This window comes from Mesorhizobium sp. M2A.F.Ca.ET.043.02.1.1 (assembly GCF_003952405.1).
Taxonomy (GTDB): Bacteria; Pseudomonadota; Alphaproteobacteria; order Rhizobiales; family Rhizobiaceae; genus Mesorhizobium.
In genome coordinates this window covers 6534700-6589633 of the sequence record NZ_CP034445.1, presented here as the reverse complement: position 1 = coordinate 6589633, position 54934 = coordinate 6534700, and the positions used below count along the sequence as shown (strand labels likewise).

The window sequence follows — 54934 nt, the reverse complement described above, 5'->3', positions numbered from 1 at the left end:
TCAGCGAATTCACCGGCGACCGCCAACTGGCCGAGGCGCCGGTGCCGACGCTGATCATCCACGCACCGGACGATCGCGAGGTCCACGCCGACCATGCCAGGCGTTACGCGGGCGCCGGCGAGCACGTCCACCTGCACTGGGCCGATGGGCTCGGCCACCGCCGCATCCTCGCCGACAGAAATGTCGTTGCACGCGCCGTTGGCTTCGTGACCGAGCAGCGGGAAGCGATCCTGCACTAATCAGCCTATCAGTCCGCCTTCTTCTGCCCCGGCTCGACCGGCAGGCCGGCCGCCTTCCAGGCGGTGTAGCCGCCGAGGATATGTTTGACCGGGGTCAGGCCCATGTCCTGCGCCGTCTTGGTCGCTAAAGCCGAGCGCCAGCCGCCGGCGCAGAAGAAGACGAAGGTCTTTCCCGAGGCGAAGAACGACTTGTGGTAGGGGCTTTCGGGATCGATCCAGAATTCCAGCATGCCGCGCGTCACATGCTTGGCGCCGGGGATCTTGCCGTCGCGCTCGACCTCGCGCGGGTCGCGCAGGTCGACGAAGATCGTGTCGTCATCCTCCAGCAGCCCTGCGGCCTCCTCCGGCGACACGACCTCGATCTCGGCATTCGCCTCGTCAAGCAGCTGGCGATACCCTTTCTTCACGGCAAATCCTCCCGGCCACCTTTGCTGCGATACCGCCAGAATTTCGATCACAAAGCCTGGTGTTTGTCACGCGGGTCAGGCGAGGGCGCCGCCAACGCCTGATTGTTTTCGAGGCCGGGGCGAACGCTGCTCCTGGTCTCACGATGATGTGAAACTGTTCTGCAACAGGGCTTCGAAAATTTATGGAAGCTTAACGAAATCGGTATGAATCGGTATAGTCACGTCATAGATCCGCCATGCGGAGGGCGGGACCGTCCAGCGGCGCGGAACGGGAACCGGCCACAACCGGTGCGGGTGAAGCATGAAAATCCTCGGGAACAAAAAAGCCGTCCTGCCGATCGCGGTCGCGGCGACGCTTGCCTTCGGGCAGCAGCCGGCAAGCGCGCAGGGGCTGTTCGACATGCTGTTCGGCGGCGGCATCCGGCACAACCCGCAAGGCGAATTTCCGCCGCCACCGAAGCCTCGCAAGATAGGTCCGGCAACGCCGGGGGCGGGTGGCGGCGGCGCCCGAATCAGCAGCCCGACCTACAACACCTACCGGGCCGACAAGCTCGTGCGCGTCGACTTCAAGTCGCTGGTGCCTGCGACGCCGCCCGCAACGGCGCAGGATGCCGCCTTCGTGCCGTCAGTGACCAGCACCGCGTTCCGCGATGCCGTTGCCGGCCTGAGCGACTACGAGCTGTTCGCCGAGCCTGACATCGCCAAGGCGCTGATTGCCTATTACTCGGCCAATCCGGATTTCATCTGGGTGCGCGACAACGCCCCCAACAGCAGGGCGCAGGATGCGGTGCGGGTGCTGGGCGAGGCGGCGAGCTACGGTTTGACGCCGGCCGACTACTCCGTCGACATTCCGGCGGCCGCGACTTCCGCCACGCCGGAAGAGCGGACCAGGGAACTGGTTCGGTTCGAGATGGCGCTGTCGGCGCGAGTGCTGCGCTACGCCCATGATGCCCAGAGCGGCCGTGTCGATCCCAACCGGATGACCGGCTACTATGATTTCCCGGCCAAGCCGTTCGATCTGGAAGGCGCGCTGAAGACACTGGCGCATACCCAGGAGGTCCGCACCTATCTGGAGTCGCGGCATCCGCAGAATCCGGAATACCAGGCGCTGCGCGTCGAACTGGAAGCGCTCGAGGCCAGCGAGGAAAACGAGATCGTCGTCGATCCCAAGCTGTTGCTCAAGCCGGGTGAGAGCAGCCCGGAACTGCCCAAGTTGCTGACGCTGATTGCCCGCAATCTTGATGACGAGATGGGCGGCAACTATGGCGAGGTGCTTGCCCGCCTTGGCAAGAGCGAGGTTTACGACCCCGAGCTGGTGCCGGTGATCAAGGCGGTGCAGCAGCGGGAAGGCATGAAGGGCGACGGCGTCATCGGGCCGCGGACGGTGGCTTTGCTGGCCGGCGCTTCGAAGGCCGACAGGATCGAAAAGGTCAAGGTGGCGCTCGAGGAGCTGCGCTGGATGCCGTCCGATCTCGGCAGTCCGCGCGTCTTCATCAACCAGCCCGCCTTCACCGCCAGCTATATCGACAGTGGCCAGGAGAAGCTGAAGACCCGCGTCGTCATCGGCCGGGTTACCAACCAGACCGCCTTCTTCTACGACCAGATCAAGCAGGTCGACTTCCATCCCTATTGGGGCGTGCCGCAGTCGATCATCGTCAACGAGATGCTGCCGAGGCTGCGCAGCGATCCCGGCTATCTCGATCGCGCCGGCTATGAGGTGACGGATTCGCGCGGCAGGCAGATCCCGTCGTCAGAGGTGGACTGGGGCGCCTATGGCTCTAAGATCCCATTCAGCGTGCGCCAGCAGCCGAGCGAGGCCAATGCGCTGGGCGAATTGAAGATACTCTTCCCCAACAAGCACGCCATCTACATGCATGACACGCCGCAGAAGTCCTTCTTCGCGCGCGACATGCGGGCGCTCAGCCATGGCTGCGTCCGGCTGCAGGATCCGCGCGGCATGGCCGCCGCAGTGCTTGGAACCTCTGTCGACGACATTGCCGAGAAGCTGAAGCACGGCCATTCGACCGAGAATGTCACGCGCGTCATTCCGGTCTATGTCGCCTATTTCACCGCCTGGCCTGATATGTCCGGCAAGGTCGAGTATTTCGACGACGTCTATGACCGTGATTCCAAGCTGATGCAGGCGCTGGACGCGACCGAAGCGGTGCGCACGCCGTCAAGCTGAGCGCGGTAACTTCAAGCAATTCCGGGCGGAAGGCTACGGCGATACCGCTCGGCCTGACCGCTTCACACTTTTGCTGGAATTGCTTTGATGAGCGGACGGCGGAAGCCGGCGTCGCGCCCGGCAATCAGCCAATAGATCAGGCCGGCCACGAGGCCGGCGCCCGCTATGATGCCCATGTCGGCCAAGCGTTCGGGATCATCGGCAGCGTCAGGCCAGATCAACATGAAGCCGGCCGCCGCGGCGGTGGCGCCGAAGACCATGTGCAGCCAGAAGCTGCGCAGCGAAAAGAACTCCGCGATCAAGGCGAAGACCAGCGTCTGCATACCCGTCAGGATGATCGTCAGGAAGTAGACAAACATGCCGAGCGGCGGCACGACCAGCACGGCGACGGGGGTGAATTCCATAAGTCCGAAGTAGCCCGGCGCATTGGGCAGCGAGCTCAATATGGCGTAGATCACCACCACCGCGATCAACCCAGCAAGCACCGCGACCAGATAGCCGACGAGCACCATGAGGATGCGCTTCAGGACGTGGCCGATCATTGCCCATGCACCCCCGTGCCCGCAATCAGTGAGGGGCAGTCAGCCACCAAAGTTGTGACGATGCAAGGGGCCGGTTCTTTGCGCGTGGCACAGGAGTGTCCAGCGCCAAGGCACAGTGTGTGAAACCGGGCGGGGGCCTATGTGCTTCAGTAGACGGGGCGGAGCGTAAGGCGGGGAGGCGACGCGGCCTATTTGGGCTCGCCGGTCACCGGGTCGTAGGTGATTTGGACCTTGGCCTTGTCGGTGGTGTAGTAGGTGATGGTGTAGCCGTCGCTATCCCAATCGACCTCCTTCACATAGCGGAAGTCGGTGCGGTGCTCGACCTTGGCAATGATCTCCGACAGCTTCTTGGCATTTTGCGGCGGCAGTGGCTGGTCGTCCGCCGCAAGGGCCGATCCGCCGGCAAGGAAGGCCGCGATACCGGTTGCTAAAACAACAGTGCGCATGAGAGCCCTCAAATCGCGTAATTGGCCAAGTTTCATATGGGCCTGGGTGCCGTCAGAAACCAGCACGCGGGCATGTTGGTTCCGTAGCGTGAAAATAACGCATTGTGAAGCCTGGCTCGACGTGGCCGATCTTCGGCCGTCAGCAGCCAAATCCAACATTGCCTGAGGACAAAAGGGCGCGTGATTCAATGGGTTACGGCACGATGCGGATGTGCCTTCCGGTATAACGAATGACTAACCATGCGTTGGGCAGGGCGTTCGCCATATTAGCTGTTCTTGGTAGAGCTTTCGGAAAGACCCTGATAGAATTCTGGTCATAACAGGGTGGCAACTGCGCGCCGGACCTGCCGGGGATATCCATCGGCAGACGGCGACGCGTTTCTTTTGAGCGCAGGTCGCCTGTTCTGGACTGGAAGCGGGGACTGGGGGCTCGATCATGGCTGAACGGAATTACACCCGTCAGCTTGCGACAATCATTTCGATCGACGCCGTCGGATTCTCGAGGCTGATGGGCATCGACGACGAGCTCGCCGTTGCCGCGTTCGAGGAGAGGCGCGACATCATCGCCGGCAGTTGCGGCGCATTTGGCGGGCGCACATTCGGCGATGCCGGCGACAGCATCATGGCCGAATTCGGCAATCCGATCGAAGCCTTGCGGGCCGCCTTCGACTTCCAGGCGCGGATCGCAGCGCTGAATGCCGCGGTTGCCGAGGACATGCGCATGCCGTTTCGCGCCGGTATCAATACCGGCGATGTGATTGTCCGTGAGGGCCGTCTCTACGGCGACGACGTGAACATCGCCGCCCGGCTTCAGGAATTCGCGCCTCACGACGGCGTCGCCATCTCGGCGACGACCTGGCACCATGTGAAGGACAAGACAGCAGCGGTCTTTACCGATCTCGGCGAGTTCAGCCTGAAGAACATCGCTCTGCCGGTGCGGGTCCTGATCGCGGGCCGCGGCGGCAACGGGCCTGCCACGCCGGCCTCCTTCGCTTCTATCCCGGCCGCGCCCGGCCATTACAAACCCGTCCCCAAGGGACCACCGGCAATCGCGGTGCTGCCGTTCCAGGGCAATGGAAGCGAACCGGACGTCGGCTATATGGCCGACGGCATTGCCGAGGACATCATCTACGGTCTTTCCAACACGCGCTGGCTTTCGGTCATCGCAAAGGGATCCAGCTTTCAGTTTCGCGACGACAGCCTGGGCACAAGGCTAATCGGCAATGCGCTTGGCGCGCGCTACATCGTCAGCGGCACGCTGGCGCGCCACGACAGGCATATCCGTCTCAACGCATCGCTTACAGACACGTCGAACGGGCGCCTGGTCTGGTCGCAACGCTTCGACCGCGATCTCGTCGACATCTTCAGGCTGCGCGACCAGGTCGGCAGCGAGATCGTTTCCATCCTCGACAAGGAGGTCGATCGCGCCGAGCAGGCGCGTACGTTCCAGGTGCCGTGGGAGAGCCTTGAGACTTGGCAATTGGTCAGGCGCGGCCGCTGGCACATGAACAGGCGCACACGCCGCGACACCGACATCGCGCTCGACTTCTTCGACAGAGCCTACCGGGACGATCCGAACTCGAGCGCCGTGCTCAACGAACTGGCCTGGTGGTATTTCTGGCGGGCCTGGCTGCGTTTCGGCGACAGCGACGACCTGGAAAAGGTAGAGGAGCTTGCGCGCAAGGCGCTGCTGATGGACAGCCTCGATGCACGCCCGCATGCCTATCTCGGCGCGGCCGACATCATGCGCGGCCTGCCGGCATTGGCGGCCGAGCACCTTGCCGAGGCGATCCACATCAATCCGAGCTTCGCCTTCGCCCGCTCGGCCATGGGCAGCGCGCAACTTTTGCTTGGCGACGCGGCCGGCGCGATCCCGTTCTTTCTCGATACCGAGCGGTTGAGCCCGTTCGACCTCTATCGCTTCCACAATCTGGGTGAACTGGCCGCCGCCTATTGCTTCGTCGAGGACTGGCCGGCCGCGATCGCCACAGCCGAGCGCTCGCTCAACCTGTCGCCAAGTTACTTCTACGCCAGGTTCCTGAAGATAGGCGCCCTGATCAGAAGCGGCAGGCATGACGAGGCAGAGCGCGAGCTTGCGATTTTCATGACCCGGCATCCTGACTTTTCCGAGCAGAGGATACGCTGGATACCGTTCGTTGACCCGGCCAAGAACAATTTCCTGATCGCCAATTTCGATCGGGCCAAGTCAGCCGCATGATTGCCGGGCCGACAACAGATGACTGTGAACGAATTCACATACGCCGGACCGATGCAAACCTAGGCCAGATGGTGCCGGCATCGCATTGACGTGGACAGCCGGGGGGCTTGAACGCGCATGATCACATTGAAGTACTTCTCCGCGGTCCGGGCCGCCCAGAAGAGCCAGCGTCCCGTCGCCGAAATGCCGCCGTTCGACATCTATCGACTGCGTTCCAAGGGCGGCATTGCCGCGCGCATCGCCGGCTTTCTTCTCGGCGATCCGCGCTGGCTGCTGGCGCTGCTGCGCCGCTTCTGGCCGAATCCCGGCTTCGGCAATTTCCTGCTCGTCACCAAGGGCGCGGATGTGCGCGACATATTGGAGCGCGGCGACGAGTTCGAGACGCCTTACGGGCCGGAAATGGCCGAGTTGGCCCGGGGCTCGAATTTCATTCTCGGCATGCAGGACGGCGCCGCATACCGGCAGATGAAATCGGCCGTGCTGAGCGCGTTCCCGCCGGCGGAGGTCGAAGCAACCGTCAGGCCGATCGCCGAGCGCCATTCGCGCGAGATCATGACCCGCGCCAGCCCCGGCTTCGATGCCATTGCAGGCTTGATGAAGATCGTTCCGGTGCGCATCTGCCGCGATTATTTCGGCCTTCAGATCGATGATGAGACCGAATTCGCCGACTGGTCGATCGCGCTCAGCGCGCTGTTCTTTTCCGATCCGACGGCAAATCCCACCACGCGCCAGCTTGCCGTGGTCGGGGGAGATCGCCTGATCAAAATTATCGACCGCTCGATCGCCGCGGTCCGGGAAAAGGCGAACAAGGATGACAGGCCGCTGGCTCGCTTGGTCGCGCTGATGGACCAGGGACGCCTGTCGCTGCCCGACATTCATTCCATCATGCTCGGCATGGTCGCCGGCTTCGTGCCGACCAATGTGCTTGCCGGCAGCAATTGCCTGGATGTGATCCTGTCGCGAACCGATGCACGGCAGGCCGTGGATGAGGCCCTCGGCGCCGGCGATACCGGCAAGCTCGACCGGGCGATCATGGAAGCCATGCGCTTCAAGCCGATCTGGATCGGACCCTGGCGCTACACCAGGCGTGACGCGGTCATCGGCAAGGGTACCCGCCGGGAGCGCGTGGTCAAAGCCGGAACGGTCGTCATGCCGGCGACGCTCTCGGCGATGTTCGATCCGGAGATCGTGCAGCGGCCGAACGCGTTCGACACCTCGCGCCCGCATCGCGACTACATGGTTTTCGGTTACGGCATCCATCTGTGCATCGGCGCGGAAATCGCCCGCATTCAGATCGGGGAATGCATCCGCGCCCTGTTCAGCAAGCCGAAGCTGACCCGCGCGCGGGGCAGGGCTGGCAAGATGGTCAGTGTCGGCGCCTACCCGGCGAGCCTCAAGGTCGATTTCGAGCGCTCGCCGCTTTGCCGCACCGCCGAGCAGTCGATGGTGACCGTGGTCTGCCCGATCACCCGACCGATGCCGCTCGATGCGGTGCGCGACAACGTCGCGGATCTCGGCAATCCGGCGATCGGCGAAATCAGCGCCGCGCTCGACAAGGTTGGCACCATTCATTTCACCAGCCTGGCCGTCGCTCCCACCGGCAAGGACGAAAAATCGGGGGCCGAGACCGGCGCGCTGGTGTTGGAAATCTCGGGCGACGGCAGCACCGACGATGTCATTGCCGCCATAGCGCAAGCGATCGGTCACCGGCTGAGGCCGATTTTCAGGGATGTCTGCGGCCTCCCGGACGGCGGTTCGCTGGAAGACTTCCTGAAGAGGAAGCACATCGAGATATCGCCGTCTTTCGGCAGCGCCGCCGGGCTGGTTTTCTCCGGCACGCCGGGACATTCCGTGCGGCGGATCCTGGCCGAGGCCAAGCTCGCCGACAGCGTGCGTGAGATCGTCGAAAAGCCGCGCGCGGGCACCGGCAATGCGATGGATGTGCTTGCCGAGGCGCGTCGCCATGTCCAGTGCCTCGGGCAATTCGGCTGGGCATTCGAGCCCGCCGAAAGCCTGCTGGAAAGACCGCCCGGCCACTGGTCGCGCGCGCTGACGACGACGCTGCTGACGCCTGCTATGTTCGCCACCGTCGCGATCGTCATTCTGGCCTTCTGGCGCATGACTTATGTGCTCGTGTTCGGAAACCCGCATGGGGTCACCTTCACCAACATCGCGATTGCGGGAACCTCGCTTCTGCTTTCAGTCCTCGGTCTGCTGGCCATTCTCGCCCTGTTCGTCGGGTTTTGCTTCCTGGCGTTGCGGCGGCTCGAGGACAAGGACCAGCCGGCGAGCACGCCGGTCGAGATCGGAGCGCTCGAAAAGATCCTCGCCCATGAGGACCACACCGCGCAGAACAATCTGACGGCGATCTCGACGATGAAGGTGGGCATCTTGCGGCGGCTGGCGCTGCGGCTCTCCTTCTACCTGATCTCGATATCGGCGCAGAAGGTGTTCAGGCCAGGCTTCCTCGCCACCATCAACACCATTCATTTCGCCCGCTGGGTGCTGTTGCCCGGCACCAACAGGCTGATGTTCTTCTCCAATTACGGAGGCAGTTGGGAAAGCTATCTCGAGGACTTCATCGCCAAGGCCTCGGCCGGCTTGACCGGTGTGTGGAGCAACACTGACGGCTATCCGCGCACGCGCTGGCTGTTCCTGGACGGCGCGCGCGACGGCGATCGCTTCAAGCGCTGGGCGCGGCGCCAGCAGGTGCCGACGCTGTTCTGGTACACCGCCTATCCGCGCCTCAACACCACGCGTATCCGCATCAACTCCAGGATCAGGCGCGGCATCGCCTCGGCTACCGGCAACGAGGCGCGCGACTGGCTGAGCCTTTTCGGTTCCCTGCCGCGACCGCAAGCGCGGCCTGCGGACGCGACCAGCTTGCCAGAGCCTCCGTCCTCGCCCCTCGAAGCGCTGGAATCCGGCGAAATCCAGTCGATCTTCTTCGGGCCGTTCGGCGCGCTCGGCGACGCGCATATGCTTGCGATCCAGGTGCCGGACGGCCTGCCGGCGGCGAAGCGCAAGGCGTGGCTCGACTTCGTCATCGGCAAAACCAGCTTCGGCGACGGGGTGCCCGCGGGCCGCGCTATGACGGTGGCGTTCGGCCCCAACGGACTGCGCCGGCTTGGGCTTGAAGGCGGCGTCGACGACGAACCGCTGGACACGTTCCCGGTCGCCTTCCGGCAAGGCATGGGCACGCCCGAGCGCAGCCGCATCCTTAACGACACCGGCCCCGACGCGCCCGACAAATGGCAGTGGGGGTCTTCCGCCAAGCCCGTCGATGCCATCATCGTCTGCTATGCCGAGACGCCGGCCTCGCTGAAGGCCGAGATCATGGCCATGGAGCGACAGACGGCAGGCGCCGGGATGTCGGTGACCGCCGAACTGCCGCTGAAGGTGAAGCGCGAAGGCAAGCGGGCGGTCGAGCATTTCGGCTTCGTCGACGGCATCTCGCAACCGATCGTTCGGGGTACGGCGCGCGCCGCCAAGGGAGCCGCGCCCATGCATCTGCTCGCACCGGGCGAGTTCCTGTTCGGTTATCGCGACGAGCATGGCTTCTACCCGTCGTCGCCGTCGGTCGAGGCGGCGCTGGACCGCGCCGGCATCCTGTCGCAGGTGCGGCGCAACCGCCAGATACCCGGGCAACCGCCTCCGCCGCGCGATTTCGGCCGCAACGGCACGTTCCTCGTCATGCGCCAGTTCGAGCAGCATGTCGAATTGTTCGACGATTATTGCAGGCGGGCGGCGACGCAGGCCGCAAATGAGACCGGCGATCCCGCCGTCGATCAACGCTGGGTGGCCGCGAAGATGCTCGGCCGCTGGCAGGACGGCAGCTCGCTCGTGCGCAATCCGAACGGGCGGCCGGGCCGCGGCGTCGACAATGATTTCGCGCTCGGCGCCGAGGATCCGCAGGGGCACGCCTGTCCACTCGGCTCCCACATACGCCGTTCCAACCCGCGCGATTCACTCGGCGAGGACCGCGAGACGCAGATCAGCATCGGCAAGCGCCATCGCATCCTGCGCGTCGGCCGCACCTACGAGAAAAAGGACAGAAGCGGGAAGACAGAGAAGGGACTGCTCTTCATGTGTCTCAACGCCGATATCGAGCGCCAATACGAGTTCATCCAGCAGACCTGGATCTCGTCGAACTCGTTCCAGGGTCTTGTCGGGGAGACGGATCCGACGATCGGGGCAAGGGGCGGCGGCGGCCGGTTCTCGATCCCGTCCTGGGAAAAGGTCACCGTGCTCAAGGATGTGCCGAAGTTCGTCACCACGAAAGGCGGCGGCTATTTCTTCATGCCGAGTCGCTCGGCGCTGCGCTACATGATCTCGCGGTTGTGATCAGGGGCGCTTAGGCTGTCTGCTGCTTGGGCGAAGTCGCCGAGCCTGCTCAGTCGTCGTCCTGCGATTCGGCGATATGGTTCAGCGCGGCGGCGTTGATGATGCGCAGGCCGCCGCGCTTGATGGCGATCATCTGCCGGTTGCGCCAGTCGTTGAGCGTCTTGTTGACGGATTCGCGCGTCGCGCCGAGGAATTCGCCGAGCTCGGATTGCGAAATCGGAATCCAACCGGCGGAGTCGGCCATGACCCCGCTCAGGAACACCAGCCGCTTCGCCAGCCGGGCCTCGATGCCGAAAAAGGCTTGGTCGCCCAACTCGCCGCTGACCCAGCGCAGCCGCGTGCACAGCAATTCGATCATCGCTCGCGCGAGAGACGGGTTTTTCTCAATGCGGTCAAAGAGTTGTGTCCGGCTCAGCGAAACCAGCTCGCATGCCGTGAGACAGCTGGCGGTGGCCGTGCGCGGGCGTCCGTCCAGTGCCCCGATCTCGCCGACAAGGCTGCGCGACAGCTCGATATTGGCCACCAGCTTCTGCCCGCCCGGCGAATAGATCGAGATCTCGACCGTGCCGCTTATCACACCATAGATGCGATCGGAGGCATCCTCTTGGACGAACAAATGCTGGCCGGCGGCGTAGCGCTCCAGCTTGCAGCCGCCGAACAGCAGGTCGAAGTGGCGCGGATCGATGCGCGCCAGGCGCGGCAGGTTGCTGTCGTCCGCGCCGTTTGTAGCCATGATACGATTCCGCCTCTGGTTAGACGGAAATTGTAGGATAAGTGCGTGCTCGATCAAAGCGTCGTCTCCTTCTACGGTGACTCTCCGAATTCGGCGGGTGGCTGACAGACGTTCCAATGTCATGCCCGACACGTCGAAACCGGATAAGCCGGCAACTGTAAGGAGACCGGGCGCACTGGCGGTTACGGACCGATCCTTCGAGAACGCCGTCCGCCCGCTTGGGTGGGAGGTGCCCAGCGCGCAGACAGCAAATCTGAAAATGGCTAGGTGATCAAATTCCTTCCTGCGAAACCGCATCCAGTCCGGAGGCCGTCTTCGGGATCTGCAGGTCAGCCAAGCCGTTGGCGCCCCCGTTACGATATCTGCGCGCAAACCCTGTCTGACGTATGTGAAGGTGGTCACAGATACGCCAATGGGCCTGATTGCGAAAAATCGAAAACCGATCTATGGAGCGATCGGCCGGATTGAGGGCGGCCAGTCAACACATTGCACAAGGTCGCCCCATGCCCGATGCCTTCTCTCGCGTCATCGCCTTCCTTGCCGTGGTCACGGCCCTTTTGTTTGCCGGGCTGCACTTCCACCAGGGCCACATCATCGCCACGCTCTATTTCATGACCGGCGCAGTCCTGGTGACGGCGGTAACGCGCATGAATGTGAGACGGGGGCTGATTTAGGCGCCTGCGGCATTCGTGTCCGGCAACGTCAAGGCGTCATGACGACGCCGATGTCATTGCGGAGACGTCCATCCACATCGCGCCCACGGCATGACCATCGGGGTCGGCAAGGTCGCGAGTGTACATGAACCCATGATCTTCGACCGGATTGATGTCGGCCGTGCCGCCGTTAGCGGCCGCAGCGGCGGCCATTGCGTCGACGGCGTCGCGGCTGTCCAGAGAGAGCGCCAACATCACCTCGCTCGACGTTGATGGCGGGATCGGGCGCGTCGTCATCATCTGCCATTTTTCCCGGCTGAGCAGTATGAAGTTGATCTCTTCACTCCATACCATCCAGGCCGCGGCCTCATCGGGAAACTCAGGATTGTTCTTAAAACCAAGGGATTCGTAGAAAGCCCTGGACGCCTTCACGTCGGTAACTGGCAGGCTCACAAAGATCTTCTTGCTCATCGGTCATTCCTTCGTTGTCGAGATACCGGTCCCGGTGCCTCTTTGAAGACGCTTGACCGTCCGCCGAACCGACATGGCATCTTCACTTTTTGAATTAACGGCTCCGCGCTTCGCGCCGACGGCCACCACTCAAACGATGCGGGGAGAACCTGGAACCTCGGCGTTCATCCAGTCCGGATTCTGCACTGAGCCGAGGTCAAAAAATCGCTGCGCGACAGTTGCGCTCCGGAGACATTCTCAAGAAATTGCTTGGAAGCTAAATCATCTAACCATTTCGGGAGGTTAGATGGTGGGCGATGCAGGGATTGAACCTGCGACCCCACCCGTGTGAAGGGTGTGCTCTCCCGCTGAGCTAATCGCCCGCCTGTGGCCCGAAGGCCGAAGCGAGCCGCGATATAAGGTAGGCGGGCGCGTGAAGTCAAGGCGATGTGCCGAGGTTATTCCGCGGTTTGATTTCTCTGATTTTCCGTCGTCGGGATTTGGCGCCGGCTCAGCGCGCCGCTGCGATCAGCCGTTCCGCCAGGTCCGGCGTCAGCGTGTCGAAATGCGAGATCACCAGGGTTGGTTCGAATTCGCTCACATGACGGTCGGTGTAGCCGAAATCGACCGCGACCACCGGAATTCCGGCTGCCTTGGCGGTGTCGATGTCGGTCTGCGAATCGCCGACCATCACGGCGCTGCTCGGATCGCCGCCGGCCAGCCGGATGGTCTCGGTGAGATGGCGCGGGTCGGGCTTGCGGAAAGCAAACGTATCCTGGCCGCAGATCGCGGCAAAATAGTCCGACATGCCAAGCGCGCCGATCAGCGTCGCGGAATTGGCTTCGTATTTGTTGGTGCAGACGGCCATCAGGTATCCGGCGGCCTGGAAACGGTCGAGCGCCGCGATCACGCCAGGGTAGGGGCGCGACTTGCCGGGGATGTTCAGCGTGTAATGGTCGAGGAAGAGCTTCAGCAGCCGGTCGTGCTCTTCGGCCATCAGCGCCTTGTTCTGCGCGGCATGCGCGCGTTCGATCATGACGCGGCCGCCATGGCCGACGAAGCGCCTGAAGCCGGCTTCGTCGACAGCGGCCAGATCACTCGCCGCCAGGCTGTGATTGAGGCTGTCGAGCAAGTCGGGCGCCGTGTCGACCAGCGTGCCGTCGAGGTCGAAGACAATGATCGGGCGGGTCATGGGCGGTCCTGCGAAATTCTCGTTGCTGCAGCCGATACAGGCTGGCCAGGGTTCAAGCAAGAAGCCTCGATCGGTCCACAGAGCCTTTGACGAGGGAGCCTTTGACGGGACAGGCAAAAATGCTAGGAGGCGCGCGAAACCGGCGAAATCAGGGCTCCCCATGGATGCAAGGCAGTTGAAGTTCGAAGCCGCGCGGGCAGCGCTCGCCCATGTCGGCGACGGCATGCGGCTTGGCATCGGCACCGGCACCACGGCGGACGAGTTCGTGCGGCTGCTGGCCGAGAAGGTTGCGACCGGCCTCAAGATCATCGGTGTGCCGACTTCCGAGCGCACCGCGGCGCTCTGTCGCGAGCTGGGTGTGCCGCTGTCCACGCTCGAAGACACGCCGGAACTCGACCTTACCATCGACGGCGCCGACGAAATCGATCCGGACCTGATGTTGATCAAGGGCGGCGGCGGCGCGCTGCTGCGCGAGAAGATCGTCGCGGCCGCATCCGGGCGCATGATCGTGATCGCCGACAAGTCCAAGCTGGTCGGGACTCTCGGCCGCTTCCCGCTGCCGATCGAGGTCAACCAATTCGGCCTGCGCGCCACCGAGATCGCGGTTCGCGCCGCCGCGGCGAAGCTCGGCCTTTCCGGCCCGGTTACATTGAGGATGACGGGAAGCCAGCCATTTGTTACAGACGGCGGCCACTTTATCCTCGATGCATCTTTTGGCCGCATTCCGGATACAAGAGCGCTTTCGAATGCTCTCTTCGCCATTCCAGGCGTTGTCGAGCACGGTCTATTCATCGGGCTGGCGTCAACGGCCATCATCGCCGGCGGCGACGGTATCGAAACCGTCCATGTCGCCCGAAAACCAGGGAGTTCTATCGACCATGATGTTGCATAAACGGGTTCGCCGCCTTTCGATGTTTCTGGCGGCCTCGGCCGTCCTCGCGCTGTCCTCGCCGGTGTTTGCGCAGGATGTCAGCGAGTCGCACCTGAAGGCCGCGCGCGCGGCCGTCGCTGCGATCCATGCCACGGACTCGTTCGACAACATTCTGCCGCAGGCCGCTGCCGCGCTGGAGTCGCAGCTCATCCAGAAGAACCCCGACATGCAGGAATTGATCGGCAAGACCGTGACCGAGAAGGCGCTCGGCATGGCATCGCGGCGCGCCGACCTCGAAAAGGAAGCAGCGCTTGCCTATGCCAAGGTGTTTTCCGAGAAGGAGCTCAACGACATCGCCGCCTTCTACAGCTCCGATTCCGGAAAGAAGCTGCTGGACAGCGGCCCCGCGGTGACGCGTGACCTCGTGAAGGCTGCCGACATCTGGCAGAACGGCGTTGCCCGCGACCTCGCCCAGCAGGTAGGCGAGACGCTCGCCGCCGCCGCCAAGGCCGCGGCGCCGGCAGCGCCGGCTCCCGACGCCGCCGCGCCGGCCGACAATTCCGCTCCGGCCGATGGCTCGGCGCCCGCCGACAATTCCGCGAACTGATCGGCTTCAATTCGGCCGTCGGCCGCTGGACCACAAAGCCCGGCTTTGCCCGGGCTTTTCTTTTGCCGCTTGGCAGCCTACCTGTGACCCGTCTTTCTCATCCCCAGGAGCCCACCACGATGGCCGGTTATGACTATGATCTGTTCGTCATCGGCGGCGGGTCCGGTGGGGTCAGGGCGGCCCGGGTGGCGGCGGCCCTCGGCAAGCGCGTCGCCATCGCCGAGGAATACCGCTTCGGCGGCACCTGCGTCATCCGCGGCTGCGTGCCGAAGAAGCTCTATGTCTATGCCTCGCAATTTCCCGAGCATTTCACTGATGCCGCCGGCTATGGCTGGACGGTGCCCGAGGCGAGCTTCGACTGGAAGACGCTGGTCGCCAACAAGGACAAGGAGATCGCGCGGCTCGAAGCGATCTACAAGAGGAATGTCGAGGGCTCAGGCGGCGAGACCTTCCACTCGCGCGCCGTGCTGGTCGACCCGCATTCCGTCTACCTGGTAGCCGAAGACCGCACCGTCAGCGCCGACCAGATCCTGATCGCCACCGGCGGCAGGCCGGCGCCGCATCCGGCGCTTTCGGGCCATGAGTACTGCATCTTCTCCAACGAGGCTTTCGATCTCAAGGAACTGCCAAAGGCGATCATGATCGAGGGCGGCGGCTATATCGCCGTCGAGTTCGCCAACATTTTCCACGGCCTGGGCGTCGACACCACGCTGGTCTATCGCGGCCGGGAGATCCTCAGCCGCTTCGACATGGATCTGCGCCGCTCGCTGCATGAGACCATGGAGAAGAAGGGCATCAAGATCCTTTGCCCCGCGGTTTCGGAATGGGTGCGCAAGACGCCTGAAGGCAGGCTAGATGTGCTGCTGTCAAGCGGTCAGACCCTCACGGTCGACCAAGTCATGCTGGCGATCGGGCGTATTCCCAACACCGAGAATATGGGCCTGGAAGGCGTCGGCGTCGAACTCGGCAAGACGGGCGCGATCATGGTAGACCAATATTCGCGCACCAACATCGACAACATCTGGGCGATCGGCGACGTCACCCATCGCGTGCAACTGACGCCGGTCGCTATCCACGAGGCGATGTGCTTCATCGAGACCGCCTTCAAGGGCAATCCGACCGCGCCGGATCACGACACCATCCCGACCGCTGTATTCTCCCAGCCGGAGATTGGAACCGTCGGCCTGTCGGAGGACGACGCGGTCAAGCGCTTCCCCGATGTCGAGATCTATCGCGCGTCCTTCCGTCCGATGCGGCACACGCTGTCCGGCCGCGACGAAAAGATGCTGATGAAGCTGGTGGTCGACGGCGCGTCCAGGAAGGTGCTCGGCGCCCATATTCTGGGTCCCGATGCCGGCGAGATGGCGCAGCTTCTGGGCATCCCGCTGAAAGCCGGCCTCACCAAGGACGATTTCGACCGCACCATGGCCGTGCATCCGACCGCGGCCGAGGAACTGGTCACGATGTATAAGCCGACCTACCGCGTGAAGAACGGCGAACGCGTTTGATTGCAGCTTTGAGGCCGCTGGCGACGCCAGCGACCCCAAGATTTTTAAAGCAGCGTGCCGCGCAGGATCACCAGCGCCACCGAGAAGTAGATCACCAGCCCGGTGACGTCGACCAGCGTGGCGACGAACGGCGCAGAGGCGCTTGCCGGGTCGAAGCCGATCCGCTTCAGCGCGAAAGGCAGCATCGATCCCGACAGTGAGCCGAAGGTGACGATGCCGATCAGCGCCGCGCCCACCGTCGCCGCGATCAGCATCCAGTGCGGGCCGTAGTCGTAGAAGCCGAAATACTGCCAGAGCGCGATGCGGCAGATGCCGACGACGCCAAGGATCGAGCCGAGCACCACCCCGGTCGGCAGCTCGCGCAGCGCCACCCGCCACCAGTCGCGCAGACCGATCTCGCGCAGCGCCAGCGCGCGGATGACGAGCGATGTCGCCTGCGAGCCGGAATTGCCGCCGGAACTCATGATCAGTGGGATGAACAGCGTCAGCACGATCGCCTTCTCCAGCTCACCCTCGTAGCTCTGCATGGCGTTGGCCGTCAGCATCTCGCTGAGGAACAGCGCGCAGAGCCAGCCGGCGCGCTTCTGGATCATGGCGAGGAAGCCCATCTTCATATACGGCTCGTCCAGCGCCTCCATGCCGCCGAAACGATGCACATCCTCGGTCGTTTCCTCGATCATCGTGTCGATGATGTCGTCGACGGTGACGATGCCGAGGATCCTGCCGTGGTCGACGACAGGCAGCGCGAGGAGGTCGTATTTCGAGATGGTCTGCGCCAGGTTCTCGCGATCGGTGAGCGGCGTCACGGTCACCGGCATGCGATCAGGCGCCACCGACAGGATCGAATCCTCCGGGTTGCCGGTGATCAACCGGCGCAACCCGGTCGAACGCAGCAGGAGCTGCGTCTCCGGATCGACGATGTAGATGGCGTAGATGGTTTCGCGCGTGCGCTCGACCTTGCGGATGTAGTCGAGCGTGCGGCCGACGGTCCAGTCGGAAGGCACGCTGACGAATTCGGTCGTCATGATCGAGGCGGCGCTGCCTTCTGGGTATCCGAGGATGGACAGCAGCGTGGCGCGCAGCGGCGGGGCAAGCGCGCCGAGCAACTCCGAGCGGGCCGGTTCATCCAGCTCGCGCAGAATGTCGGCCGCGCGGTCGACCGACATGGCGGTCAAAAGCTTGCTCGCCTTGGCGCGTGGCAGTGCTTCCGCGAGTTCCGGAGCGCTTTCGAGTTCCGGCTGATCGAAAATCTCGACCAGCCGCTCGAACGGCACAGCGCAGAGCAGTTCGATGGCTGTCTCGCGAGGCTCGTGGTTGAGGGCTTCGACGACGTCGGCGACGTGATCGTTGGCAAGAACACGGGCGACGGCGACGGCTTCGTCGTCCAATACGGGTGCGAATTCGTTCATGGGCTCACTCCTTGCCGTCCGGCAGGACGTGAGCCGTGCAGGTCACGTCAGGGCGGACGGCGGTTGCGTTCGACTGTGACTGTCGCCAGGCATGGCGGGTTGACCTTTCTGCTCGCGGGGTAGCGCATGACCCCGAAAATCGGGTTCGATTTCGGAAAGGATCATGCGCAATTCTAAGTTTCTACAGCGTCCTTTACGCGTCCGAAGGACGCGTGGCGCTGTAGTTGGAAATCAGCGAGCGCGCACATAGGAGCGCATTTTGCCGAGTCAATCGCCAAGGGCGCTGAAAACGGACGCGGGGAGGCCGGATCGCGAGACTGTGATCGAGGGCGGCCTAGGCCGGGCCACGGCTGCCGATCAAGGGCTTGGTATGACTGCTATTTCTGCTTCAGCCGGCGGAAGCGCAGCCATTTGTCCTCGGTCGGCCGCGGCGGCTGGGTGAGGATCGTGGTGAGCTCGCGCGGCAGGCTGGGAGCGAGGGGCTTCTTGGTGGCGACGCCGTCGGCGATCGCAACCACGCTGTGATAGAATTCCTCGCCGGAAAGCGAGCGCGGCGGCTGTGCCTCGTGCATGACGCTGATGACGGTGACGTTCGGACAATTGTCCTTGATCGCCTGGTGGAAGGCTATCTTGCCATCGGGGTCGAGCGCGCCGGTCGCCTCATCGAGGAAGAGAAGCCCGGGCTGCTGCAGGATGATGCGCGCGACCACCAGCTTCTGCTTCTGGCCGCCCGAAAGCACCTGATCCCAGATCTTGCCTTCGCGGCTCTCGTCGGCCAGGTGTTCGATGAAGTCGCCGAGACCGGCCTTGTGCAATGCCGCCGCTACCTGAGTGTCGCTATGGTCGTTCTCTGAACCCGGCAGGCAGACGAGTTGCTTCAGCGACACCTGCTGCAGCTTGACCTCCTGGGCAGCGTAGAAATTGGTGACGCCTTCCGGGAAGACGATGGTGCCGCGGCCATAAGGCCACAGGCCATTGATCGCCTTGATCAGCGATGTCTTGCCGCAGCCGGACTCGCCCTTGAGGAAGGTCCATTCGCCGCGGCGGAAACGGAGGTTCGCAGCGCTGAGGAAAGGTGTGGCGTCCTCGCCTTGATGGGCGAGTTCCAGCTTCTGGATGGTGAGACCGAAAACCGGATTCTGGCTCGCGTAGCTGAAGTCGGATCGGCCGGTCTGCTGGTAGAATTCCCGCGGGCGCTGGACGTTCTCGATCGCGTTGGCGAGCTCGGTCACGCGCTGGCTGTTGGCTCTGAGCGTCGCAATCGCCGGCATGACATGGATGAACCACGAGCACTGGCTGATCAACTGGGCGACCATTTCGGAACCGGTGATGTAGCCTTTGTAGTCGAGGCGGTTGTGGATGAACGACAAGAGGCCTGGCGCGTAGGCAACGATACGGGCGCCGACGAAATTGTAGATCAGCTCGAACGAGGTGTAGCTGGTGTTGACGATATTCAGTCGGCCCCATGTCTTGTCGATATCGACATAGAGCCTGTCATGCATCGACTTCTGCACGTCCTCGCCATGCGAGGCGGCAACGTGGAAGCTGCGGCGCAGGAATGTAATGAGTTCGCTGCGGTAGCTGCCCTCCGCCTGTTGCATGCGGACATTGAGCCGCTCGAGCAGGCGTCCGAGCTTGACCGCGATCCAGGTGTTCAGCGGCACGTAGATGGCGACGCCAAGGAAAGCCAGCACCGCGGTGCCATAGCCGCCTAGGAATTCTAGGCCTTTGACCTCGACCGATGATCCGATCAGGTTTTCGCCAATGAAATAAAGCGAAGTCGCCACGCCGAGCACGCCCATGGCGAGGCCGATGGCGCCGCCGGTCATGTCCTTGATCGATTCCTGGATGCGCTGGTCGATATTGTCGGGAGCGACGACGCCGCCGACCGCCGAACCATGCTGGGCATGGAAATGGGTATGATTGCCGTCTAGCAGGGCTTGGTTGAACTGGTTGTCCAGCCAACCGCGCCATTTGCGGTGCAGGGTCGTTGAAACGAGGTTGCGCACGCCGGTGAAGCCGGCATCTTTCAGGATCACCAGCAGTACCAGTATGCCGGCGTTGGTCAGGATGGTCTGCAGCGGATGGGTGTTGGCGGCATCGTGGAGGAAAGCGATCGAATTGCCGAGTTCGCCCAACGCCACGGCAAACCAAACGCCGGCCTTGCTGGAGAGAGCGGTGAGGGCGGCGATGACGAAGGTGAGCGTCCAGGCTTCCTTCCACCGGTCGGAGAACCAGTACGCTCGCATCAGCCCCCAGAATGTACGCATCGACGATACCGGCGTCAGGTGCGAGGTCCTTGCCTCACTGGATGTTTGCTCCGGTACTGTACGTTGCGGTCTAACGACCCCAGTCACGATCCCGCCCAAACCTTTCTAGTTTTGTTACACATGGTAACACCAATTGATCATTTTCAATTAATTTTCTGGCGAGGAATGTGAGCAGGGTTACCCGCCGTGGCGCGAGGGCAACAGAAAGCCAATCCCGAGATAGGATTTGTCTCGGTGAATTCCGCTTTTATTCCAGCCACTTAAGGCCAATTTAGCTGCCAGGCGAAAAGCTTCCCTTAGGGAAGCAAAAAACACGGGTTTGTGAACGAAAAGGGGTGCCGATCAGCCGAAATGGCTACTGGGCGGTGACCGGAATGCCCGAAAATTTGCCGTCGGTGACCTCTTCGGGCTTGCCCGATTCGTCTTTTCCGGAGGCGCTGAAATGACCGGAAATGGTCTTTGCGGTTGCGTCGTATTTGTCGATGACGATCTTCCTGCTGCTGAAACGGACATGGCCTACCATGGCGCCGGAATCGAGAATGTTGAAGTTGGCGCTGTTGGCGGGGGAGCCCGTCTTGAGCGGATAGCCGCCGGCAAGGTCGTTCGGATCCTTGAGCTCGAGCATCGAATTGAAGGTCATGGTCGGCGACCCCTGTTCTGTTCCCGACAAGTTCAGCATCGGCTTGCCGCCCATCTGCATCGTCTGGGCCAAGGTGAAGGACGCCGTCCAGGGCTTGCCCTCGAAAGTCGCCGACATGACGGGTTCCTCGGCGGACACACGCTGCAATGTCAGCGGAAGCCCAAGGGCGAGAGGCAAGCACAACAGCGACAATGCGCGACGCCTGACCGCCATTCGGTGCCCCTTCAAATCAGCTAAACCCTTGCCGATCCTAGCTCAGCGCCCTGATCGAGGCGATTCACCAGATCGTGTTTTTGGCGGCTGAACAGGATTGACAACGCCCGCCTGCCGGGTCGAATCTGCCCGGCGATGGTTTGTGTCGAGGGGGATGACATGCCTGCACGGACAACCGCACTCGCGCTGCTCGGCATTTTCACCTGTCTGTCGGCGGCGCATGCCGGCAGCCAGAGCATTCCGGCCAGCGCCGAAGGCCAGGTCGAGTTCAACACGCCGTCCGGCAATATCGGCTGCATCTACACGCCGAAGGGCGGCACCAGCACCTACCAGCCGCGGGATGGCGGGCCGGAGCTTTCCTGCTCGCGCGTCGAGCCGAGCTACGTCACGGTGATTTTGGGACCCAAAGGGCCGGCGAGGCTGATCAAGAATCCCGGCGAGCAGGGCTGTTGCAGCGACGCGACCAAGCTCGGCTACGGCAACAGTTGGAGCCAGGGGCCGTTTTCCTGCCAGTCGGCGACGAAGGGACTGAACTGCACCGGCAGCAATGGCCACGGCTTCTTCCTGAGCAAGGCCAAGGTGACCGCGAAATAGGAGAACCGTAGCCTTTCGCCCGAGCTGCGCCGGACGATGCTCAGTCCGCGACGGTTTCCAATTCGCCGCGCGCCTTGGCCTGGGCCACCTGGCGGATCGCGTCGGCAAGTGTGTCGGCATCTTGTGCGCCCATCACCGCGTATTTGCCCTCGAGCAGGAAGCAGGGCACACCGGTGATGCCCATGCGCGAAGCGGTGGTGATCTCGTTGCGGACGGCCTCGACATCGGCGTCGGTCGGCAGCAGCGTCTCGACCACGGACGCATCCATGCCGGCCTCGCCAGCGGCCTTCACCAGCACGGCATGGTCGCCGATATTGGCGCCTTCCTCGAAATTCAGCTGGAAGAGGCGGCGCACCAGCCGGTTCTGCACATCTTCGCCCGCGGCGCCCGCCCAGCGGATGACGCGATGCGCGTCCAGCGTGTTGGCCGCGACCTTGATGGCACCGAACGCGAAGTGGATTCCCTCGGCTTCGCCCAGCGGCTCGATGCGCGCATGGATCTGTTGAATGCGTTCCTCGCTGCCGAACTTGCCGAGCATGTATTGGCGGCGATCCATGCCTCCAGGCGGGATGGTCGGATCGAGCTGGAATGGTCGCCAACTGACACGCACGTCGACATCGCTTGCGGCAGCAATGGCCTTGTCCAACCGCTTCTGGCCGATGAAGCACCAGGGGCAGACGACATCGGACACAACATCGACAGTGATGGAGTTCTCGGCGCTCATGCTCGTCTCCTGTTTGGTCTCGATTGGGCTGGGCTTGCGTCAGTTGGGCTTTCGCCACCAGGTCGGCAGCTGATAACCGAATATGGGGGTCTTTTGCGGATGTTCCAGATAACTCCAGTAAGCGAGCCATTGCTGGGTGTTGTATTGCATCGGCACGATATAGTAGCCCGAGATCAGAAGGCGATCGAGGACACGGACGGCAGCGACATAGTCTTCCTTGGTGCGGGCGTTCAGCATCGCGTCGATCGCGGCGTCGACGGCAGGATCGGCGACGCCAGCGAGATTGAACGACCCTTCCGTTTTCGCGGCAACCGATCCCCAGCGGCCGAGTTGCTCGCTGCCGGGCGACAAGGAGTTGTTGAAGCCGCTGGTGCCGATCAGCACCTCGAAGTCGTAACGCTGCTTGCGCGACTGGATCTGGTCGCCGTCGAGCGAGCGGATGCCGACGTCGATGCCGATCTTTTCCAGCGTGCGCTGGTAGATCGCCGCCAGCCGCTCCTCATCCTGCGATGAGGTCAGGATCTCGAAGCCGAACGGATTTCCCTGCGGGTCGAGCATCCTGCCGTCCTGGACGCGGAAGCCTGCGCTCTTCAGCAATTCGAAGGCGGCTTTGAGCACCTTGCGATCCTGGCCCGAACCATCCGTCACGGGCGGCCGCCAGGTGCCGTCCATGACATCGGCAGGCACACGGCCGGGGTAGGGGGCAAGCAGCGCCTTTTCGCGATCGTCGGCCGGATGGCCGAGCGCGGACAGCTCGGAATTCTGCCAATAGCTCATGGTGCGGTTGAACTTGCCGCCGAACAGGTTCTTGTTCGCCCATTCGAAGTCGTAGAGCATGCCAAGCGCGCGGCGGACCACGGGATCAGCAAACTTGGGCAGCCGCGTGTTGAACAGGAAGCCGGTCACCACCGGGGGGATGCCGGTGTTGAAATACTCCTCCTTTACATCGCCCTTTCGGAATGCCGGAAGGTCGATGTCGCGCTCACGCTTGACCGGATCGGTCTCGTCATCAAGGGCGCAGATGCCTTTCTTGAACGCCTCCGTCTTGGCATTGGCGTTGAGAAAATACTCGATGGTGACCTGGTCGAAATTGTCGAAGCCGCGCTTGGAAGGGACGTCCTTGCCCCAATAATCCGGATTGCGCTTGAAGACGATGCGCTGCCCGGGCAACACCTTGTCCACGATGTAGGGGCCGCTGCCGATCAGCGGCTTCAGCGTCGTCTTGTCGAACGTCTCCTTGTCGAAGGCGTGCTTCGGGACGATCGGCGTCAGCGCGACGATCAGCGGGAATTCGCGATTGGCCTTGTCGTTGAAGGTGAATTTCACGCTGTGCTCGCCGGTCTTCTCCAGCTTGGCGATCATGCTCATGCGGTCGCTATAGGGCGGGCGGCCCTTGTCCTTGAAAACGTCGTAGGTGAACAGCACGTCCTCCGGCGTCACCGGCTGGCCGTCCGACCATTTTGCATTGGGATTGAGGTGGAACTCGATCGACTTGCGCTCCTGATCCATGTCGGCGCTCCCGGCAAGCAGGCCGTAGAGGCTGAAAGGCTCGTTGTAGTTGCGCTGCATCAGCGGCTCGAAGACGAGATTGCCGTAGACGGTATCGATCATGCCGCGCGCGGTGGTACGCAGGCTCTTCAGGATGAAGGGGTTGAGGTTGTCGAAGGAGCCGACGACGCAATAGGTGACGCTTCCGCCTTTCGGCGCGTCCGGATTGACGTAGTCGAAATGCTTGTAATCGGGCGGCAGCGCCGGCTCACCCTGCATGGCAATGCCGTGCTTCGGCTCCGATTGCGCCGGAAGGAGCGAAAGAGCCAGAAACGAGGTCGCGGCGATCAGTTGGACGAGAACGCGGTCCATGACCGTCTCCTTGCCGGGCGGCTTTGTGATTCGCCATGCACCGTAGAGCATTTCGCCATCTGATTGAATCGGCGCGCCAACGGGAATCGGGTTCAGCCGCTCCATCGCCGATCTAGCTCGCTCCTGGGGATGCGAAACCACCAAGAAATCGCGGAAACCGGGCTGGATTCGACGCCGCTGGCAGTGTAACACGCGCTCCGAAGTCATCCTGTTGCCTCATTTGGGCAACAGGTAGCTGGACCGCACGGCACGAAAAAGCCGGTCCCCGGGATCATTTGAGAGGAAAGTGCACCATATGACGATCAACGCGTACCGCCTTTCGGTGCTGGCCGCAGGCGTGGTCGGCGTTCTGGGCGCCGGGCTTTTCACTGCCTCGGCCCAACAGCAGCCGCAGATTCCTCAGGGCTGGTTCAAGGCCTGCACCAAGCAGGCAGACGTCGACATCTGCAATGTGCAGAACATCGTCACCGCCGGCAATGGCCAGCTCGTCACCGGCGTCAGCCTGATCGAGCTCAAGGGCAAGGTGAACCGCAAGGTCTTCCAGGTCACGGTCCCGACCGGCCGCCTCGTGCCTCCCGGCATCGGCCTGCAGATCGATGGCGGCAAAGCGCAGAAGCTTGACTATGTGATCTGCTTCCCGGACCGCTGCGTCGCCGAAGTGCCGCTGACGGACCAACTCGTGGCGTCTTTCAAGAAGGGTCAGGCCATTTCGCTGACCTCGATCAACTTCCAGAACCAGCCGAACCCCATCAAGATCGCGCTCACCGGCTTCAGCGGCGCTTATGACGGCCCGCCGCTGCAGCAGTCGGACATCGAGGACCGGCAGAAGAAGCTGCAGGACTTCGTCGCCAAGAACAACCAGGATTTCGCCAAGAAGCTCAAGGACGAGCAGGAAAAGGCCAAGACCGCGAACTGATCGCGCAAGCGCGTTTCTCGTGCAAAAAAGCGGGGCAAATGCCCCGCTTTTTTGTTACCTCAAGGCCATCACATTCAATGCTTCGACTGGCGCTTAGGCTCGTAGCGGCCGTCCGGCAGCTTGTCGAACATCTCGCCGATCTGCGGATGCCGCACCGGCTCGCCCGACCGGTCCTCGAGCAGGTTCTGCTCGGACACATAGGCGATGTACTCGGTCTCCGAATTTTCCGCCAGAAGATGGTAGAAAGGCTGGTCCTTGCGCGGCCGCACGTCGGCCGGAATGGCTTCGTACCATTCGTCGGTGTTGGCGAATTCGGGATCGACGTCGAAGATCACGCCGCGAAACGGAAACAGCCTGTGGCGAACCACTTGCCCGATCGAGAATTTGGCCGTTTTCATCGCATTCACCACTCAGGTTCCGAGGCGCCTTTCGTGGCCGCGCACAGGGCGCCTAAGACCTTGAATTTACACATCACGGAGCCAAAAATCGACTCCGACTTTCGACTGGGCCTATTTGGCGCAGGCGCCGCCGCAATTCAATAGCCAAGTCCTTGACCCCGGGCGAAGCAACGGGCTAGCCCGCGCGGGAGTTTTCCCGCCTGAGCGAAAAATGTCTGACGTCATCGGTCTCGTCCTTCCCTTCTTCGGCATGATCTTCATCGGTTTCCTGGTGGCGCGCATCACCCGGCAGCCGCTGGAGGCGCTCGGCTGGATGAACATTTTCATCGTCTATGTCGCGCTGCCGGCGCTGTTCTTCCAACTGCTCGCCAGGACGCCGTTCGAGCGGTTGACGGAATGGAGCTTCATCCTTGGCTCGCTCATCGCCACCTATGTCGTCTTCACGCTGATGTTCGCCTGGTCGATTTTCGCCTCCCGCAGCGGCATCGCGGCCGCGACGATCACCGCCCTTGCCGCGGCGTACGGCAACATCGGCTATATGGGGCCGGGTCTTGCCTTGCCGGCGTTCAGCAGGCGGCGGTCCCCGTGGCGCTGATCTTCTGCTTCGAGAACATCCTGCATTTCACGGTCGCGCCGATGATGATGGCGCTGTCGGGCAAGGAGAAGGCGCCGCCGCTCCAACTCGCGCTCGGCGTCGCGAAGAAGATCGTGCTGCACCCCTTCATCATCGCGACCGCCCTTGGTGTCGCCGCCGCTTATGTGGAGTTCCACCCGCCGCTGCCTGTCGCCCGCGCGGCCGCGCCTTGCGCCCTGTTCGCCATGGGCGTCACGCTGGCGCTGAGGCCGCTCAACCGCGTGCCGCACGAGCTGGCATTGATTGCCGGGTTGAAGCTGATCGTCCATCCGCTGCTCTGCTATGTCGTGCTGAGCTGGATCGGCAATTTCTCGCCGACCTGGGTCTTCTCAGCGATGCTGCTGGCGGCACTGCCGACGGCGACCAATGTCTTCGTGATCGCGCAGCAATACGACATATGGGTGCAGCGCGCTTCGGCCAGCGTGTTGATCACGACATGCTTCTCGGTGGTGACGGTGACCGCGCTGCTCTATGCGATCCGACAGGGAATCCTACCGGCCGACCTCTTTCCGTAAGCCGCCGGCAATGGCGCGAAAGCCGCTGCCCGGCCGCAATCCCTCGCGCATGAAGAAGGCCCGCAGCGGCGCGAAGCTGCCCAGTGCATTGAGGCCGGCGCTGCGCGCCAGCTGTGCGGGCAGCATGTCGGACAGCAGCGACATGTTGAGCAGGTTCACCGCGCCGCTGCGCGCCCATATGTCGGGTCGGCGCCTGGTATCATAGGCGGCAAGACTCCTGCTCGCCCCTGGATCGCCGCGGTTTTCGCTGGCGATTCCAACCAGATCGTCTATGTCCCTGATGCCGAGGTTGAGCCCTTGGGCGCCGATTGGCGGAAACACATGCGCCGCCTCGCCGACGAGCGCGACACGATTCTGCGCGAACCGGGCGGGCGAAGCCGCCGACAAAGGATAGATTTGGCGGCCCGGCTCGACCGAGACCCGGCCAAGCACCGATTGCATCTGCTGCTCGATACGCTCCGACAGGATTGCATCATCGAGCGCGGCAAGCTCTTGCGCCGTCTCCGGCTTCACGACCCAGACAAGGCTCGATCGCCTGCCGGGCAGCGGCACCTGGGTGAACGGCCCTGTTTCGGTATGGAACTCCGTCGACACGAAGCCGTGGTCAATGCGGTGGCCGAAATTGAGGACAAGCGCCGATTGCGGATAAGGCCGCGCGAAAGCGCGAATGCCCGCGGCTTCCCGCGCCGGAGACAGGCGTCCGTCGGCGGCGACCGCGAGCGAGGCCGAGACTTCGCCGCCGTCGGCCAGCCTTGCATGGGCCTGGTCGGCGTCGAGGCTCCAGGATTCGACCGTGGATTTCAGCCAATGAATGCCGCTATGCGCTGAAGCCGCCTTGGCGAGGATCGGAATAAGGGCATTGTTCGGCAGATTGAGGCCGAACTGCTCTTCGCCGATCTCGCTGGCGCGGAAGGTCACGGTTGGGCTGCGGATGAGGCGCCTTGTGGCGTCGACGATGCGCATCACCTTGAGCGCCGCGGCCTGCGGCTTGAGCTCGGCAAGGACGCCCAGCCGTTCCAGAACTTTCAGGGCGAGGTTCATGAGCGCCGTGGTGCGGCCATCGGTGGTGTTGGCCTCAGGGCCCACCAGCGTCACCTGAAAGCCGGCCTGGGCAAAGCCGAGCGCCGCGATAAGGCCGGCCGGACCGCTGCCGGCAACCAGGATGCGGGCTCTGTCGTTATGATCCACGTCATGCTTCCACGTTGGGAGGCGCCCAGTCGGGCCCTTATCCAAGATATAGGTCGGATCAGCCGGCTTGATCAACGCGGCGATTCAGCCCATTCGGTTGCCATGAGCGGGGAGCAGCAGGATTTCAACCATCTCGACCGCGCGGGGCGCGCGACGGCCGGCGTGGCGTGCAGTCCGCGCTTTGCGGTGACGCTCACGGTGGGCGTCGCCATCGTCCTTGCATGGCTGCTTCTCGGCGCGATGGCGATCCGCGGCGCTGAAGGCAGCCTTGCCGGCAGGCCCGGCGATTTGCTGCTCAAGAATCTCCCGAGCCTGCCTTTGCCGGATTTTCTCGACCGGTTCTTTGCTCTCTGCCTTGCGCCGGCGCCGCTTGCCAGCCCGGCTGGCCTGCAGGTGCCGGCGCTTGTGCTGATGTGGTTCCTGATGGCGGTTGCCACGATGCTGCCTTCCGCCGCGCCGCTGATCCGCACCTATTGCGAGATTGCCGACACAGCGCGGATCAAGGGCGAGCCGGTTGTTCATCCGCTGGTGCTCGTTACCGGATACCTCACCACTTGGCTTGGCGCGTCCTCGGCTTTCGCCGCGCTGACGCTCGCGGTCTACGCTTTTGCCGGTTCCGACCGGATGCTCGATCCCGCAGTCGGTATTGCCGGCGCCGCGGCACTGCTTGTCGCTGGCTTCTATCAGTTCAGCGGCTTGAAACAGGCGTGCCTGGAAAAATGCCGCAACCCGTTCTCGATCCTGTTCGCCAATTGGAGCGCGAAGCCGGGCCGCATCTTCCAACTAGGAGTGGAGCAGGGCGTCTGGTGCCTTGGCTGCTGCTGGGCGCTGATGCTGGTGATGTTCGCCGTCGGCGCGATGAACATCTTCTGGATGGCGCTGATCGGCCTGTTCACCCTGATCGAAAAACAGACCACCGGCAGGGTGGCCAGCCGGGTCGCCGGTACGATACTGCTTGTGTGGGCGGCAGCCCTGCTATTAGTTTCGGCGTAAGGGGAGAATTCGATGACCGACCAAAGCTGGGCGATGAAAGGGGAGCTGGTACTCTCCTGCAATTGCACGGTTTTCTGCCCCTGCGTGCTGTCGCTCGGCAGCCACCCGCCGACGGAAGGCTACTGCCAGACCTGGGCGGGCTTCCGCATCGATGCCGGCCATTTCGGCGAAGTCGACCTTTCAGGTCTCAATCTCGGCCTGGTGATGGAAATCCCCGGCTATATGAGCCGCGGCAACTGGAGCGCCGGACTGTTCATCGACAAGCGGGCGTCAGTCTATGCGGTCAAAGCGCTGACCAAGATCTTCACGGGTAAGGCCGGCGGCACCACCTCGCTGCTGTCGATCCTTGTCGGCAAATTCCTCGGCGTCGAGCAGGTGCCGATTACCTATGAGACGCGTGACAGGACGCGCGTCTTCCAAATACCGAAGATCATCGACGGCGCGGTGACGCCGATCCCCGGCAAGGACCGTGAAAAGGATACGGTGATCACCAATTCCGAATATTGGATCGCGCCGGAAATCATCGTGGCGAAGTCCGACAAGAGCAAGATGCGCGCCTTCGGCCGCAACTGGAATTTCGCCGGCCGATCGGCCGAAATCTGCAAGCTGGACTGGCGGGGACCGTGAGCAAGAATACAACGGCCAGGAAGGCGGCGAAGAAGATCGCGCAGCGGATTCCGTTGCCGAAGAAGAAGGTGACGTGGCCGCAGGCGCGTGCGTTTTCCGTTCATCTGCTGACCGCGTCAGGATCGTTCCTGGCCTTCCTGTCGCTGGTGGCGGCGAGCGAGGAACGCTGGACGGCGATGTTCTGGTGGCTGGGGCTGGCGCTGTTCGTCGACGGCATCGACGGCCCGATCGCCAGGAAGCTCGAGGTCAAGGAGATCCTGCCGACATGGTCGGGAGAGCTCCTCGACAACATCATCGACTACGTCACTTACGTGCTCATCCCGGCCTTCGCGCTCTATCAGCGCGGCTTCATGGGCGAGAACCTGTCCTTTCTGTCGGCCGCCATCATCGTCGTCTCCAGCGCGATCTACTATGCCGACACCGGCATGAAGACGAAGGAGAACTTCTTCAAAGGCTTCCCTGTCGTCTGGAACATGGTGGTGTTCACGCTGTTCGTCATCGAGCCGGGGCAATGGGTATCGTTCGCCGTGGTGGTGATTGCCGGTATTTTGACCTTCCTGCCGATCTACTTCATTCATCCGGTGCGCGTCGTGCGGCTGAGGCCGGTCAATCTCGGCATGACGCTTTTGTGGTGCGCCTTCGGCGCGCTGGCGCTGGCGCAGGCAGCACTTGCCGCCTTCTATGACAAGATCGGCGTGCTGGGAGAGCAGGTCAGCGACTTCACCAAGATCGGCATCACCATCACCGGCCTCTATCTCGCCTGTATCGGGGGCATCATGCAGATGTTCCCCAGTCTGGGCGCCAGGAAGTCCTGATCCTGGATCAGGATATTTTTGGTCGAATGGTCATCCTGACCTAGCTGTCTATCGGCCCATGATCTTTCAAACATCGGCTGGCCCTTTCGGGGTCATGCTCCAGTTTGCGTACCCTTCAGAGAGTTGAGCGATGTCCAAGGCAATCCGCATCCACGCCAATGGCGGCCCCGAAGTCCTGGCTTACGAGGATGCCGATCCCGGCCAGCCGGGAGAAGGCCAGATCCTGATCCGGCACACAGCGATCGGCCTGAACTTCATCGATGTCTATTACCGCTCCGGGCTTTATCCGCCCCCCGGCGGTTTGCCGCTGATTCCCGGCAGCGAGGCGGCGGGCGTCGTGCTGGCGCTCGGCACCGGCGTCGACTGGCTGAAGCCCGGCGACCGCATCGCTTATGCCGTCAATGTCGGGGCTTATGCCGAGCAGCGGGTGATCGCCGCCGACCGCGTGGTCAAGGTGCCGGACGGCATCAGCGACGAGCAGGCGGCGGCGATGATGCTGAAGGGCATGACGGCGGAATACCTCTTGCGTCGAACCTTCCCGGTCAAGGCCGGCGACACGATCCTCTACCATGCGGCAGCCGGCGGTGTCGGCCTGATCCTCGGCCAATGGGCAAAGCATCTCGGCGCGATCGTGATCGGCACCGCGAGCTCCGCCGACAAGATCGAGCTCGCGCGGGCGCATGGCTTCGATCATGTCATCAACTACAAGGAGCAGGATTTCGTCGCCGGCGTCGCGGCGCTTACCGGTGGGAAGAAATGCGACGTCGTCTATGATTCCGTCGGCGCCGATACTTTTCCCGCCTCGCTCGATTGCCTGCGGCCGCTCGGCATGTTCGTCAGCTTCGGCTCGTCGTCGGGACCGGTTCCGCCTTTCCCGATGTCGCTTCTCGCCCAGAAAGGCTCGCTTTACGCGACCCGACCGACGCTCTTCGTCTACAACGCCAAGCGTGAGGATCTGGTGAAGTCGGCAGAAGCGCTTTTCGATGTGGTCAAGAGCGGCGCCGTCGAGATCAAGATCAACCAGCGCTACGCGTTGAAGGACGCAGGAAAGGCGCAAGCCGATCTCGAAGCCCGCAAGACGACGGGAACGACCGTTCTCATTCCCTAGAGCATGATGTCGTCGGAAAACCGCCTCGCACTTTTCGGCATCATACCTTAGCCAACTGCCCTGTCTTTCAGCGGCTTGCCGTGCCCGAAGGCACGGCTTCCCTGAAACGCGATGCGGATTTGCGGTTGTTCTCAAGAGGTCTATCTTAGCCCTTGAGTTTCCGCTGAAATTCTTGAAGCTCTTTCAAGTTGGGTGCTGCTTTCCGATGGGAGCCGGCCGCGCATACCATGCTTTCGGGAACACAGAACATATCCGGAAAGCCGGATGGGAGGCACTGTGAGTGCAAATCATGACAGGTCGAACCTGCTTGAGGTTCGTGGTCTCACCAAGATTTTTGGCACGCTGACGGCGTGCGATCACATTGATCTCAACATCGCAAAGGGCGAAATCCACGCGCTGCTCGGCGAGAACGGCGCCGGCAAATCGACGCTGGTCAAGATGCTGTTCGGCTCGCTGGAGCCGAACTCGGGCGAGATCTTCTGGGACGGCAAGGCGGTCAAGATCACCAGCCCGGGCGTGGCGAAGAAGCTCGGCATCGGCATGGTGTTCCAGCATTTCTCGCTGTTCGAGGCGCTGACAGCGGCCGAGAACATCGCGCTTTCGCTCAATGACGGTTCGCCGATCAGCACCATCGCGGCGAAGGCGAGGGCGCTGTCCTTCAGCTATGGGCTGCCGCTGGATCCGGACTCCCTGGTCGGCGACCTCTCCGTCGGCGAACGCCAGCGCATCGAGATCATCCGCTGCCTCTTGCAGACGCCGCAACTCATCATCCTCGACGAGCCGACGTCGGTGCTGACGCCGCAGGAAGCCGACAAGCTGTTCGAGACGCTGGAGCGACTGCGCTCGGAGGGCAAATCGATCCTCTACATCTCGCACCGGCTGGAAGAGGTCAAACGCATTTGCGATCGCGCCACCGTGCTTCGCCACGGCAAGGTGGTCGGCCACTGCAATCCGCGCGAGGAGACGGCCGCGTCGCTTGCCCGCATGATGGTTGGTAGCGAAGTCAAGGCCGTGGAGCGCGCGCCGGCCGAAGGCATCGAGACCGCGCCGGCGCTGTTGGAAATCCGTGGGCTGACGCGCAAGCCGGCGACGCCCTTTGCCATCCCGCTGAAGAACATCAATCTCACCGTGCGCGCCGGCGAAGTGATCGGCATTGCCGGCGTTGCCGGCAACGGCCAGGGCGAGTTCTTCGAATCCGTCTCCGGCGAAGTGCTACAGCAGGATGCGGGTTCGGTGCGCATCCGCGGCAAGGACGCCGGCGCGCTCTCCATCACCGGCCGGCGGCTGATGGGTGCTGCGTTCGTGCCGGAAGAGCGCCTGGGGCACGGCGCCGCCCCGCGTATGAAGCTTTCGGAGAACCTGCTGCTGTCCCGTCACGCCACCGACGGCAAGGCTTTCGTCGGCTCCGGCGGCATGGTCAAGAACAGCGCCGTCTATAGCGCCGCCCAGCGCATCATCACCGCCATGGACGTGCGCAAGAGCGCGCCCGATCCGGAGGCGGCCGCGCTCTCGGGCGGCAATCTGCAAAAATTCATCGTCGGCCGCGAACTCGACCGCAAGCCGAGCGTCATGATCGTCAACCAGCCGACCTGGGGCGTGGACGCAGGCGCGGCCGCTCGCATTCGCCAGGCCCTGATCGAGCTTGCGCGCAGCGGCTCCGCCGTCCTGGTCATCAGCCAGGATCTCGACGAATTGTTCGAGCTGTCGGATGCGATCGCGGTCATGCACAACGGGCAATTGTCGGCGCCGCTGCCGATCGCCGAGGCGACTTTCGAGAAGATCGGCCTCTTGATGGGTGGCGCCGAGCCCGGCCACGCAGAACACAGCCTGGAGATCGCATGATGCGCATCGAACTGGTCAAACGTCCGCAGCGCTCGGCGTTGTTTTCGGTGCTGTCGCCGTTCATTGCCTTCGCGCTGACGATGATCGCCGGCGCCATCATGTTCGCCTTGCTCGGCGTCAATCCGCTGGATGCATTCAACATCTATTTCATCCAGCCGATCAGCGAAGTCTGGCAGTTGCACGAGCTGGCCATCAAGGCGGCGCCCCTCATCCTGATCGCGGTCGGACTGTCGGTCTGCTACAAGGCCAACATCTGGAACATCGGCGCCGAAGGCCAATTCATCTTCGGCGCGATCTTCGGCTCGATCATCCCGGTGCTGTTCCCGCAATTCGAAGGCCCGCTGGTGATCCCGCTGATGCTCTTGCTCGGCATGGTCGGCGGCGCCTTCTACGCGTCGATCCCGGCGTTTTTGAAGACCCGCTTCAGCACCAATGAGATTCTGACCAGCCTGATGCTGGTCTATGTCGCGCAGCTTTTCCTCGACTGGCTGGTGCGCGGCCCATGGCGTGACCCGCAAGGCCATGGCTTCCCGCAGACCATCCAGTTCGGCGATTCCGCGGTGCTGCCGGAGCTGATGCCCGATGCCGGCCGCGCCAATTGGGGCTTCGTCTTCGCCCTGGTCGCCGCCGTAGCGATCTGGCTGATGATGAGCCGCATGCTGAAAGGTTTCGAGGTGCGCGTTCTGGGTTCCAGCCCGAGGGCAGGGCGCTTTGCCGGCTTCGGCTTGAACCGGATGGTGTTCTTCACCTTCCTTCTGTCCGGCGCGCTGGCCGGTCTGGCGGGCATTTCGGAAGTCTCCGGCGCCATCGGCCAGTTGCAGCCGGTGATCTCGCCGGGCTACGGGTTCACCGCCATCATCGTCGCCTTCCTCGGCAGGCTCAATCCGCTGGGCATCGTGGCCGCGGGTCTCGTCCTGGCGCTGACCTATCTCGGCGGCGAGGCGGTGCAGAGCGCGCTCGGCATCTCCGACAAGGTGGCGCGCGTGTTCCAGGGCATGCTTCTGTTCTTCGTGCTCGGCTGCGACACACTCATCCACTACCGCATTCGCCTGATCGGCGTGGCGCTGATGAAGCCGAACGCCGCGAAGCTCGATGCAGCGCCCAAGCTCGAGGAGGCCCGCTGATGGACATCACCGTCAACATCCTTTTGACCATTGCGACCGCCGCGACGCCGCTGCTGATCGCGGCGATCGGCGAACTGGTGGTCGAACGCTCGGGCGTGCTCAATCTCGGCGTCGAGGGCATGATGATCATGGGCGCCGTCGGCGGCTTCGGCGCCGGCTATCTCACCGGGTCACCGTGGATCGGCTTGCTCGCCGCAATCATCGTCGGTGCGCTGTTCTCGCTGCTTTTCGCCGTCATGACGCTGTCGCTCGCCACCAACCAAGTGGCGACGGGCCTGTCGCTGACGCTGCTCGGCCTCGGCCTTTCCGGCATGATCGGCACCAGCTTCGTCGGTCAGCCGGGCGTGAGACTGCCCAATCTCGATATCCCGGTGATCAGCTCGATCCCGGTCGTCGGCAGGCTGATCTTCGGCCAGGATCCGGTCTTCTACATCTCGATCGCGCTGACCGCGGCGGTCATGTGGTTCCTGTTCAGGACGCGCACGGGGCTTACGCTTCGCTCGATCGGCGACAGCCATACGTCGGCGCATGCGCTGGGCATCAAGGTCATCCGCTACCGTTACCTGGCGGTGATCTTCGGGGGCGCCTGCGCCGGCCTTGCCGGCGGGCATCTGTCGCTGGTCTACACGCCGCAATGGGTGGAGAACATGAGCGCGGGCCGCGGCTGGATCGCGCTGGCGCTGGTGGTGTTCGCGTCCTGGCGTCCGTGGCGGGTGCTGGCAGGCGCCTATATCTTCGGCGCTGTGTGGATCGGCCAGCTTCATGCACAGGCTTTTGGCATTCCGGTGCCGTCGCAGTTTCTTTCTTCGCTGCCCTATCTGGCAACCATCGCGGTTCTCGTTCTAATCTCGCGCAACAAGCGGCTGACAATGATGAACACGCCGGCTTCGTTGGGGCAGCCATTCGTTCCGGATCGTTGACGACAACAAAAAGACGGGAAGCTCCAAGGCTTAACTCAGAGAGGTAACACAATGAAAAAACTGCTTATTGCGTTGATGACCACGGCTGCGGCCCTGTCGGTCGCGGCAACCGCCGAGGCGGCCGACAAGCTGAAGGCCTGCTGGGTCTATACGGGTCCGATCGGCGACTTCGGCTATTCCTACCAGCACGACCAGGGCCGCCTCGAAGTCGAGAAGGCGCTCGGCGACAAGGTCGAGACCGCCTATCTCGAAAACGTCTCGGAAGGCCCGGACGCCGACCGCGCCTTCGAGCGCCTGGCGCGCGAGAAGTGCAAGATCATCTTCGGCACGTCCTTCGGCTTCATGGACGCCGAGGTGAAGGTCGCGAAGAAGTTCCCCAAAGTGATGTTCGAGCATGCCACCGGCTTCAAGACCGGCAAGAATCTCGGCATCTACAACGCCCGCTTCTATGAAGGCCGCTACGTGCTCGGCCAGATCGCGGCCAAGGAATCGAAGAAGGGCCTTGCCGGCTACATCGTGTCCTTCCCGATCCCGGAAGTGGTGATGGGCATCAACTCCTTCATGCTCGGCGCGCAGTCGGTCAATCCCGACTTCAAGGTGAAGATCGTGTGGGTGAATTCCTGGTTCGATCCCGGCAAGGAGGCCGACGCAGCCAAGGCGCTGTTCGACCAGGGCGCCGACATCATCGTGCAGCACACCGATTCCACCGCCGCGCTGCAGGTCGCCGAGGAGCGCAAGCTGCACGGCTTCGGCCAGTCATCCGACATGATCAAGTTCGCGCCGAACGCGCAGCTCACCTCGCTCACGGACGAATGGGGTCCCTACTACATCAGCCGCGTGCAGGCCGCGCTCGACGGCACCTGGAAGCCGGACAATGTGTGGCTCGGCATCAAGGACGGCGCCGTAAAGCTCGCGCCCTTCACCAACATGCCTGACGACGTGAAGGCTATGGCGGAGGCGACCACGAAGAAGATCGCCGGCGGCTGGAACCCCTTTACCGGACCGGTCTCCAAGCAGGACGGCTCGCCGTGGCTGAAGGACGGCGAAGTCGCCGATGACGGCACGCTGCTCGGCATGAATTTCTACGTCAAGGGCGTCGACGACAAGCTGCCGCAGTAAGCTGCAAGTTACTGGTGTCAAAAAGGAAAGGGCGCCGCGCGGCGCCCTTTCTCATTCGGTGTGCCTTCGCTTTGGAGGACGATCAGACGGCCGATCCGTAAAGATCGTAAGCGTCGGCGCGGTCGATCTTGACGGTGACGATCTCGCCGGCGCGCAGCGGCCGCCGCGACTGGATGTGGACCGAGCCGTCGATCTCCGGCGCGTCGTATTTGGTGCGGCCTTTGCCGGACGCGCCATGCGCCTCGTCGACCAGCACCGGCAGGCGCTTGCCGACTTTCTTGGCCAACTGCGCGGCGGAAATCTTCTGCTGGCGCTGCATGAAGCGGTGCCAGCGCGCTTCCTTGATTTCCTGCGGCACCTGTTCGAGCCCGAGGTCGTTGGAGCGCGCGCCCTTGACAGGCTCATATTTGAAGCAGCCGGCGCGGTCGATCTTGGCTTCGTCCAGCCAGTCGAGCAGCATCTGGAAATCGTCCTCGGTCTCGCCGGGGAAACCGACGATGAAGGTGGAGCGGATGGCGAGATCCGGGCAGACCTCGCGCCAGCCGCGGATACGGTCCAGCGTCTTTTCGCCATGCGCGGGGCGCCGCATGTTCTTCAGCACCTGCGGCGAGGCGTGCTGGAAGGGGATGTCGAGATAGGGCAGGATCTTTCCTTCCGCCATCAGCGGAATGACGTCGGCGACATGCGGGTAGGGGTACACATAATGCATGCGTATCCAGATGCCGAGCTTGCCGAGCTCCTCGGCAAGGTCGAGGAATTTCGCCCGCACCTCGCGGTCGCCGAACATCGATGTCTGGTACTTGATGTCGACGCCGTAGGCGCTGGTGTCCTGCGAGATGACGAGGATTTCCTTGACGCCGGCCTTGGCCAGCTTTTCAGCTTCGCGCAGCACATCCGCCGCCGGCCGCGAGACCAGATCGCCACGCAGCGCCGGGATGATGCAGAAGGTGCAGCGGTTGTTGCAGCCCTCGGAAATCTTCAGATAGGCGTAGTGGCGCGGGGTGAGCTTCACGCCCTGCGGCGGCAGCAGATCGACATAAGGGTCGTGGCTGGGCGGAGCCGCCTCGTGGACCGCCGCCATCACGCTCTCATAGGCCTGCGGGCCGGTGATCGCCAGCACATTGGGATGTTTCTCGCGGATGACGTCCGGCTCGGCGCCGAGGCAGCCAGTGACGATGACGCGGCCATTTTCGGAAAGCGCGGAGCCGATGGCGTTGAGCGACTCGTCGCGGGCGGAATCGACGAAGCCGCAAGTGTTGACAACGACGAGGTCGGCGCCATCATGCTTGCGCGCGATCTCATAGCCTTCGGCGCGGAGCCGCGTGATGATGCGCTCGGAATCGACGAGCGCTTTCGGACATCCAAGACTGACGAAACTGACGCGTGGGGCGGACATAAATTTTGTTTTCCAAGAGGTGAAGGCGAGATCGAGGATTGAGCCTTTGGCTCTGAAGGTCGATCTACGGCGCGGCTTTGAGCCATTTCGCGCGGCGCAATAGCACGCTTCGGCACAGAAGCAAACCTGCCGCCGGCCAGGACAAGAGACTCGGCAACCTATCCCTTAACGAGCATCAGTGACCGTCCGATCCGAACCAGGGCGCCAGGAAGGCAAAATGGTCGGGGAACTGCTGCACGGCGCCGCCGAGAAGCATGTTGATCGCCACGTACAAGATGATCAGCAGGCCGATATAGGCGATCCAGCGATATCGATGCAGCAGCCGGGCGACAAAGGAAGCGGCAAAACCCATCAGGGCGATCGAAAGGGCCAGCCCGATGATCAACACCGTCGGATGCTTCATGGCGGCGCCGGCGACGGCGAGCACATTGTCGAGCGACATCGAGACGTCGGCGATGACGATCTGCCAGGCGGCTTGAGAGAAGGTCTTGCGTGCTCCCTTGCCGGCGACGGATCCGTCCTTGTTGTAGTCGCTGTTCGACAGCGCTTCGGTCGCATCGCGCTCGTCGTCATGGCTGACGCGCAATTCGCGCCACATCTTCCAGCAGACCCACAGAAGCAGAAGCCCGCCGGCGATGAGCAGCATCGGGCCGATGCTCAGCAGCCATTGCGTGATGAGGGCGAAGACGATGCGCAGGACTGTCGCCGCCGCGATGCCGACAATGATGGCGCGCTTGCGCTGATCCGCCGGGAGGCCGGCGGCCGCGAGGCCGATCACAATTGCGTTGTCGCCGGCGAGCGCGAGATCGATTGCGACGACCTGAAGGAGAGCTGAAACGCCTGCGGCAGTGAATATTTCCATAGACTAGAAATCCCTTGCCTGAAACGCGGGTCGCCCAATACCCAGACGGCCCTAAAGGCATGGTTCACCGGCGTCAAGACGCAGGTTCGGACATCGCCGGAAAACGGCGCCGCCAGCGCAAGCCCTCAATCATTTCGGGTGTTCGCCGGTCAGGCGGCGGGCGGGAACTAGTCGTAGAGATTGTATTTGGCCCAGTCGGATTCGGGGATTTCGTCACCGATCTTGTAGCGGAACTGCAGCACCTGCATATGGTCCGGCGCGGTCTGGCATTTGAACTTCAGCCGGTACCATTGGCCCTTGCTGCGGAAGGCGGCGCCCGAGCTCTTGATGGCATCGGCGCTCATCTGCGGCGTGGCGAAGGCGTAGGCCACGACCCGGTCGGCCTTGTAGTTGCGATCGTCGTGGCTGATCCGGTCGAGCACTTCTGCGTCGCACCGCTGCTCGAGGCGGGTTTCGGGATCGAGTTTCATCAGGCCGGCGCGCAACGCATTGTCCATCGCCTTGGCCGGCAAGACCGGCGCCAGCGACGCCAGAACCATCAGGCAGAGCTTTTTCATGGGCGCGAGAAGCAGCATATTTTGTCCGAGAAATCAAATAAACGGTGTTTCACCAACGATTGACCGCCATGGGTGTCAGGATCGCTTCGGCCCACCAACCAATACAAGCAGCGCACAACTCTTGGCGGCTGTGACTTGCAGAATCGCTAGTGCGCATAAAGGCCGTCGTTGGGGCAACATGTAGTTGACGTCACGTTAATGCAGGCGCAATCTATTTTTCGGGTTGTGCAGGTGAGGGCGTTTTAATGAAATTCGTTGTGTTTGGCGTAGCAATGGTATTGGCCGCCACCGGAGCAGCCGTTGCGAAAGAAAAGAAAAAGGTAGCCACCGCTCAGGCAGCAATCTCTTGTCCTGCAGCACATATGAAGGCTGGCAGCGGCAAGCCGGCACCGAAACTGGATTGCAAATCAACAGGCACGGTGGTTGTTGCGCGTCCGTCAAATCAGGCCGCAAATTTCCTGGACCATCGCTTGGGGTACGACACCGATCCGTGGATCCCAACTGGTTATTGATGGCCAACTTCGGCTTGCCGGGCCTTTTCATATCCGGTTAGGCTAAAACTTATGCCACAGCCCGACGGTTTGGCTTAAGTTATTGATTTTATTGGAATTTTGGCGGAGGGAGTGGGATTCGAACCCACGGTGAACTTGCGCCCACGCCGGTTTTCAAGACCGGTGCCTTAAACCGCTCGGCCATCCCTCCATCGTGATCTTCACGAGGCGCTTCGTCCTGTTAACAGCAAAACCGTGCCGACAAGAACGCATGCGCTCCATGCTCTAGTGCGCCGCGCAAAGATCTGTCAATCGCAGGACAGGCTCAATCATATTCTCGGGAGCCGGGGGCAATCCCAGGAAGCCGGTCAGATGCAATTGACAATGCCGCCAAGACCTTGCCAATCTCTACCTGCTAATGTTCTAACGGGGGAATTGATGAAAAAGATTTATGAGAAGCCGGTTTTGACGAAGCGCCAGAAGTTGTCTCGTGCGACGGCCCAACAGCTGCCGTCCAACGTGCAGCCGCAATAGCAGGACAAACCCGCACTCTTATTCGGATTTGACGCGCTGGCGATCTTGTGGCCGGCGCTATTGGCAGCAGGGCGTTCTCGAACGAGCACGGACTTTCCGAGCGGCATTCTGCACTCATGCCACAATCTCGCCCTGTTGCGGCCATAATCGATTAACATCGTGATAAGCAATTCCTGTGCAAAAGGGATTGCGGATCAAGGTGTTGGCCTAACGGGCGACCTCTGGCTCCGTCGGGTGCAGCACGGTAGGGGACAATCGAAAACATGCAGACTCCGACGCGCCCGCGTCTTCGTCGCGCTTCTGCTTTCGCCCTGTGCGCCCTTTCGGGCCTGCTGCTGGCTGCCTGCGCCTCACAGCCCGAGCCGAAGGGGATGGTCTACAAGAAGGCCCGTCCCAAGGAATATTTCGCCGAATCCGAATATGGCGTGAAGGCAAGCCCGCGCGTCCAGTTCATGCGCCGGGGCGGCGGCCGCGACCAGCTCGGCAGGCCCTACCAGGTTCGCGGCAAGTGGTATTATCCGAAGGAGGATAAGAAGGGCTTCACGAAGGTCGGGCTGGCCTCCTGGTATGGCGATGCCTTCCACGGGCGTTTGACCGCCAATGGCGAAGTCTATGACATGACGCATCTGACGGCGGCGCATCCGACGATGCCACTGCCGAGCTATGCACGCGTCACCAATCTGGAGACCGGCAGTTCCGTGATCGTTCGCGTCAACGACCGGGGTCCCTATCATGAAGGCCGCATCATCGACGTCTCCGAACGCGCCGCGCAAATGCTCGACTATGACAAGGTCGGCACGGCCCGGGTCAAAGTCGAATATGTCGGCCGCGCGCCGCTCGATGGCGACGACGACCAGTATCTGGTGGCGTCCTACCGCCCCGGCAACAAGCGGCCGGATCCGTCGGACGGCCTGCCGACCGGTGTGATGGTGGCCATGAACGGCCCGTCGCCGAGCCTCTCGGTGGGCGCGCCGCCGGCCGTGCCGTTCCCTGGACAGTTGACCAATTCGGGGCAGGCCTTTGCCGCGCAGCCGGGCCTGTCGGAGCAGCCGGCCGTGCAACCAGCAGCGTTCTCGGCGCAAGATGCCAGTGATGTCGTGCTGCCCGATTTCGGACCGATCGTGCCGGAGCGGCCGGATCTCGGCCTGCCGCCGAACTCGCCCTTCGCCATGGCTTCCCTGTCCTACGCGGATGAGCGGGTGAAGCGCGCCGATGTCTTTGCCGCGCTCGATGCCGGCGGCATGTCGCCGGCCGATATCCTGGAATCGTGGAAGAAATCGAACCGCCAGGAACAGGCGCCTGGATCCGACTACGTCGCCGCCGGTTCCTTCGACGAAGCCGCCGACGCCAAGCGTGTGGCCGCGGCGCTCGAGCCGTTCGGCCGGACCGAGATCCAGCGCACGGAGATGGACGGCAATGACTGGTACGCGGTCAATGTCTATCCGGATGGGCACGGCAGCATTGACGACCTGCTCCAGGCAGCCTGGTCGCATGGCGCGCCGGACGCGCTGGTTGTGCGAACTGATCAAATTTGCACTGCACGTTGATCCGGCCGAAAAAACCCTGCTAGCTTGGCCGCGGGGTAGTCTTGGCGCAATTCCGGGCGACTCTCCGGTTTTGCTCAGATTGGGTCGACATTTCATGCAATTGCGCATTCTTCCGCCTTTCGCCAGCCTTCTGGGATTGGTGCTGGCGCTGTTGTGCGCCGCCCCGGCTGGCGCGCAGCTGTTCGAGACCAAGGCGACTCAGGCGTTCATGATCGATGTCGACACCGGCACGGTGCTCTTCGCCAAGGACCCCGACAAGCCGATCCCACCGGCCTCGATGGCCAAGCTGATGACGATGGAGGTGGTCTTCAACGCTCTCAAGGCGAAGCGGATCACGCTCGACGACACGTTTGTCGTCAGCGAAAACGCCTGGCGCACCGGCGGCGCGCCGTCCGGGACCTCGACCATGTTCGCCAAGCTCAAATCCGAGGTCCGCGTCGAGGACCTGATCCAGGGTGTCACCGTGCAGGCCGCCAATGACGGCTGCATCGTGCTTGCCGAGGGCATGGCCGGCTCGGAAGCGAATTTCGCCGCGCAGATGACGGATCGCGCCCGCCAGCTCGGCCTGTCGAAATCGACCTTCGTCAATTCGACCGGCCTGCCTGCCGACGGCCAGCAGACGACGGTGCGCGAGCTGACGATGCTGGCGCTGCATCTGTGGCGGGACTACCCGGAGTTCTTCCACTATTACGGCCAGCCGGACTTCACCTGGAACAAGATCGCGCAAAGGAACCGCAATCCGCTGATCGCCATGGGCATCGAAGCCGACGGCTTTGTCGCCGGCGCCAGCGAACAGGCGGGCTTCGGCCTGGTCGGCACCGTCAGTCACAACGGCATCCGCGTGATCGCCGCGCTCACCGGGCTGGCGAATGACCGCGAACGCTCCGAAGAGGCACGCAAGCTGCTCGACTGGGGCTCGCGGTCCTTCCAGAAGACCGAGATCTTCGCCAAGGACGAGGTGGTCGGGGAAGCGCAGGTCTTCGGCGGCGCCAAATCCGGCCTGGCCTTGAAAGCCAAAGGCCCCGTAGACATCTTTCTGCCGATAGCCAACCGCGACAAGCTGACCGCCAGGATCGTCTATCAGGGTCCGGTGTCGGCGCCGGTCGAGGAAGGGCAACCGGTCGGTGAGCTGCGCGTTTGGATAGGCGATACGCTGAGCCAGCAGACGCCGCTCTATGCCGCCGAATCGGTGAAGGTGGGCACGCTGCCGCAGCGTGCGCTCGACGCGGCCAAGGAACTCGCTGTCGGCTGGCTGCGTCAGAAACATTTGTGATCGGGCAAGTTCGTGGACCTTTTGTCGGACGGGAGCTATGACAGCGGCCAGCACGGGCAAAGGCAGTCTCGATTGGCGAGCGGATTTTTCATCACCTTCGAGGGCGGCGAAGGAGCAGGCAAGTCGACGCAGATCGAGCGGCTGGCGCGGCGCATGCGCGCCAAGAAATATGAGGTGCTGGTCAGCCGCGAGCCGGGTGGATCGCCTGGCGCCGAGGCGGTAAGGCACGTTCTTCTGTCCGGCGCGGCCGAGCCGTTCGGCCCGAAAATGGAGGCAATCCTGTTCGCCGCCGCGCGCTCCGACCATGTCGAGCAGGTCATGCGGCCGGCAGTCGAGCGCGGCTCGATCGTGCTGTGCGACCGTTTCATCGATTCCTCGCGAGTCTACCAAGGTGTCACCGGCGGTCTGGATGCCGATTTCATGAAGGCGCTGGAGGCGGTGGCCATCAACGGCTTGATGCCGGACATGACGCTGATCTTCGACATCGATCCGGCCGAAGGCCTGAAGCGGGCGGCCGCGCGGCGCGGCGCGGGTGACGCCGCCGATCGCTTCGAGAAGGAGACCTTGGCCATCCACCGGCGGCGGCGCGAGGCTTTCCTGGCCATCGCCGCGGCGGAGCCGGAGCGCTGCATCGTCATCGACGCGGCCGCCGATCCCGATACGGTGGAAAATGTCGTCACCGCCGCCGTCTTCGCGGCGCTGGAAGAGAGGCTGCCGGCGCAAAGGATCGAGACGGCGCCGGCATGATCTTCGAACGCATCGCCCCAGAGCAGCACGACACGCTGGACGGCGTGCCCGAGCCGGCCGAAACGCCGCGGCTGATCGGCCACGCGACGGCGGCCGGGATGCTCGCTGGCGCCTACCGCGCGGGCAAGCTGCCGCATGCGCTGATCTTTGCCGGGCCGCTCGGCATCGGCAAGGCGACGCTGGCGTTCCATCTGGCGCACCATCTTCTGAAATATCCGGATTTCAGGACGGCGCCCGACACGCTTGCCGTTCCCGATCCGGCGTCCCCACTGTTTCGCCAGATCGCCACCGGCGCGCATCCGGGCGTGCTGCATCTGACGCGCCCCGCCAACGACAAGACCAAGAGCTTCAAGACGGTGCTGACCGTGGACGAAATCCGCAGGGTCAGCCGCTTCCTGTCAATGACTTCGCATGACGGCAGCTACCGTGTCGTCATCGTCGACCCGGCCGACGACATGAACACCAACGCCGCCAATGCCTTGCTCAAGAATCTCGAGGAGCCGCCGGCGCGCACCTTGTTCATTCTGATCGTGCACGCGCCGGGCAGCCTGCTGCCGACGATCCGCTCGCGTTGCCAGATGGTGCGGCTCGCGCCGCTGGCGGCCGACGAGCTGATGACCGTGCTGGAGAATGTCGAACCGCCGCCGCCGGATGATGCGGCCGCACGCGCGGCGCTCGCCGAGCGGGCAGGGGGCAGCGCGCGCAGCGCCATCCTGCTCACCCAATATGGCGGGCTGGAGATCGCCGGCGCGCTCGACGCACTGGTGACGGCCGGGAAGCCCGACATTGCCGGCGCCCACCGCCTCGCCGAGGCCGTGGCGGGACGCGACCAGGCGATCCAGTTCGACATCTTCAATCGCCGCGCGCTCGATCTGCTTTCGGCCGCCGCCAGCGAAGCGGCGCTGTCCGGCGACCTCGCTAGGGCCAAAACCCTGTCTGAGGCTTGGCAGGAGGCGCTTAACACGATATCTGAAGCCGAGACCTACAATCTCGACAAGAAGCAGCACGCCCTGACCATGATCGACCGCCTGAATTCTGCGATGCGAATGTGACGGCCCGTTCGATGCATGCCGTTGGCCCACTTTCGGGCGGCCTGCATTGGCCTCGGGATGGCAATCGACGTTCCGATGCGATATCCACCGCCACAACTCACATTCAGATATTCATGACGGTTCATTCATGTCACGCGACACATTCTACATCACGACCGCGATCTCCTATCCGAACGGCAAGCCGCATATCGGCCATGCCTATGAGCTGATCGCCACCGACGCGCTTGCCCGCTTCCAGCGGCTCGACGGCAAGGACGTGTTCTTCCTGACCGGCACCGACGAGCACGGCATCAAGATGCTGCAGACGGCGCGCAAGGAAGGCATCGCGGCGCGCGAGCTCGCCGACCGCAATTCGGCCGAGTTCAAACGCATGGCGAGCGCGCTGAACGCTTCCAACGACGATTTCATCCGCACCACCGAGGAACGGCATTATGCGTCCTCCCAGGCGATCTGGAAGGCGATGGCCGCCAATGGCGACATCTACAAGGGTGGCTATGCCGGCTGGTATTCGGTGCGCGACGAGGCCTATTACGGCGAGGAGGAGACCGAAGTCCGCGCCGACAATGTGCGCTACGGGCCGCAGGGAACGCCTGTCGAATGGGTCGAGGAGGAAAGCTATTTCTTCCGCCTGTCGGCCTATCAGGACAAGCTCATCACGCTCTACGAGAGCCAGCCCGATTTCATCGGTCCGGCCGAGCGTCGCAACGAGGTGATGAGCTTCGTCAAATCCGGGCTGAAGGACCTGTCGGTTTCGCGCACCACCTTCGACTGGGGCGTGCCGGTGCCTGGCGACGAGAAGCATGTGATGTATGTGTGGGTCGACGCCTTGACCAACTACATCACCGGCGTCGGCTATCCCAATGAAAACGATGATAAATGGCGTTTCTGGCCAGCCGACGCGCACATCATCGGCAAGGACATCGTGCGCTTCCACGCGGTCTATTGGCCGGCTTTCCTGATGTCGGCGGGAATTCCGCTGCCGAAGCGCGTCTTCGGCCACGGCTTCCTGTTCAACCGCGGCGAGAAGATGTCGAAGTCGGTCGGCAACGTCATCGACCCGTTCACGATGGTGGACCATTACGGCGTTGACCAGGTGCGCTATTTCTTCCTGCGCGAGGTGCCGTTCGGTCAGGACGGCAACTACAGCCATGAGGCGATCGTCAACCGCACCAACGCGGATCTCGCCAATGGCCTTGGCAATCTGGCGCAGCGGTCGCTGTCCATGATCGCCAAGAATTGCGGCGGTGCGGTGCCGAAGCGCGACGAGCTGGCGGAGGCCGATACGGCGATCCTCGACCAGGCGATCGAAGCGCTGGCCGTTTCGCGCCGGGCGATGGCGGAGCAGGGCATCCATCTAGCGTTGGCCGCGATCTTCGGCGTGGTGGCGGAAGCGGACCGCTATTTCGCTTCCCAGGAGCCGTGGGCACTGAAGAAGACCAATCCGGAGCGGATGGAAACGGTCTTGTGGACAACGGCCGAACTGGTGCGACGCGTGGCACTCCTTTGCCAGCCCTTCATTCCGGGATCGGCGGCCAAGCTGCTCGACCTGCTGGCCGTGCCTGCGGGCAAGCGTGCTTTCGAGCACATCCATGCCGACCAAGCGCTGGTGCCCGGCGCCGCGTTGCCGGCGCCGGAGGGCGTGTTCCCGCGTTATGTCGAGCAAGGCGCCTGATGCTGGTCGACAGCCACTGCCATCTCGACTTTCCGGACTTTGCCGAGGAGCGGGCGGCTATCGTCGCCCGCGCCCTCGCCGCCGGGGTAGGCCGCATGGTCACGATCTCGACGCGCGTGAGGCGCTTTCAGCAGATCCTTGAAATCGCTGAAACTTTCAACGAGGTCTATTGCTCGGTCGGCACTCATCCGCACAATGCGGCGGAAGAGCTCGACGTCACCGCCGACGAGCTGGTCCGGCTTTCCGGTCACCCAAAGGTGGTGGCGATCGGCGAGGCCGGACTGGATTACCACTATGACAAGGCGCCGCGCGATGCGCAGGCGCAAGGTTTTCGCACCCATATCGCCGCTGCGCGACGGACCGGCCTGCCGCTGGTCATCCATGCGCGCAATGCCGACGACGACATGGCGTCGATCCTCGAGGACGAGACAGGGAAGGGCGCCTTCCCCTTCATTCTTCACTGTTTTTCGTCTGGACGCAGGCTGGCCGAAGTCGGCGTGGCGCTGGGCGGCTATGTCTCCTTCTCCGGCATCCTGACCTTCAAGAATTCCCCCGATTTGCGGGCCATCGCGGCCGATGTTCCGCGTGACCGGCTGCTGGTCGAGACCGACGCGCCCTACCTCGCGCCGATCCCGCATCGGGGAAAACGCAACGAACCGGCCTATGTGACGAACACGGCGAAGGTTCTTGCCGAGACCATCGGCGTCAGCGAAACCGAGATCGCCGATATCACCACCGGCAATTTCTTCAGGCTGTTCACCAAGATGCCGCGTCCAGACATGGCGCGGACATGAGCGACCGGCTGCGCTTCACCATCCTTGGCTGCGGCTCATCGCCCGGCACGCCGCGCATCACCGGCGATTGGGGCAATTGCGATCCCGCGAATCCGAAGAACCGGCGCATGCGCACGGCGGCCCTGGTCGAGCGCATTGCCGCCAATGGCGCGCGCACCACGGTCGTCATCGACACCGGACCGGATTTCCGCCAGCAGATGCTGATGGCTTCGGTCCGGCGTATCGACGCCGTCGTCTATACCCATCCGCATGCCGACCATATCCATGGCATCGACGATCTGCGCGGTTTTGTGCACGACCAGCGGCACAGGATCGACATCCACGCCGACGAACCGACGATGGAGCGGCTGCGCCAGGCCTTCGGCTATTGCTTCGAGACGCCGCCCGGCAGCTCCTATCCGCCGATCGTCAAGGCCCATATCATCGATCACGCGAGGCCGGTGGTGATCGAAGGCGAGGGGGGCGCCCTCACCTTTGAGCCGCTGCCGCAGATCCATGGCGACATCATTTCGCTGGGCTTCCGCATCGGCGGGCTTGCCTACTGCCCGGATATCAGCGACTTCCCGGCCGTCACGGCCGCGCGGTTGCTGGGCCTCGACATGCTGGTGCTCGACGCGCTGCAGTACAACACCCATCCCAGCCATCTGTCGCTCGGCCAAGCTCTGGGCTGGATCGAGAAACTGGCTCCGAACAAGGCCGTGCTGACGCATATGCACGTGCCGCTGGACTACGCCGTGGTGATGGCCGAGACGCCGGAGCACGTGGTGCCGGCCTATGATGGCATGGTGGTTGAAATTCCTTACGAGTCAGAGCGATAGCGGCGACTGCTCAGCCAGTATCGCAGCCCGTCATTCCTGCGTTTGGCTGGTAGCTCGAATTCGCGAGGCGGCGCACGCAGCCAGTCCACAGAGTTTGTCGCCAATGGCGAAAGCCCCGGCAAAACACGCAAGTTCCATAATCTATCTTATGCGACTTTTGGATATGCCGCCGATAAGCGCGGCGGGCGTGATGCGGAGGCCGACGACGAACCCTGCCTGCGACGAGAACTTTGGCAGTGTCATCGCCATCACTGCAGATACGACAACTCGTCATCGAGGATCAGCGCCTGCCGGGCTGTTGCGTCGAGCGCGCAGCTGTCCGGCGAGCTTGATGGTGTTGTCGATGTGAAGCGCCGGTGTCGGCGTGTCGTTCACGCCGGGAACCTCGCCCGGGAAGTCGCCGACATATTTCAGGCATTCGGCAAGCGCCGCTTTGTCCGAAGCGCGCAGTTTCTCCACGGCTGTCACAGGCGATAAGGTGGCAAGGAGCACACCAACGGCAGCGATTATTCCGCCACCATTCCTTTCCTTGCCGGTTTTGGCGAACACGGGCCGGTCTGGGTCTTGCAGATCGACGCCCATATCGACTGGCGCGACGAGGTGCATGGCGATCGATACGGCTATTCGAGCCCGATGCGGCGGGCGAGCGAGATGGCCCATGTCGCCGGCATGGTGCAGGTCGGCCTGCGCAGCGTCGGCAGCGCACGTCTCGCGGAAATCGAAGCGGCGAGGCGCTATGGCAGCCGGTTCGTCACAGCGCGCGAGGTTCACGCCCACGGCGTCGAAGCCGCTTTGCGCCACATTCCGGAAGGAGCGCGTGTCGTCGTCACCCTGGACTGCGACAGCCTCGATCCCTCGATCATGCCGGGCGTGGCGGCGCGCACGCCTGGCGGCCTCACCTACACGCAAGCGATCGACCTGATCGCGGGGCTCGGCAAGCGCGCTAGGATCGCGGGGTTCGACCTCGTTGAACTCTACCCACCCGCCGATGACGGCCTGTCGGCGCTGACCGCGGCGCGGCTTCTCGTCAATGCGATAGGTGCGATCGTGCGGCAGCCACGCTTGGAGGGCTAGCATCGGAAGAAACCGGAGCTAGAAAAACCCTTCGAGAAATGCCGCCGTCGCGTCCGAGATGCCGACGATCTTGTTCGTCGCCTGGCGGTAGAATTTGAAGCTGAGCTCGGTCTCGGGCCGGCCGTCCTTCCAGTCCCTGAAGCGCTTGAGCTCATTGCGGCCCAGCCGTTTCGTCGCCAAGCCGGTACGGCGGACTGAGACACTGACCCACGGCGTCTGCCGTTCGAGATCGGGACGCCTGGGTGTGGCCTCCGATGAGGTCACGACGCCGCGTGCGACAAGCCCCTGCCCGCCTTCGTTCTCGCTGGCGAACAGGAAGATGACGTCGCCTTCCGCAATGCGCTTGCCGCCATACATGGTCTTCTGGGCGGCGAAGACGAACGTTCTCGCCCGCGTGTCCTCGATCCCGGTCTTGATGGCGTATGCCATGCCCTACCGTTCCCGGCTGAGGACGATCCGGTAGCTCAGGACGCGCCGGGCACCCGGCTCGATCAGCATGACGCCAGGCTTGTCGGTGAACTCGCCGTCGAAATCGACGGGGCTGGCGATGCCGTGCCAGGGCTCGATGCACAGGAAAGGCGCGCCGCCGGGCTTGGACCAGATGCCCAGCTCGTTGAAGCCCTGCCATGACATCTCGATCGCCGGCCCGCGCTCGGCGGCGTAGCGCACGCTATTGCTCACCGGCTTGTCGAGAATGACGGCGTCGTCGACGAACAATTTTTCGGACAGCGGCAGCGTCTTTCCCTCGACCGGCGTCGGTAGTGGGTCCGGCAGCAGCAGGCCGTCCTTCAGGCGGCGGATCGGCGCCGGCTCATGGTTGGCGAAGGTCAGCCGATAGGCTTCCTTGCGCAGTTCCGGCAGCAGCGGCCAGTTGAACGCCGGATGCGCGCCGATCGAGGCCGGCAAATGTTCGCCGCCGGTGTTGGTGATCTCGAACGTCACGCCAAGCTGCTGGGGCGTCAGCTCGTAGCTAATGGCCAAGCGAAAGGCGAAGGGATAGTGCGTCCGCGTTTCGGCGTCATCCGACAGGACCAATGTGCATGAGGTCGGCCCCTGCTCCGCCCAGGCAAAGCGCCGGTCGCGGGCAAAGCCGTGCTGCGTCATCGGATAGGTTTGGCCGCGATGCCGCAGCTGATCGCCCTTCAGCCGGCCGACGATCGGGAACAGGACCGGCGAGTGGCGCCGCCAGGCGGGGCCTGCCTGCCACAGAAGCTCGGTGCCGTCGCCATCGCGTAGCGAGACCATCTCGGCCCCCTGCCCGACGACGGTCGCCGAGATCCCGTCAGCGTGAAGCGTCACCTGTTCCATTGCGTCCTCTTGGCTGGCTGGTTGGGCCGGCAGGCTAGCAAACGGGCGCGCGTGAACTCAAGCACGGCAGGCAGATCCACCTTGGTCGTGGACGCTTTGGGCGCGGTCGACAAAAATGGCCGGAGGTTTCCCTCCGGCCGCGCCGAGGTCAGCAGTGTTGCCTGCTACGGCCCGGGCTATTCGCGCTCGCCGGTGAAATTCAGGAGCAGCTGAAAGATGTTGATGAAGTTCAGATAGAGCGAGAAGGCGCCGAAGACGGCGAGCTTCTGCTGCGATTCCGCATCGAAATTCTCCGCATACTGCTCCTTGATGGTCTGCGTGTCCCAGGCGGTGAGGCCAACGAAGACGGCGATGCCGATCACCGAGATGGCGAATTGCAGCGCGGTCGAGCCGAGGAACAGGTTGACCACGCTTGCGATCACCACGCCGATCAGCCCCATGATCAGGAAGGACGAGAACTGCGTCAGGTCGCGCCTTGTCGTATAGCCGTAAAGGCTGGTGGCGCCGAACATCGTGGCGGCGATGAAGAAGGTGCGCGCGATGCTGGTCGAGGTGAAGACCAGGAACACCGAGGCGAGCGACAGGCCCATGACGGCGCAGAAGGCCCAGAACATCGTCTGCGCGCTCGCCGCGGACACGGTCTGCATCTTGAACGAGAAGAGCATGACGAAGGCGAGCGGCGCCAGCATCACCACCCATTTCAGCGGGCTGGAGAAGATCGGCACGTAGAGCGCCGGCGTCGAGGCCACGAAGAAGGCGACGAGGCCGGTGACGACGAGGCCGAGGCCCATATAGTTGTAGACGCGCAGCATGTGCTTGCGCAGGCCCTCGTCATAGACGGCTCCGGCCTGGACGCCGGTGCCCATTCGGTATCCCAGATTGGGGCTGTTCATTTGGTTCTCCTTGGTTCTCAGTAGAGAGTTCTGGCGAGTTTCTCGGCGGCACGATCGAGGCTGCCGGCGTCGCCGCGCCCGACCACCGCATAGGCGACCTCGCCGATCTGGAAATAGGCGGTTGAGATGTCGTCCGCGGGCGCGACCGTGGGCTTCACGACGTCGAACGTGCCCGGCCTGATGGCGAACAGCGAGACAAGGCCGAGGTCCTCGGTCTGGACCGCCATCTCGACGCTCGGCCCGAATTGAGAGGGATAGACCTGGACGTCGCGGATCTTCCAGTCGTCGGGCAGCGACGGCATGACGATTGCGGTGGCCGCGCGGATCTCGTCGGCATCATAGCCCGGCGCTTCCCGCTGCGACGGCATTGTCTCGCGCATCAAGGTCGTCCGGTGCGCTCTCACCGCATCCTCAACATAGGCCGGCGGCTGCGTCGAGGCGACCACCTTGGTCACCGCGATCGGCCCAAAGATGCCGTTGGCAAGCCAACCCGCCGCGACCAGCACGGCCGCGGCCGCTGCGCGCTGCAGCACGAAAAGCATCCGACCCCTGGCAAGGGCCCTTTCCAGCCGCCGCGCCGCTTCGGTCGTGGCCGGACGCGCCGTGCCGACAGGACCGGCAAGCGCGACGCGCAGTTCGTCGCGCGTCCGCAGATCCGACATCACGCGCGCCGCCGCTTCCGGGCGCGCGGCGAGGTGCGCCTCGACCTCGATGCGGCGGGCGACATCCAGCTGGTCGTCTACATAGGCGTCGAGATCGGCATCGGTTACGGGGTCGACAATGGCGGTCATTGATCGTCTCCCACGATCCTGAGATGCGGCCTGGCTTTCTGCGGCGCGCCCTCCTCCATCTCGCGCAGCGCGGCGCGCGCGCGGCCGATGCGCGACATCAAGGTTCCGAGCGGCACGCCGATGACTTCGGCGGCCTGCTGATAGGAAATTCCTTCGATGGCGACGAGATGGAGCGCGGAGCGCTGTTCCTCGGGGAGCGAAAGAAACGCTTCCCGGACCTGCGACAGGCGCACGGAATGATCCTGCGAGGCCGGCACGCTCTGGTCGGCGACCAGGCCGGCCTGTTCGATGCGCGCCGTCTCGGAGCGGCGCGAGCGCATGCGGTCGATGAAGATGTTGTGCACGATCGCCAAGAGCCAGGCGCGCAGATTACCGCCCGAGCGAAAGGTCGCGCGCCGCTCATAGGCGCGCACCAGCGCGTCATGGACGAGATCCTCGGCATCAGTGCTGTCGCGCGTCAGCGAGCGCGCATAGCGCCGCAGCGAGCCCAACTGCCCGACAATATCGAAGCGTGCCATAGATCGTTTCATGCCCTGTTTACGGAGCATGTAGGGAATTTAATCCCCTGCCCGGCATTTTCTTTATGCATCGGCGGCGCGCTGAGGAAACCGCTGGCGCGGCGGGATCGATTTGCGTATCACTCCGCCGCCATTGGAGTCCTTTTCGATGTTCGAGACCCTGCAGCCCGCGCCCGCCGACAAGATCCTTGCCCTGATCGGCCTCTACCGCAGCGATCCACGTCCGGGCAAAGTCGACCTCGGCGTCGGCGTCTACAAGGACATCGACGGCAGGACGCCGGTGATGCGCGCCGTGCGCGAGGCCGAGAAGCGGCTGCTGGCAAGCCAGGACACCAAGACCTATCTCGGCCTTGCCGGCGACACCGGTTTCAACGCCGCCATGATCAAGCTCGCCTTCGGCGAAAAGGCCGATCATTCGCGCATACGCGCGGCTCAGGCGCCGGGCGGATCCGGCGCGCTCAGGCTGGTGGCAGAGCTTCTGCAGCGCACGCGCGCCGGCGCGACGGTGTGGCTTTCCGATCCGACCTGGCCGAACCATCCGCCGGTGATGCGCGCCGCCGGCCTTGAGGTTCGCAACTATCCCTATTTCGATGCCGCCTCCGGCGCTGTGCGCTTCGACGAGATGCTGGCGACGCTCAGGACGGCCAACAGCGGCGATGTCGTGCTGCTGCATGGCTGCTGCCACAACCCGACCGGCGCCAATCTCGATCTCGATCAGTGGGCGAAGGTCGCCGACGTTCTCCTGGAGCGCGGCCTGCTGCCCTTCGTCGACATCGCGTATCAAGGCTTTGGCGAGGGCCTGGACGCCGATGCCGCAGGCTTGCGGCTCTTGGCCGACAAGGTGCCCGAGATGGTCGTCGCCTCGAGCTGCTCGAAGAATTTCGCCGTCTATCGCGACCGCGTGGGTGCTGCGATGATCATGGCCAAGGACGGCGCGCAGGCCGATGTGGCGATGAGCCAGATGCTGGCGGCGGCGCGGGCGCTTTATTCGATGCCGCCGGATCATGGCGCCGCGGCGGTGCGCATGGTGCTGGAAGACGCCGGCCTGAGGAAAGACTGGGAGACGGAGCTCGAGGAGATGCGGCTGCGCATGCTGAGATTGCGCGTCGCTTTTGCCGAAGCATTGCGCCGGCAGTCCAACTCGGATCGCTTCGATTTCGTCGCCAGCCATCGCGGCATGTTTTCCAGGCTTGGGCTGACGGAGGCACAGGTGGAGCGCCTGCGCACCGATCACGCCGTCTACATGGTCGGCGACAGCCGCATCAACGTCGCCGGCCTGCCGGAGGACGGCATGGACGATCTCGCCAAGGCGATTGTCTCAGTGCTCGACTGAAGTCTCCAACTGCTGTGGACAACCCGTTTCGGCTTCCGACCAGGATTGGTCGGACGCCGGCCGCGGGGTAGGCTCGATCCATGAAGCCCTCGAAAGACATTTCCCGGCTGATCGAGATCATGGCGGCGTTGCGCGCGCCGAAGACCGGCTGCCCGTGGGATATCGAGCAGAACTTTTCGACCATCGCGCCCTACACGCTCGAAGAGGCCTATGAAGTGGCTGATGCTATCGCGCGCGGCGATTTCGACGACCTGCGCGAGGAACTGGGCGACCTATTGCTGCAGGTCGTCTACCACGCGCAGATGGCCGAGGAGATCGGCGAGTTCGCTTTCGGCGATGTCGTCGAGGCCATCACCACCAAGATGATCCGCCGCCATCCACACGTCTTCGGCGACGAGACGGCGCGCAGCGCGGGCATGGCCAAGGGCATGTGGGAGAAGATCAAGGCTGAGGAGAAGGCTGAAAAGCGCAGTGCCCGCATCGCGCGCGGGCTCGATCCGGAAGATCACGGCAAGGGTTATCTCGACAGCGTGCCGGTCGCGCTCCCCGCCCTGACGCGTGCGCTGAAACTGCAGGAGAAAGCAGCGCGCGTCGGCTTCGACTGGAGCGAGGCTGCCCCCATCCTCGACAAGATCGAGGAGGAGATCGGCGAATTGCGCGAAGCGCTTGCCACAGGCGATGCCGCGCCGATCAAGGACGAGTTCGGCGACATGTTGTTTGCCGTCGTCAATCTCGGCCGCCATCTAAAGCTCGATTCGGAAGCGGCGCTCAGCGGCACCAATGAAAAGTTTCGCTCGCGCTTTCACTATGTCGAGCAGGCCCTGGCGGCTTCGGGCGGTTCGCTGGAGAAGGCGACGCTCGACGAGATGGAAGCGCTCTGGCAGCAAGCCAAAAGCGCCAAGTAATCAGCCGGTTAGCTGCCGTTCTTGCGATGCAGGCGGCTCTCGATCTCCTGCCGGGCGCTGCGCGT

General features: G+C 63.3%; 51 protein-coding genes, 2 tRNA genes and 2 pseudogenes (2 of these 55 running past the window's edge). 30 read left to right on the top strand and 25 right to left on the bottom strand.

Annotated features, from left to right (window positions below):
* Positions 1-239, top strand: the 3' end of a protein-coding gene (locus EJ068_RS31875) for an alpha/beta fold hydrolase (protein WP_127386328.1). Its footprint begins 670 nt before the window's first position; 239 of the gene's 909 nt are visible here — the last part of the coding sequence; its start codon lies beyond the left edge, outside the window; its stop codon occupies positions 237-239.
* An 8-nt stretch (positions 240-247) separates the two neighbouring features.
* On the opposite strand, the gene EJ068_RS31870 is transcribed toward EJ068_RS31875, so the two are convergent.
* Positions 248-646: a rhodanese-like domain-containing protein gene (locus EJ068_RS31870; RefSeq protein WP_127252633.1), complete on the bottom strand. Its 399-nt coding sequence runs from the start codon at positions 644-646 to the stop codon at positions 248-250.
* Positions 647-947: 301 nt separating this feature from the next.
* Here EJ068_RS31870 and EJ068_RS31865 point away from each other — a divergent pair, with 301 nt between their 5' ends.
* Positions 948-2831: a murein L,D-transpeptidase gene (locus EJ068_RS31865; protein WP_127252632.1), complete on the top strand. Its 1884-nt coding sequence runs from the start codon at positions 948-950 to the stop codon at positions 2829-2831.
* 62 nt (positions 2832-2893) lie between these two features.
* Here the strand turns inward: EJ068_RS31865 and EJ068_RS31860 are convergent, their stop codons facing one another.
* Positions 2894-3373, bottom strand: coding sequence for a hypothetical protein (locus tag EJ068_RS31860; protein WP_129554978.1), 480 nt, complete (start codon positions 3371-3373; stop codon positions 2894-2896).
* A 188-nt stretch (positions 3374-3561) separates the two neighbouring features.
* The gene (locus EJ068_RS31855; protein WP_126060940.1) at positions 3562-3819 is read right to left on the bottom strand and encodes a PepSY domain-containing protein; all 258 of its coding nucleotides are present in this window, start codon (positions 3817-3819) and stop codon (positions 3562-3564) included.
* A 436-nt stretch (positions 3820-4255) separates the two neighbouring features.
* Here EJ068_RS31855 and EJ068_RS31850 point away from each other — a divergent pair, with 436 nt between their 5' ends.
* Positions 4256-6037: an adenylate/guanylate cyclase domain-containing protein gene (locus tag EJ068_RS31850; protein WP_127252630.1), complete on the top strand. Its 1782-nt coding sequence runs from the start codon at positions 4256-4258 to the stop codon at positions 6035-6037.
* Positions 6038-6154: 117 nt separating this feature from the next.
* Positions 6155-10381 carry a cytochrome P450 gene (locus EJ068_RS31845; RefSeq protein WP_127252629.1) on the top strand — a complete coding sequence of 1409 codons (4227 nt, stop codon included), beginning with the start codon at positions 6155-6157 and terminating at the stop codon, positions 10379-10381.
* Positions 10382-10430: 49 nt separating this feature from the next.
* Here the strand turns inward: EJ068_RS31845 and EJ068_RS31840 are convergent, their stop codons facing one another.
* Positions 10431-11114, bottom strand: a complete 684-nt coding sequence (locus tag EJ068_RS31840) for a Crp/Fnr family transcriptional regulator (RefSeq protein ID WP_126064666.1) — start codon at positions 11112-11114, stop codon at positions 10431-10433.
* Positions 11115-11617: 503 nt separating this feature from the next.
* Between EJ068_RS31840 and EJ068_RS32910 the strand changes: the two genes are divergently transcribed.
* Positions 11618-11788 (top strand): hypothetical protein, encoded by a 171-nt coding sequence (locus tag EJ068_RS32910; RefSeq protein ID WP_167449170.1) that lies wholly within the window; start codon positions 11618-11620, stop codon positions 11786-11788.
* Positions 11789-11824: 36 nt separating this feature from the next.
* Here the strand turns inward: EJ068_RS32910 and EJ068_RS31835 are convergent, their stop codons facing one another.
* The 3 genes from EJ068_RS31835 to EJ068_RS31825 form a co-directional block, all read right to left on the bottom strand.
* A complete protein-coding gene (locus tag EJ068_RS31835; protein WP_129554977.1) occupies positions 11825-12238 on the bottom strand; it encodes a VOC family protein in 414 nt (137 codons plus the stop codon).
* Positions 12239-12525: 287 nt separating this feature from the next.
* Positions 12526-12600 (bottom strand) — tRNA-Val (locus EJ068_RS31830).
* A gap of 128 nt (positions 12601-12728) precedes the next feature.
* On the bottom strand, positions 12729-13409 hold the full coding sequence (locus tag EJ068_RS31825) for a phosphoglycolate phosphatase (RefSeq protein WP_126082720.1): 681 nt from the start codon (positions 13407-13409) through the stop codon (positions 12729-12731).
* 160 nt (positions 13410-13569) lie between these two features.
* On the opposite strand from EJ068_RS31825, the gene rpiA reads away from it, so the two are divergent.
* The 3 genes from rpiA to gor all read left to right on the top strand — a co-directional run bounded on the left by rpiA (position 13570) and on the right by gor (position 16395).
* On the top strand, positions 13570-14301 hold the full coding sequence (rpiA, locus tag EJ068_RS31820) for a ribose-5-phosphate isomerase RpiA (protein WP_127252627.1): 732 nt from the start codon (positions 13570-13572) through the stop codon (positions 14299-14301).
* Complete coding sequence (locus EJ068_RS31815) at positions 14288-14887, top strand: DUF2059 domain-containing protein (protein WP_127386424.1); 600 nt, start codon at positions 14288-14290, stop codon at positions 14885-14887. The genes rpiA and EJ068_RS31815 overlap by 14 nt, the downstream gene beginning before the upstream one ends.
* A gap of 119 nt (positions 14888-15006) precedes the next feature.
* Positions 15007-16395: a glutathione-disulfide reductase gene (gor, locus tag EJ068_RS31810; RefSeq protein WP_127250939.1), complete on the top strand. Its 1389-nt coding sequence runs from the start codon at positions 15007-15009 to the stop codon at positions 16393-16395.
* A 44-nt stretch (positions 16396-16439) separates the two neighbouring features.
* Here gor and mgtE read toward each other — a convergent pair whose 3' ends face one another.
* The 3 genes from mgtE to EJ068_RS31795 form a co-directional block, all read right to left on the bottom strand.
* Positions 16440-17804, bottom strand: coding sequence for a magnesium transporter (gene mgtE, locus EJ068_RS31805; RefSeq protein ID WP_127250940.1), 1365 nt, complete (start codon positions 17802-17804; stop codon positions 16440-16442).
* Positions 17805-18181: 377 nt separating this feature from the next.
* Positions 18182-20074, bottom strand: a complete 1893-nt coding sequence (locus EJ068_RS31800; protein WP_189342736.1) for an ABC transporter ATP-binding protein/permease — start codon at positions 20072-20074, stop codon at positions 18182-18184.
* Positions 20075-20429: 355 nt separating this feature from the next.
* Complete coding sequence (locus EJ068_RS31795) at positions 20430-20831, bottom strand: hypothetical protein (protein ID WP_127250942.1); 402 nt, start codon at positions 20829-20831, stop codon at positions 20430-20432.
* A 255-nt stretch (positions 20832-21086) separates the two neighbouring features.
* On the opposite strand from EJ068_RS31795, the gene EJ068_RS31790 reads away from it, so the two are divergent.
* On the top strand, positions 21087-21521 hold the full coding sequence (locus EJ068_RS31790) for a hypothetical protein (RefSeq protein WP_127250943.1): 435 nt from the start codon (positions 21087-21089) through the stop codon (positions 21519-21521).
* 40 nt (positions 21522-21561) lie between these two features.
* Here EJ068_RS31790 and EJ068_RS31785 read toward each other — a convergent pair whose 3' ends face one another.
* Both EJ068_RS31785 and EJ068_RS31780 read right to left on the bottom strand, forming a co-directional pair.
* On the bottom strand, positions 21562-22245 hold the full coding sequence (locus EJ068_RS31785; protein WP_127250944.1) for a DsbA family protein: 684 nt from the start codon (positions 22243-22245) through the stop codon (positions 21562-21564).
* A gap of 39 nt (positions 22246-22284) precedes the next feature.
* The gene (locus EJ068_RS31780) at positions 22285-24105 is read right to left on the bottom strand and encodes an extracellular solute-binding protein (protein WP_127250945.1); all 1821 of its coding nucleotides are present in this window, start codon (positions 24103-24105) and stop codon (positions 22285-22287) included.
* A 295-nt stretch (positions 24106-24400) separates the two neighbouring features.
* Between EJ068_RS31780 and EJ068_RS31775 the strand changes: the two genes are divergently transcribed.
* Positions 24401-25021: an invasion associated locus B family protein gene (locus tag EJ068_RS31775; RefSeq protein ID WP_126082728.1), complete on the top strand. Its 621-nt coding sequence runs from the start codon at positions 24401-24403 to the stop codon at positions 25019-25021.
* Positions 25022-25095: 74 nt separating this feature from the next.
* On the opposite strand, the gene hspQ is transcribed toward EJ068_RS31775, so the two are convergent.
* Entirely contained in the window at positions 25096-25419 is a 324-nt protein-coding gene (gene hspQ, locus EJ068_RS31770; protein WP_042642369.1) for a heat shock protein HspQ, read from the bottom strand.
* Positions 25420-25630: 211 nt separating this feature from the next.
* Between hspQ and EJ068_RS31765 the strand changes: the two are divergent.
* Positions 25631-26568: pseudogene (locus EJ068_RS31765) on the top strand (AEC family transporter).
* Here EJ068_RS31765 and EJ068_RS31760 read toward each other — a convergent pair.
* Positions 26545-27756 carry a UbiH/UbiF family hydroxylase gene (locus tag EJ068_RS31760; protein ID WP_127250946.1) on the bottom strand — a complete coding sequence of 404 codons (1212 nt, stop codon included), beginning with the start codon at positions 27754-27756 and terminating at the stop codon, positions 26545-26547. The pseudogene EJ068_RS31765 and the gene EJ068_RS31760 sit on opposite strands and share 24 nt — an antisense overlap.
* A 102-nt stretch (positions 27757-27858) precedes the next feature.
* Here EJ068_RS31760 and EJ068_RS31755 point away from each other — a divergent pair, with 102 nt between their 5' ends.
* From EJ068_RS31755 to EJ068_RS31720, 8 genes are all read left to right on the top strand, one after another.
* The gene (locus EJ068_RS31755; protein ID WP_127250947.1) at positions 27859-28749 is read left to right on the top strand and encodes a DUF2182 domain-containing protein; all 891 of its coding nucleotides are present in this window, start codon (positions 27859-27861) and stop codon (positions 28747-28749) included.
* Positions 28750-28761: 12 nt separating this feature from the next.
* Positions 28762-29376: a DUF1326 domain-containing protein gene (locus tag EJ068_RS31750; protein WP_042642362.1), complete on the top strand. Its 615-nt coding sequence runs from the start codon at positions 28762-28764 to the stop codon at positions 29374-29376.
* On the top strand, positions 29373-30191 hold the full coding sequence (gene pcsA, locus EJ068_RS31745; protein ID WP_127250948.1) for a phosphatidylcholine synthase: 819 nt from the start codon (positions 29373-29375) through the stop codon (positions 30189-30191). Before EJ068_RS31750 ends, pcsA begins: the two co-directional genes overlap by 4 nt.
* A gap of 130 nt (positions 30192-30321) precedes the next feature.
* On the top strand, positions 30322-31299 hold the full coding sequence (locus EJ068_RS31740) for a quinone oxidoreductase (RefSeq protein WP_126082733.1): 978 nt from the start codon (positions 30322-30324) through the stop codon (positions 31297-31299).
* A 264-nt stretch (positions 31300-31563) separates the two neighbouring features.
* On the top strand, positions 31564-33141 hold the full coding sequence (locus tag EJ068_RS31735; protein WP_189512581.1) for an ABC transporter ATP-binding protein: 1578 nt from the start codon (positions 31564-31566) through the stop codon (positions 33139-33141).
* Positions 33138-34265 carry an ABC transporter permease gene (locus EJ068_RS31730; protein WP_126060964.1) on the top strand — a complete coding sequence of 376 codons (1128 nt, stop codon included), beginning with the start codon at positions 33138-33140 and terminating at the stop codon, positions 34263-34265. Before EJ068_RS31735 ends, EJ068_RS31730 begins: the two co-directional genes overlap by 4 nt.
* Positions 34265-35185 carry an ABC transporter permease gene (locus EJ068_RS31725; protein WP_126082735.1) on the top strand — a complete coding sequence of 307 codons (921 nt, stop codon included), beginning with the start codon at positions 34265-34267 and terminating at the stop codon, positions 35183-35185. Before EJ068_RS31730 ends, EJ068_RS31725 begins: the two co-directional genes overlap by 1 nt.
* 51 nt (positions 35186-35236) lie before the next feature.
* The gene (locus EJ068_RS31720) at positions 35237-36304 is read left to right on the top strand and encodes a BMP family ABC transporter substrate-binding protein (protein ID WP_126060966.1); all 1068 of its coding nucleotides are present in this window, start codon (positions 35237-35239) and stop codon (positions 36302-36304) included.
* A gap of 82 nt (positions 36305-36386) precedes the next feature.
* On the opposite strand, the gene rimO is transcribed toward EJ068_RS31720, so the two are convergent.
* The 3 genes from rimO to EJ068_RS31705 form a co-directional block, all read right to left on the bottom strand.
* Positions 36387-37700: a 30S ribosomal protein S12 methylthiotransferase RimO gene (gene rimO / locus EJ068_RS31715; RefSeq protein WP_127250950.1), complete on the bottom strand. Its 1314-nt coding sequence runs from the start codon at positions 37698-37700 to the stop codon at positions 36387-36389.
* 175 nt (positions 37701-37875) lie between these two features.
* On the bottom strand, positions 37876-38562 hold the full coding sequence (locus EJ068_RS31710) for a TerC family protein (RefSeq protein ID WP_126060968.1): 687 nt from the start codon (positions 38560-38562) through the stop codon (positions 37876-37878).
* Between the two features lie 167 nt (positions 38563-38729).
* On the bottom strand, positions 38730-39137 hold the full coding sequence (locus EJ068_RS31705) for a DUF930 domain-containing protein (RefSeq protein ID WP_126082738.1): 408 nt from the start codon (positions 39135-39137) through the stop codon (positions 38730-38732).
* 227 nt (positions 39138-39364) lie between these two features.
* Here EJ068_RS31705 and EJ068_RS31700 point away from each other — a divergent pair, with 227 nt between their 5' ends.
* Positions 39365-39631 (top strand): hypothetical protein, encoded by a 267-nt coding sequence (locus EJ068_RS31700; RefSeq protein WP_127250951.1) that lies wholly within the window; start codon positions 39365-39367, stop codon positions 39629-39631.
* Positions 39632-39731: 100 nt separating this feature from the next.
* On the opposite strand, the gene EJ068_RS31695 is transcribed toward EJ068_RS31700, so the two are convergent.
* Positions 39732-39821, bottom strand: a tRNA-Ser gene (locus tag EJ068_RS31695).
* Between the two features lie 586 nt (positions 39822-40407).
* Between EJ068_RS31695 and EJ068_RS31690 the strand changes: the two genes are divergently transcribed.
* The 7 genes from EJ068_RS31690 to EJ068_RS31660 all read left to right on the top strand — a co-directional run bounded on the left by EJ068_RS31690 (position 40408) and on the right by EJ068_RS31660 (position 48047).
* The gene (locus tag EJ068_RS31690) at positions 40408-41691 is read left to right on the top strand and encodes a septal ring lytic transglycosylase RlpA family protein (RefSeq protein ID WP_128315292.1); all 1284 of its coding nucleotides are present in this window, start codon (positions 40408-40410) and stop codon (positions 41689-41691) included.
* 94 nt (positions 41692-41785) lie between these two features.
* A complete protein-coding gene (locus tag EJ068_RS31685) occupies positions 41786-42964 on the top strand; it encodes a D-alanyl-D-alanine carboxypeptidase family protein (protein WP_127250953.1) in 1179 nt (392 codons plus the stop codon).
* A gap of 72 nt (positions 42965-43036) precedes the next feature.
* Positions 43037-43711 (top strand): dTMP kinase, encoded by a 675-nt coding sequence (gene tmk, locus EJ068_RS31680; protein WP_127250954.1) that lies wholly within the window; start codon positions 43037-43039, stop codon positions 43709-43711.
* Complete coding sequence (locus EJ068_RS31675; RefSeq protein WP_127250955.1) at positions 43708-44763, top strand: DNA polymerase III subunit delta'; 1056 nt, start codon at positions 43708-43710, stop codon at positions 44761-44763. The genes tmk and EJ068_RS31675 overlap by 4 nt, the downstream gene beginning before the upstream one ends.
* Before the next feature lie 127 nt (positions 44764-44890).
* The gene (metG, locus tag EJ068_RS31670; RefSeq protein WP_127250956.1) at positions 44891-46435 is read left to right on the top strand and encodes a methionine--tRNA ligase; all 1545 of its coding nucleotides are present in this window, start codon (positions 44891-44893) and stop codon (positions 46433-46435) included.
* Positions 46435-47229 (top strand): TatD family hydrolase, encoded by a 795-nt coding sequence (locus EJ068_RS31665; RefSeq protein WP_127250957.1) that lies wholly within the window; start codon positions 46435-46437, stop codon positions 47227-47229. The genes metG and EJ068_RS31665 overlap by 1 nt, the downstream gene beginning before the upstream one ends.
* Entirely contained in the window at positions 47226-48047 is an 822-nt protein-coding gene (locus tag EJ068_RS31660; protein WP_127250958.1) for an MBL fold metallo-hydrolase, read from the top strand. Before EJ068_RS31665 ends, EJ068_RS31660 begins: the two co-directional genes overlap by 4 nt.
* Before the next feature lie 270 nt (positions 48048-48317).
* Here EJ068_RS31660 and EJ068_RS31655 read toward each other — a convergent pair whose 3' ends face one another.
* Complete coding sequence (locus EJ068_RS31655; protein ID WP_127253939.1) at positions 48318-48629, bottom strand: hypothetical protein; 312 nt, start codon at positions 48627-48629, stop codon at positions 48318-48320.
* Here EJ068_RS31655 and EJ068_RS31650 point away from each other — a divergent pair.
* A pseudogene (locus EJ068_RS31650) lies at positions 48564-49121 on the top strand (arginase family protein); the annotation flags it as partial. The gene EJ068_RS31655 and the pseudogene EJ068_RS31650 overlap by 66 nt on opposite strands.
* 18 nt (positions 49122-49139) lie before the next feature.
* On the opposite strand, the gene EJ068_RS31645 reads toward EJ068_RS31650, so the two are convergent.
* The 5 genes from EJ068_RS31645 to EJ068_RS31625 all read right to left on the bottom strand — a co-directional run bounded on the left by EJ068_RS31645 (position 49140) and on the right by EJ068_RS31625 (position 52631).
* Entirely contained in the window at positions 49140-49550 is a 411-nt protein-coding gene (locus EJ068_RS31645) for a hypothetical protein (protein WP_127253938.1), read from the bottom strand.
* A 3-nt stretch (positions 49551-49553) separates the two neighbouring features.
* On the bottom strand, positions 49554-50429 hold the full coding sequence (locus tag EJ068_RS31640; protein ID WP_127386111.1) for an aldose 1-epimerase family protein: 876 nt from the start codon (positions 50427-50429) through the stop codon (positions 49554-49556).
* Between the two features lie 176 nt (positions 50430-50605).
* A complete protein-coding gene (locus EJ068_RS31635; RefSeq protein ID WP_127253901.1) occupies positions 50606-51322 on the bottom strand; it encodes a Bax inhibitor-1/YccA family protein in 717 nt (238 codons plus the stop codon).
* A 17-nt stretch (positions 51323-51339) separates the two neighbouring features.
* The gene (locus EJ068_RS31630) at positions 51340-52113 is read right to left on the bottom strand and encodes an anti-sigma factor (protein WP_127386112.1); all 774 of its coding nucleotides are present in this window, start codon (positions 52111-52113) and stop codon (positions 51340-51342) included.
* Positions 52110-52631: a sigma-70 family RNA polymerase sigma factor gene (locus EJ068_RS31625; protein WP_245463299.1), complete on the bottom strand. Its 522-nt coding sequence runs from the start codon at positions 52629-52631 to the stop codon at positions 52110-52112. Before EJ068_RS31625 ends, EJ068_RS31630 begins: the two co-directional genes overlap by 4 nt.
* Positions 52632-52779: 148 nt before the next feature.
* On the opposite strand from EJ068_RS31625, the gene EJ068_RS31620 reads away from it, so the two are divergent.
* Positions 52780-53964, top strand: a complete 1185-nt coding sequence (locus EJ068_RS31620) for an amino acid aminotransferase (RefSeq protein WP_127253368.1) — start codon at positions 52780-52782, stop codon at positions 53962-53964.
* Between the two features lie 80 nt (positions 53965-54044).
* On the top strand, positions 54045-54869 hold the full coding sequence (mazG, locus tag EJ068_RS31615) for a nucleoside triphosphate pyrophosphohydrolase (protein WP_127253367.1): 825 nt from the start codon (positions 54045-54047) through the stop codon (positions 54867-54869).
* Positions 54870-54877: 8 nt separating this feature from the next.
* Here the strand turns inward: mazG and hflX are convergent, their stop codons facing one another.
* Positions 54878-54934 carry the 3' end of a GTPase HflX gene (gene hflX / locus EJ068_RS31610; RefSeq protein ID WP_127253366.1) on the bottom strand. 1332 nt of this gene lie beyond the right edge of the window, so only the last 57 of its 1389 coding nucleotides appear in the window; its start codon lies beyond the right edge, outside the window; the stop codon is at positions 54878-54880.

What these genes read in the sequence shown, in the direction of transcription:
- EJ068_RS31865 (WP_127252632.1), top strand. Translation starts at nt 948, where the DNA reads ATGAAAATCCTCGGGAACAAAAAAGCCGTCCTGCCGATCGCGGTCGCG.
- EJ068_RS31860 (WP_129554978.1), bottom strand. Translation starts at nt 3,373, where the DNA reads ATGATCGGCCACGTCCTGAAGCGCATCCTCATGGTGCTCGTCGGCTAT.
- EJ068_RS31855 (WP_126060940.1), bottom strand. Translation starts at nt 3,819, where the DNA reads ATGCGCACTGTTGTTTTAGCAACCGGTATCGCGGCCTTCCTTGCCGGC.
- EJ068_RS31850 (WP_127252630.1), top strand. Translation starts at nt 4,256, where the DNA reads ATGGCTGAACGGAATTACACCCGTCAGCTTGCGACAATCATTTCGATC.
- EJ068_RS31845 (WP_127252629.1), top strand. Translation starts at nt 6,155, where the DNA reads ATGATCACATTGAAGTACTTCTCCGCGGTCCGGGCCGCCCAGAAGAGC.
- EJ068_RS31840 (WP_126064666.1), bottom strand. Translation starts at nt 11,114, where the DNA reads ATGGCTACAAACGGCGCGGACGACAGCAACCTGCCGCGCCTGGCGCGC.
- EJ068_RS32910 (WP_167449170.1), top strand. Translation starts at nt 11,618, where the DNA reads ATGCCCGATGCCTTCTCTCGCGTCATCGCCTTCCTTGCCGTGGTCACG.
- EJ068_RS31835 (WP_129554977.1), bottom strand. Translation starts at nt 12,238, where the DNA reads ATGAGCAAGAAGATCTTTGTGAGCCTGCCAGTTACCGACGTGAAGGCG.
- EJ068_RS31825 (WP_126082720.1), bottom strand. Translation starts at nt 13,409, where the DNA reads ATGACCCGCCCGATCATTGTCTTCGACCTCGACGGCACGCTGGTCGAC.
- rpiA (WP_127252627.1), top strand. Translation starts at nt 13,570, where the DNA reads ATGGATGCAAGGCAGTTGAAGTTCGAAGCCGCGCGGGCAGCGCTCGCC.
- EJ068_RS31815 (WP_127386424.1), top strand. Translation starts at nt 14,288, where the DNA reads ATGATGTTGCATAAACGGGTTCGCCGCCTTTCGATGTTTCTGGCGGCC.
- gor (WP_127250939.1), top strand. Translation starts at nt 15,007, where the DNA reads ATGGCCGGTTATGACTATGATCTGTTCGTCATCGGCGGCGGGTCCGGT.
- mgtE (WP_127250940.1), bottom strand. Translation starts at nt 17,804, where the DNA reads ATGAACGAATTCGCACCCGTATTGGACGACGAAGCCGTCGCCGTCGCC.
- EJ068_RS31800 (WP_189342736.1), bottom strand. Translation starts at nt 20,074, where the DNA reads ATGCGTACATTCTGGGGGCTGATGCGAGCGTACTGGTTCTCCGACCGG.
- EJ068_RS31795 (WP_127250942.1), bottom strand. Translation starts at nt 20,831, where the DNA reads ATGTCGGCGACTTTCGAGGGCAAGCCCTGGACGGCGTCCTTCACCTTG.
- EJ068_RS31790 (WP_127250943.1), top strand. Translation starts at nt 21,087, where the DNA reads ATGCCTGCACGGACAACCGCACTCGCGCTGCTCGGCATTTTCACCTGT.
- EJ068_RS31785 (WP_127250944.1), bottom strand. Translation starts at nt 22,245, where the DNA reads ATGAGCGCCGAGAACTCCATCACTGTCGATGTTGTGTCCGATGTCGTC.
- EJ068_RS31780 (WP_127250945.1), bottom strand. Translation starts at nt 24,105, where the DNA reads ATGGACCGCGTTCTCGTCCAACTGATCGCCGCGACCTCGTTTCTGGCT.
- EJ068_RS31775 (WP_126082728.1), top strand. Translation starts at nt 24,401, where the DNA reads ATGACGATCAACGCGTACCGCCTTTCGGTGCTGGCCGCAGGCGTGGTC.
- hspQ (WP_042642369.1), bottom strand. Translation starts at nt 25,419, where the DNA reads ATGAAAACGGCCAAATTCTCGATCGGGCAAGTGGTTCGCCACAGGCTG.
- EJ068_RS31755 (WP_127250947.1), top strand. Translation starts at nt 27,859, where the DNA reads ATGAGCGGGGAGCAGCAGGATTTCAACCATCTCGACCGCGCGGGGCGC.
- EJ068_RS31750 (WP_042642362.1), top strand. Translation starts at nt 28,762, where the DNA reads ATGACCGACCAAAGCTGGGCGATGAAAGGGGAGCTGGTACTCTCCTGC.
- EJ068_RS31740 (WP_126082733.1), top strand. Translation starts at nt 30,322, where the DNA reads ATGTCCAAGGCAATCCGCATCCACGCCAATGGCGGCCCCGAAGTCCTG.
- EJ068_RS31735 (WP_189512581.1), top strand. Translation starts at nt 31,564, where the DNA reads ATGGGAGGCACTGTGAGTGCAAATCATGACAGGTCGAACCTGCTTGAG.
- EJ068_RS31730 (WP_126060964.1), top strand. Translation starts at nt 33,138, where the DNA reads ATGATGCGCATCGAACTGGTCAAACGTCCGCAGCGCTCGGCGTTGTTT.
- EJ068_RS31725 (WP_126082735.1), top strand. Translation starts at nt 34,265, where the DNA reads ATGGACATCACCGTCAACATCCTTTTGACCATTGCGACCGCCGCGACG.
- EJ068_RS31720 (WP_126060966.1), top strand. Translation starts at nt 35,237, where the DNA reads ATGAAAAAACTGCTTATTGCGTTGATGACCACGGCTGCGGCCCTGTCG.
- rimO (WP_127250950.1), bottom strand. Translation starts at nt 37,700, where the DNA reads ATGTCCGCCCCACGCGTCAGTTTCGTCAGTCTTGGATGTCCGAAAGCG.
- EJ068_RS31710 (WP_126060968.1), bottom strand. Translation starts at nt 38,562, where the DNA reads ATGGAAATATTCACTGCCGCAGGCGTTTCAGCTCTCCTTCAGGTCGTC.
- EJ068_RS31705 (WP_126082738.1), bottom strand. Translation starts at nt 39,137, where the DNA reads ATGCTGCTTCTCGCGCCCATGAAAAAGCTCTGCCTGATGGTTCTGGCG.
- EJ068_RS31700 (WP_127250951.1), top strand. Translation starts at nt 39,365, where the DNA reads ATGAAATTCGTTGTGTTTGGCGTAGCAATGGTATTGGCCGCCACCGGA.
- EJ068_RS31690 (WP_128315292.1), top strand. Translation starts at nt 40,408, where the DNA reads ATGCAGACTCCGACGCGCCCGCGTCTTCGTCGCGCTTCTGCTTTCGCC.
- EJ068_RS31685 (WP_127250953.1), top strand. Translation starts at nt 41,786, where the DNA reads ATGCAATTGCGCATTCTTCCGCCTTTCGCCAGCCTTCTGGGATTGGTG.
- EJ068_RS31675 (WP_127250955.1), top strand. Translation starts at nt 43,708, where the DNA reads ATGATCTTCGAACGCATCGCCCCAGAGCAGCACGACACGCTGGACGGC.
- metG (WP_127250956.1), top strand. Translation starts at nt 44,891, where the DNA reads ATGTCACGCGACACATTCTACATCACGACCGCGATCTCCTATCCGAAC.
- EJ068_RS31665 (WP_127250957.1), top strand. Translation starts at nt 46,435, where the DNA reads ATGCTGGTCGACAGCCACTGCCATCTCGACTTTCCGGACTTTGCCGAG.
- EJ068_RS31660 (WP_127250958.1), top strand. Translation starts at nt 47,226, where the DNA reads ATGAGCGACCGGCTGCGCTTCACCATCCTTGGCTGCGGCTCATCGCCC.
- EJ068_RS31655 (WP_127253939.1), bottom strand. Translation starts at nt 48,629, where the DNA reads ATGGGCGTCGATCTGCAAGACCCAGACCGGCCCGTGTTCGCCAAAACC.
- EJ068_RS31645 (WP_127253938.1), bottom strand. Translation starts at nt 49,550, where the DNA reads ATGGCATACGCCATCAAGACCGGGATCGAGGACACGCGGGCGAGAACG.
- EJ068_RS31640 (WP_127386111.1), bottom strand. Translation starts at nt 50,429, where the DNA reads ATGGAACAGGTGACGCTTCACGCTGACGGGATCTCGGCGACCGTCGTC.
- EJ068_RS31635 (WP_127253901.1), bottom strand. Translation starts at nt 51,322, where the DNA reads ATGAACAGCCCCAATCTGGGATACCGAATGGGCACCGGCGTCCAGGCC.
- EJ068_RS31630 (WP_127386112.1), bottom strand. Translation starts at nt 52,113, where the DNA reads ATGACCGCCATTGTCGACCCCGTAACCGATGCCGATCTCGACGCCTAT.
- EJ068_RS31625 (WP_245463299.1), bottom strand. Translation starts at nt 52,631, where the DNA reads ATGGCACGCTTCGATATTGTCGGGCAGTTGGGCTCGCTGCGGCGCTAT.
- EJ068_RS31620 (WP_127253368.1), top strand. Translation starts at nt 52,780, where the DNA reads ATGTTCGAGACCCTGCAGCCCGCGCCCGCCGACAAGATCCTTGCCCTG.
- mazG (WP_127253367.1), top strand. Translation starts at nt 54,045, where the DNA reads ATGAAGCCCTCGAAAGACATTTCCCGGCTGATCGAGATCATGGCGGCG.